The sequence below is a fragment of the Micromonospora sp. NPDC047812 genome (assembly GCF_040704175.1).
Lineage (GTDB): Bacteria > Actinomycetota > Actinomycetes > Mycobacteriales > Micromonosporaceae > Micromonospora.
Window position 1 is genome coordinate 1,353,373 of record NZ_JBEYRY010000001.1, and the last position, 56,467, is coordinate 1,409,839.

General features: G+C 74.4%; 52 protein-coding genes and 1 pseudogene (2 of these 53 running past the window's edge). 23 read left to right on the plus strand and 30 right to left on the minus strand.

The features are described 5' to 3' along the window. The 3 genes in view from AB0883_RS06240 to AB0883_RS06250 are tightly spaced (at most 32 nt apart) and all read right to left on the minus strand, a layout consistent with a single transcriptional unit that may run on beyond the window. Positions 1-949 carry the 5' portion of an aminotransferase class V-fold PLP-dependent enzyme gene (locus AB0883_RS06240; RefSeq protein WP_366639827.1) on the minus strand. The gene continues 605 nt to the left of window position 1, outside the view, so 949 of the gene's 1,554 nt are visible here — the first part of the coding sequence; the start codon lies at positions 947-949; its stop codon lies off the left edge, out of view. A 27-nt stretch (positions 950-976) separates the two neighbouring features. Continuing rightward, positions 977-2,398 (minus strand): MFS transporter, encoded by a 1,422-nt coding sequence (locus tag AB0883_RS06245; RefSeq protein ID WP_366639829.1) that lies wholly within the window; start codon positions 2,396-2,398, stop codon positions 977-979. Between the two features lie 32 nt (positions 2,399-2,430). Further along, on the minus strand, positions 2,431-2,742 hold the full coding sequence (locus tag AB0883_RS06250; protein WP_121399921.1) for an MGMT family protein: 312 nt from the start codon (positions 2,740-2,742) through the stop codon (positions 2,431-2,433). Between the two features lie 61 nt (positions 2,743-2,803). Here AB0883_RS06250 and proB point away from each other — a divergent pair, with 61 nt between their 5' ends. The 8 genes from proB to AB0883_RS06290 all read left to right on the plus strand — a co-directional run bounded on the left by proB (position 2,804) and on the right by AB0883_RS06290 (position 8,370). Continuing rightward, positions 2,804-3,913, plus strand: coding sequence for a glutamate 5-kinase (gene proB, locus AB0883_RS06255; protein WP_366639831.1), 1,110 nt, complete (start codon positions 2,804-2,806; stop codon positions 3,911-3,913). A gap of 11 nt (positions 3,914-3,924) precedes the next feature. Further along, on the plus strand, positions 3,925-5,169 hold the full coding sequence (locus tag AB0883_RS06260; RefSeq protein WP_366639833.1) for a glutamate-5-semialdehyde dehydrogenase: 1,245 nt from the start codon (positions 3,925-3,927) through the stop codon (positions 5,167-5,169). 127 nt (positions 5,170-5,296) lie between these two features. Further along, complete coding sequence (locus AB0883_RS06265) at positions 5,297-5,695, plus strand: YbaB/EbfC family nucleoid-associated protein (protein WP_366639835.1); 399 nt, start codon at positions 5,297-5,299, stop codon at positions 5,693-5,695. A 2-nt stretch (positions 5,696-5,697) separates the two neighbouring features. Beyond that, positions 5,698-6,024: a hypothetical protein gene (locus AB0883_RS06270; protein WP_366639837.1), complete on the plus strand. Its 327-nt coding sequence runs from the start codon at positions 5,698-5,700 to the stop codon at positions 6,022-6,024. Positions 6,025-6,051: 27 nt separating this feature from the next. Further along, entirely contained in the window at positions 6,052-6,546 is a 495-nt protein-coding gene (locus tag AB0883_RS06275; protein WP_121399926.1) for a hypothetical protein, read from the plus strand. Further along, positions 6,539-7,156 carry a hypothetical protein gene (locus AB0883_RS06280; protein ID WP_366639839.1) on the plus strand — a complete coding sequence of 206 codons (618 nt, stop codon included), beginning with the start codon at positions 6,539-6,541 and terminating at the stop codon, positions 7,154-7,156. Before AB0883_RS06275 ends, AB0883_RS06280 begins: the two co-directional genes overlap by 8 nt. Next, positions 7,153-7,773 (plus strand): hypothetical protein, encoded by a 621-nt coding sequence (locus AB0883_RS06285; protein ID WP_366639841.1) that lies wholly within the window; start codon positions 7,153-7,155, stop codon positions 7,771-7,773. The genes AB0883_RS06280 and AB0883_RS06285 overlap by 4 nt, the downstream gene beginning before the upstream one ends. 81 nt (positions 7,774-7,854) lie before the next feature. Next, positions 7,855-8,370 carry an SUKH-4 family immunity protein gene (locus AB0883_RS06290; protein ID WP_366639843.1) on the plus strand — a complete coding sequence of 172 codons (516 nt, stop codon included), beginning with the start codon at positions 7,855-7,857 and terminating at the stop codon, positions 8,368-8,370. 167 nt (positions 8,371-8,537) lie between these two features. Here AB0883_RS06290 and AB0883_RS06295 read toward each other — a convergent pair whose 3' ends face one another. The 6 genes and pseudogenes from AB0883_RS06295 to AB0883_RS06320 all read right to left on the minus strand — a co-directional run. After that, positions 8,538-9,359: a prenyltransferase/squalene oxidase repeat-containing protein gene (locus tag AB0883_RS06295; protein WP_366639845.1), complete on the minus strand. Its 822-nt coding sequence runs from the start codon at positions 9,357-9,359 to the stop codon at positions 8,538-8,540. A gap of 99 nt (positions 9,360-9,458) precedes the next feature. After that, complete coding sequence (gene moeZ, locus AB0883_RS06300; RefSeq protein ID WP_366639846.1) at positions 9,459-10,709, minus strand: adenylyltransferase/sulfurtransferase MoeZ; 1,251 nt, start codon at positions 10,707-10,709, stop codon at positions 9,459-9,461. Positions 10,710-10,750: 41 nt separating this feature from the next. Then, positions 10,751-11,476: a DUF3152 domain-containing protein gene (locus AB0883_RS06305; RefSeq protein ID WP_366639848.1), complete on the minus strand. Its 726-nt coding sequence runs from the start codon at positions 11,474-11,476 to the stop codon at positions 10,751-10,753. A 241-nt stretch (positions 11,477-11,717) separates the two neighbouring features. Beyond that, positions 11,718-12,569, minus strand: coding sequence for a DUF3152 domain-containing protein (locus AB0883_RS06310; RefSeq protein WP_366639850.1), 852 nt, complete (start codon positions 12,567-12,569; stop codon positions 11,718-11,720). 104 nt (positions 12,570-12,673) lie between these two features. Then, positions 12,674-13,648: an alpha/beta hydrolase gene (locus AB0883_RS06315; protein ID WP_366639852.1), complete on the minus strand. Its 975-nt coding sequence runs from the start codon at positions 13,646-13,648 to the stop codon at positions 12,674-12,676. Between the two features lie 38 nt (positions 13,649-13,686). Continuing rightward, a pseudogene (locus AB0883_RS06320) lies at positions 13,687-15,633 on the minus strand (hypothetical protein); the annotation flags it as partial. Between the two features lie 1,404 nt (positions 15,634-17,037). Between AB0883_RS06320 and AB0883_RS06325 the strand changes: the two are divergent. Both AB0883_RS06325 and AB0883_RS06330 read left to right on the plus strand, forming a co-directional pair. After that, complete coding sequence (locus AB0883_RS06325; protein ID WP_088998297.1) at positions 17,038-17,676, plus strand: TetR/AcrR family transcriptional regulator; 639 nt, start codon at positions 17,038-17,040, stop codon at positions 17,674-17,676. Positions 17,677-17,741: 65 nt separating this feature from the next. Continuing rightward, positions 17,742-17,969, plus strand: a complete 228-nt coding sequence (locus AB0883_RS06330) for a DUF3107 domain-containing protein (RefSeq protein WP_088960194.1) — start codon at positions 17,742-17,744, stop codon at positions 17,967-17,969. 60 nt (positions 17,970-18,029) lie between these two features. Here AB0883_RS06330 and AB0883_RS06335 read toward each other — a convergent pair whose 3' ends face one another. Next, positions 18,030-18,683 carry a ferritin-like fold-containing protein gene (locus AB0883_RS06335; RefSeq protein WP_366639855.1) on the minus strand — a complete coding sequence of 218 codons (654 nt, stop codon included), beginning with the start codon at positions 18,681-18,683 and terminating at the stop codon, positions 18,030-18,032. Between the two features lie 317 nt (positions 18,684-19,000). Between AB0883_RS06335 and AB0883_RS06340 the strand changes: the two genes are divergently transcribed. The 3 genes from AB0883_RS06340 to AB0883_RS06350 all read left to right on the plus strand — a co-directional run bounded on the left by AB0883_RS06340 (position 19,001) and on the right by AB0883_RS06350 (position 22,655). Beyond that, complete coding sequence (locus AB0883_RS06340) at positions 19,001-20,677, plus strand: DEAD/DEAH box helicase (RefSeq protein ID WP_366639857.1); 1,677 nt, start codon at positions 19,001-19,003, stop codon at positions 20,675-20,677. Between the two features lie 173 nt (positions 20,678-20,850). Then, positions 20,851-22,053 (plus strand): SAM-dependent methyltransferase, encoded by a 1,203-nt coding sequence (locus AB0883_RS06345; RefSeq protein ID WP_366639859.1) that lies wholly within the window; start codon positions 20,851-20,853, stop codon positions 22,051-22,053. Between the two features lie 185 nt (positions 22,054-22,238). Further along, the gene (locus AB0883_RS06350; protein WP_091627481.1) at positions 22,239-22,655 is read left to right on the plus strand and encodes a helix-turn-helix domain-containing protein; all 417 of its coding nucleotides are present in this window, start codon (positions 22,239-22,241) and stop codon (positions 22,653-22,655) included. A gap of 253 nt (positions 22,656-22,908) precedes the next feature. Here AB0883_RS06350 and AB0883_RS06355 read toward each other — a convergent pair whose 3' ends face one another. Together AB0883_RS06355 and AB0883_RS06360 are read right to left on the minus strand one after the other, a co-directional pair. Continuing rightward, positions 22,909-24,072 carry a hypothetical protein gene (locus AB0883_RS06355; RefSeq protein ID WP_366639861.1) on the minus strand — a complete coding sequence of 388 codons (1,164 nt, stop codon included), beginning with the start codon at positions 24,070-24,072 and terminating at the stop codon, positions 22,909-22,911. A gap of 183 nt (positions 24,073-24,255) precedes the next feature. Then, positions 24,256-26,442: a DEAD/DEAH box helicase gene (locus AB0883_RS06360; protein ID WP_366639863.1), complete on the minus strand. Its 2,187-nt coding sequence runs from the start codon at positions 26,440-26,442 to the stop codon at positions 24,256-24,258. Positions 26,443-26,727: 285 nt separating this feature from the next. Here AB0883_RS06360 and AB0883_RS06365 point away from each other — a divergent pair, with 285 nt between their 5' ends. Further along, positions 26,728-27,573: a hypothetical protein gene (locus AB0883_RS06365; RefSeq protein ID WP_366639865.1), complete on the plus strand. Its 846-nt coding sequence runs from the start codon at positions 26,728-26,730 to the stop codon at positions 27,571-27,573. 150 nt (positions 27,574-27,723) lie between these two features. Here the strand turns inward: AB0883_RS06365 and AB0883_RS06370 are convergent, their stop codons facing one another. The 5 genes from AB0883_RS06370 to AB0883_RS06390 are packed head-to-tail and all read right to left on the minus strand — an operon-like array spanning position 27,724 to position 32,451. Beyond that, positions 27,724-28,851 carry a branched-chain amino acid ABC transporter permease gene (locus AB0883_RS06370; RefSeq protein WP_366639867.1) on the minus strand — a complete coding sequence of 376 codons (1,128 nt, stop codon included), beginning with the start codon at positions 28,849-28,851 and terminating at the stop codon, positions 27,724-27,726. Then, positions 28,848-29,738 carry a branched-chain amino acid ABC transporter permease gene (locus AB0883_RS06375; protein WP_121399941.1) on the minus strand — a complete coding sequence of 297 codons (891 nt, stop codon included), beginning with the start codon at positions 29,736-29,738 and terminating at the stop codon, positions 28,848-28,850. The genes AB0883_RS06370 and AB0883_RS06375 overlap by 4 nt, the downstream gene beginning before the upstream one ends. Next, positions 29,738-30,502 (minus strand): ABC transporter ATP-binding protein, encoded by a 765-nt coding sequence (locus tag AB0883_RS06380; RefSeq protein ID WP_366639869.1) that lies wholly within the window; start codon positions 30,500-30,502, stop codon positions 29,738-29,740. The genes AB0883_RS06375 and AB0883_RS06380 overlap by 1 nt, the downstream gene beginning before the upstream one ends. Further along, a complete protein-coding gene (locus tag AB0883_RS06385; RefSeq protein WP_151456742.1) occupies positions 30,502-31,245 on the minus strand; it encodes an ABC transporter ATP-binding protein in 744 nt (247 codons plus the stop codon). The genes AB0883_RS06380 and AB0883_RS06385 overlap by 1 nt, the downstream gene beginning before the upstream one ends. Positions 31,246-31,251: 6 nt before the next feature. Further along, on the minus strand, positions 31,252-32,451 hold the full coding sequence (locus tag AB0883_RS06390) for a substrate-binding domain-containing protein (protein ID WP_366639871.1): 1,200 nt from the start codon (positions 32,449-32,451) through the stop codon (positions 31,252-31,254). Between the two features lie 318 nt (positions 32,452-32,769). Here AB0883_RS06390 and AB0883_RS06395 point away from each other — a divergent pair, with 318 nt between their 5' ends. Then, complete coding sequence (locus tag AB0883_RS06395) at positions 32,770-33,465, plus strand: hypothetical protein (protein ID WP_366639872.1); 696 nt, start codon at positions 32,770-32,772, stop codon at positions 33,463-33,465. A 228-nt stretch (positions 33,466-33,693) separates the two neighbouring features. Here AB0883_RS06395 and AB0883_RS06400 read toward each other — a convergent pair whose 3' ends face one another. Next, positions 33,694-34,818: a glycerophosphodiester phosphodiesterase gene (locus tag AB0883_RS06400; protein ID WP_366639874.1), complete on the minus strand. Its 1,125-nt coding sequence runs from the start codon at positions 34,816-34,818 to the stop codon at positions 33,694-33,696. 140 nt (positions 34,819-34,958) lie between these two features. Here AB0883_RS06400 and AB0883_RS06405 point away from each other — a divergent pair, with 140 nt between their 5' ends. Together AB0883_RS06405 and AB0883_RS06410 are read left to right on the plus strand one after the other, a co-directional pair. Continuing rightward, positions 34,959-36,293, plus strand: a complete 1,335-nt coding sequence (locus AB0883_RS06405) for a potassium transporter TrkG (RefSeq protein ID WP_366639876.1) — start codon at positions 34,959-34,961, stop codon at positions 36,291-36,293. Beyond that, the gene (locus AB0883_RS06410; protein ID WP_366639878.1) at positions 36,283-36,951 is read left to right on the plus strand and encodes a TrkA family potassium uptake protein; all 669 of its coding nucleotides are present in this window, start codon (positions 36,283-36,285) and stop codon (positions 36,949-36,951) included. The genes AB0883_RS06405 and AB0883_RS06410 overlap by 11 nt, the downstream gene beginning before the upstream one ends. Positions 36,952-36,962: 11 nt before the next feature. Here the strand turns inward: AB0883_RS06410 and AB0883_RS06415 are convergent, their stop codons facing one another. From AB0883_RS06415 to AB0883_RS06445, 7 genes are all read right to left on the minus strand, one after another. Further along, entirely contained in the window at positions 36,963-38,642 is a 1,680-nt protein-coding gene (locus AB0883_RS06415; protein WP_366639879.1) for a serine/threonine-protein kinase, read from the minus strand. Positions 38,643-38,712: 70 nt separating this feature from the next. Next, positions 38,713-40,266, minus strand: coding sequence for a fused MFS/spermidine synthase (locus AB0883_RS06420; RefSeq protein WP_366639880.1), 1,554 nt, complete (start codon positions 40,264-40,266; stop codon positions 38,713-38,715). A 36-nt stretch (positions 40,267-40,302) separates the two neighbouring features. Further along, positions 40,303-41,346 carry a hypothetical protein gene (locus tag AB0883_RS06425; protein ID WP_366640313.1) on the minus strand — a complete coding sequence of 348 codons (1,044 nt, stop codon included), beginning with the start codon at positions 41,344-41,346 and terminating at the stop codon, positions 40,303-40,305. Positions 41,347-41,538: 192 nt separating this feature from the next. Beyond that, positions 41,539-42,351 carry an inositol monophosphatase family protein gene (locus tag AB0883_RS06430; RefSeq protein WP_366639882.1) on the minus strand — a complete coding sequence of 271 codons (813 nt, stop codon included), beginning with the start codon at positions 42,349-42,351 and terminating at the stop codon, positions 41,539-41,541. Beyond that, on the minus strand, positions 42,344-42,796 hold the full coding sequence (locus tag AB0883_RS06435) for a response regulator (protein ID WP_311413128.1): 453 nt from the start codon (positions 42,794-42,796) through the stop codon (positions 42,344-42,346). Before AB0883_RS06435 ends, AB0883_RS06430 begins: the two co-directional genes overlap by 8 nt. Continuing rightward, positions 42,793-44,541, minus strand: coding sequence for an ATP-binding protein (locus tag AB0883_RS06440; protein ID WP_366639883.1), 1,749 nt, complete (start codon positions 44,539-44,541; stop codon positions 42,793-42,795). The genes AB0883_RS06435 and AB0883_RS06440 overlap by 4 nt, the downstream gene beginning before the upstream one ends. Then, entirely contained in the window at positions 44,538-45,716 is a 1,179-nt protein-coding gene (locus AB0883_RS06445) for a fused response regulator/phosphatase (protein ID WP_366639884.1), read from the minus strand. Before AB0883_RS06445 ends, AB0883_RS06440 begins: the two co-directional genes overlap by 4 nt. 307 nt (positions 45,717-46,023) lie before the next feature. Between AB0883_RS06445 and AB0883_RS06450 the strand changes: the two genes are divergently transcribed. Beyond that, entirely contained in the window at positions 46,024-48,399 is a 2,376-nt protein-coding gene (locus tag AB0883_RS06450; protein WP_366639886.1) for a M28 family peptidase, read from the plus strand. Positions 48,400-48,459: 60 nt separating this feature from the next. Here the strand turns inward: AB0883_RS06450 and AB0883_RS06455 are convergent, their stop codons facing one another. The 4 genes from AB0883_RS06455 to AB0883_RS06470 all read right to left on the minus strand — a co-directional run bounded on the left by AB0883_RS06455 (position 48,460) and on the right by AB0883_RS06470 (position 50,717). Further along, a complete protein-coding gene (locus AB0883_RS06455; RefSeq protein ID WP_366639888.1) occupies positions 48,460-49,002 on the minus strand; it encodes an NUDIX domain-containing protein in 543 nt (180 codons plus the stop codon). Positions 49,003-49,013: 11 nt separating this feature from the next. Further along, positions 49,014-49,268: a Smr/MutS family protein gene (locus tag AB0883_RS06460; RefSeq protein WP_088987488.1), complete on the minus strand. Its 255-nt coding sequence runs from the start codon at positions 49,266-49,268 to the stop codon at positions 49,014-49,016. Positions 49,269-49,483: 215 nt separating this feature from the next. Continuing rightward, positions 49,484-49,852 (minus strand): tetratricopeptide repeat protein, encoded by a 369-nt coding sequence (locus AB0883_RS06465; protein WP_366639889.1) that lies wholly within the window; start codon positions 49,850-49,852, stop codon positions 49,484-49,486. Positions 49,853-49,946: 94 nt separating this feature from the next. Further along, the gene (locus tag AB0883_RS06470) at positions 49,947-50,717 is read right to left on the minus strand and encodes an ROK family protein (protein WP_366639891.1); all 771 of its coding nucleotides are present in this window, start codon (positions 50,715-50,717) and stop codon (positions 49,947-49,949) included. A gap of 75 nt (positions 50,718-50,792) precedes the next feature. Here AB0883_RS06470 and AB0883_RS06475 point away from each other — a divergent pair, with 75 nt between their 5' ends. From AB0883_RS06475 to AB0883_RS06485, 3 genes are all read left to right on the plus strand, one after another. Further along, positions 50,793-52,430, plus strand: a complete 1,638-nt coding sequence (locus AB0883_RS06475) for an ABC-F family ATP-binding cassette domain-containing protein (protein WP_366639893.1) — start codon at positions 50,793-50,795, stop codon at positions 52,428-52,430. Positions 52,431-52,468: 38 nt separating this feature from the next. Next, positions 52,469-52,786: a hypothetical protein gene (locus tag AB0883_RS06480; protein WP_366639895.1), complete on the plus strand. Its 318-nt coding sequence runs from the start codon at positions 52,469-52,471 to the stop codon at positions 52,784-52,786. Positions 52,787-52,860: 74 nt separating this feature from the next. Then, positions 52,861-53,586, plus strand: coding sequence for a methyltransferase domain-containing protein (locus AB0883_RS06485; RefSeq protein ID WP_366639897.1), 726 nt, complete (start codon positions 52,861-52,863; stop codon positions 53,584-53,586). 12 nt (positions 53,587-53,598) lie between these two features. On the opposite strand, the gene AB0883_RS06490 is transcribed toward AB0883_RS06485, so the two are convergent. Beyond that, positions 53,599-54,606, minus strand: a complete 1,008-nt coding sequence (locus tag AB0883_RS06490; RefSeq protein WP_366640315.1) for a LacI family DNA-binding transcriptional regulator — start codon at positions 54,604-54,606, stop codon at positions 53,599-53,601. A gap of 134 nt (positions 54,607-54,740) precedes the next feature. Here AB0883_RS06490 and AB0883_RS06495 point away from each other — a divergent pair, with 134 nt between their 5' ends. Next, positions 54,741-56,255, plus strand: a complete 1,515-nt coding sequence (locus AB0883_RS06495) for an alpha-N-arabinofuranosidase (RefSeq protein WP_366639899.1) — start codon at positions 54,741-54,743, stop codon at positions 56,253-56,255. 58 nt (positions 56,256-56,313) lie between these two features. Next, positions 56,314-56,467, plus strand: partial view of an ABC transporter substrate-binding protein gene (locus AB0883_RS06500; RefSeq protein WP_366639900.1) — the 5' portion only. 1,175 nt of this gene lie beyond the right edge of the window; 154 of the gene's 1,329 nt are visible here — the first part of the coding sequence; it begins with the start codon at positions 56,314-56,316; its stop codon lies off the right edge, out of view.

Sequence of the window (56,467 nt, forward strand, 5' to 3'; positions counted from 1 at the left end):
GCAGGTACCCGTCGTCGCCGAGGTGCCGCAGGGTGGCGTACGCGGCGGCGATCGGCCCGCCGGAGCGGGTGGAGGCGATGACCGGGTTGACCATCGTGTAGCCGGGCCAGTCCGCGTACGCGAAGTACTGCGGGGCGCGCAGCGCCGGGTCGCGGTGCAGCAGGACCGACACGCCCTTCGGGGCGTACGCGTACTTGTGCAGGTCCACCGAGATCGAGGTGACCCCCGCGACGGCGAAGTCGAACGGCGGCACGTCCGCCCCGAGGCGGCGCAGGTACGGCAGGGTCCAGCCCCCGAAGCACGCGTCCACGTGGCAGCGCACCCCGGCGGCGGCGGCCGCGTCGGCGATCTCGGCGACCGGGTCGATGACGCCGTGCGCGTACGAGGGGGCGGAGCAGGCCACCAGCACGGTCTCCGGGCCGATGGCGGCGGCCACGTCGGCGGCGGCCGGCCGCAGCGTCGACGCCGACACGGGCACCGTGTCCACGGCGACCCGCAGGTAGTGCGCCGCCTTGGCGAACGCGGCGTGCGCGCTGGCCGGCACCACGATCCGGGGCGCCGCGATCTCCGGGTGGGCGTCCCGGGCGGCCTTGACGGCGAGGATCAGCGACTCCGTGCCGCCGCTGGTGACGCTGCCGACGACGTCCGGCGCGGCGCTGCCGGGGCCCCCGCCGAGCAGCCGGGCGGCCGCACCGACCAGCGCGTTCTCCATCGCCAGCAGCGACGGGAAGGCGGTCGGGTCGAGCCCGTTGACGTGGGCGCTGCCGGCGTACGCGGCGGCGGCCAGCTCGTCCAGCCCCGGCACCGCCGGGTCGTAGACGTACGCGAACAGCCGCCCACCGTGCGTCGGCCGGTCGGCGCCCCGCAGCGCCGACACCTCCGCCAGCACCCGCTCGGCGGGCAGCCCGTTGCCGGGCAGCGCCCGCCGGTCAGCTTCGTCGTCGATCATGGAGTCGTGGTGCCCTTTCCAAGGGGTTCAGCGGCTTTCGTCCCCCACCACAACCGCATGATCGGCGGGGCGGGTACGGGCGGTCGGGTCGGCCTCGGCGGCGGCCAGGCGGGCCGGGGTCAGGTCGTAGGGGCGCAGGGCGAGGACCGCCAGACCCACCAGGAGGGCGGGGAGGACGGTGAAACCGATCAGGATGCCCAGCCGGGCGGTGTCGGACTGGGTGGCCGCCGTGCCGGTGTCGGAGGAGACGTAGCCGCTGAGCTGGAGCACCAGGCCGAAGATGCCCGGCCCGAGGGCCAGCCCGAAGGTCTCCCCGGCCGTCCAGAGCCCGGTGAAGACGCCGGCCTGCCGCCGGCCGGTGCGCGCCGTGTCGTACGCGATGCAGTCCGGGAGCATGGCGAGGGCGAACACCTGCTGCCCGGCGTAGCCGACGCCGATCAGCGCGACCAGCAGGTAGACCGCGGGCGGGGGCAGCACCGGGGCGGCGACCAGGGCCAGCGCGCCCACCGCGAAGATCAGCGAGGCGGCGACCAGGGCGGCGAGCTTGCCGACCCGCGCCCCGACCCGGGTCCAGAGCGGCATCACCAGCAGCGCGGGCCCGACGAAGCAGGCGAACAGGACGGTCGGCCCGCCCTTGGGATCGCGCAGGATCTGGTCGGCGAAGTAGTTGACCCCGGCGAGGACGGTGGCCACCCCGGCGGACTGCACCACGAAGCAGACCAGCAGCGCCCGGAACGGTCGGTTGCGGGCGGCGACGGCGAGCTGGGCGCGCAGCGTCGGCTCGCTCTCCCCCACCGCGCCGCCGGGCGCGGAGCGGGTGCCGAGGAACGCGCCGAGCGCGCCGAGCACGATCAGAGCGGCGACGAAGAGCCCCATCCAGCGGTGCCCGGAGACGCCTCCCCCGCCGACGTCGCGCACCAGCGGGGCCACCGCGCCGGAGACCAGGATGGCCAGCGCCAGCACCGCGATCCGCCAGCTCATCAGCCGGGTACGTTCGGCGTAGTCGCCGGTCAGCTCCGCCGGCATCGCCACGTACGGCACCTGGAAGAAGGCGAACGCGGTGGCGGTGGCGAGGAAGGCCACCGCCACGTACGCCCCGGCGGCCGGCCCGGCGCCGAACGGCGCGGCGAAGATGGCGGCGAAGAGCACGCCGAGGGCGAGCCCGGCGCCCAGCAGGTACGGCCGGCGAGCGCCCCAGCGCGACCGGGTGCGGTCGGAGATCCGGCCGGCGACCGGGTTGACCAGCACGTCCCACGCCTTCGGCAGGAGCACCAGCAGCGCCGCCGCGCCCGCCGCTACGCCGAGGGTGTCGGTCAGGTACGGCAGCAGGAGCAGGCCGGGCACGGTGCCGAACGCGCCCGTGGCCAGCGATCCGAGCGCATAACCGGCGTGCACCCGGCGCGGCAGCACGCCAGCGACCGGAGCAGCTCCACCCGAGGGCGCGTCCATGACGCCGAATGTTACTCACGTTATGGCACGGGTCACATCCCCTCCTCGGGGGACCAGCTCGCCCTCATGTCCACCCCGTCGCCGCGCAGCGGCGTCCCCTCGGCGCGCAGCCGGTCCCGCGCCTCCCGCTCGTGGCCGGGTGGCAGGCGGCCGGCCGCGTTCACCACCCGGTGCCAGGGCACGCCCCCGCCGTGCCGCGCCATGATCGAGCCGACCAGCCGGGCCGACGCCCGTCCCGAGCGTTCGGCCAGCGCGTCGGCCACCGCCCCGTACGACATCACCCGGCCCGGCGGGATCCGCTCGACCAGCTCCAGCACCGCCTCGACGTACTCGTCAGGTCTCACGACCGGCCACGATATGAGAACGCGCCGGGGCGCGCCCGCACCGACCACGCAGAATGGGCGGGTGCGCGACATGGTCACGGCGGCCCGGCGGGTCGTCGTCAAGATCGGTTCCTCCTCGTTGACCACCGCCGCCGGCGGGTTGGACGACGGGCGGGTCGACGCGCTCGTCGGCACCCTGGGCGCGCTCGCCGCCGAGGGCCGGGAGGTCGTGCTGGTCAGCTCCGGCGCGATCGCGGCCGGCCTCGCGCCGCTGGGGCTGTCCCGCCGTCCGCGCGACCTGGCCACCCAGCAGGCCGCCGCCAGCGTCGGGCAGGGCCTGCTGATCGGCCGGTACGCCGCCGCCTTCGCCCGGCACGGGCAGACCGTCGGACAGGTGCTGCTCACCGTCGACGACGTGACCCGGCGCGCGCACTACCGCAACGCGTACCGCACCCTGCGCAAGCTGCTCGACCTGCGGGCGGTGCCGATCGTCAACGAGAACGACACGGTCGCCACCGAGGAGATCCGGTTCGGCGACAACGACCGGCTGGCCGCCCTCGTCGCCGCCCTGGTCCACGCCGACCTGCTGGTGCTCCTCTCCGACGTGGACGCCCTCTGGACCGGCGACCCCGCCCGCCCGGGCTCCAGCCGGATCAGCGAGGTGCTCGACGAGCGGGACCTGACCGGCATCGACATCGGCGGCGCCGGCCGGGCCGGCGTGGGCACCGGCGGCATGGTGACGAAGGTGGAGGCGGCCCGGATCGCCACCGGATTCGGCATCCCGGTGGTGCTGACCGCCGCGCCGCTGGCCGCCCCGGTGCTGGCCGGCGAGCCCGTCGGCACCCTGTTCCACCCGAGCCGCCGCCGCCCGACGGCCCGGCTCTTCTGGCTGGCCCACGCCACCACCCCCCGGGGGCGGCTGCACCTCGACCCGGGCGCGGTCGCGGCGGTGGTGGGCCGGCGCAAGTCGCTGCTGCCCGCCGGGATCACGGCCGTGGACGGGGCGTTCACCGCCGGCGACCCGGTCGACCTGGTGGACGTCGAGGGCGCGCCGGTCGCCCGGGGACTGGTCAACTACGACGCGGTCGAGCTGCCCGGACTGCTCGGCCGGTCCACCACGGAACTCGCCGCGGCGCTCGGCCCGGCGTACGAACGGGAGGTCGTCCACCGCGACGACCTCGTACTGCTGTGAGGAGTGCGGCGATGAGCGTGAGCGAACAGGCCCGGCGGGCGCGTACGGCGGCGGAGGCGCTGGCCGTCGCGACGCGTACGACCAAGGACGCCGCGCTGGTGGCGATGGCCGACGCGCTGGTGGCGCGTACGCCGGAGATCCTGGCCGCGAACGCGACGGACCTGGCGGCCGGGCGCGGGGCCGGGCTGAGCGCGGCCGTGCTGGACCGGCTGGCCCTCGACGCGGGGCGGGTGGCCGGCATCGCCGACGCGCTGCGGCAGATGGCCGCGCTGCCGGACCCGGTGGGCGAGGTGGTCCGGGGCTCGACCCTGCCCAACGGGCTGGAGCTGCGCCAGATCCGGGTGCCGTTCGGCGTGGTGGGCATCATCTACGAGGCCCGGCCGAACGTGACGGTCGACGCCGCCGGCATCTGCCTGAAGTCCGGCAACGCGGCGCTGCTGCGGGGCTCGTCGTCGGCGGCCAACTCCAACGCGGCCCTGGTCGCCGTGCTGCGGGACGCGGTGGGCGACGCAGGCCTGCCGGCGGACGCGGTGCAACTGCTCGACGCCACCAGCCGCGACTCGGTCAAGGAGCTGATGCGCGCCCGGGGCCTGGTCGACGTGCTGATCCCCCGCGGCGGCGCGTCCCTGATCCGCACGGTGGTGGAGGAGTCCACCGTGCCGGTGATCGAGACCGGGGTGGGCAACTGCCACGTCTACGTCGACGCCGCCGCCGACCTGTCGAAGGCCGTCGCCATCGCGCTGAACGCGAAGACCCAGCGGCTCTCCACCTGCAACACCGCCGAGTCGCTGCTCGTGCACGCGGCGGTCGCCGACGCCTTCCTGCCGCCGATGCTGGCCGCCTTCGCCGAGGCCGGCGTCACCGTGCACGGCGACGACCGGGTCGCCGCCCACTCGGCCGCGGTGCGACCCGCCACCGACGAGGACTTCGCCACCGAGTACCTCTCGGCCGACATCTCGGTCGCCGTCGTCGACTCGCTCGACGCGGCGGTCGCGCACATCCGGCGGTACGGCACCGGGCACACCGAGGCGATCGTCACCGACTCGGCCACCGCCGCCCGGGATTTCGTGGCCCGGGTGGACGCGGCGGCCGTGATGGTCAACGCCTCGACCCGGTTCACCGACGGGGGCGAGTTCGGCTTCGGCGCCGAGATCGGCATCTCCACGCAGAAGCTGCACGCCCGCGGCCCGATGGGCCTGCCCGAGCTGACCTCCACCAAGTACGTGGTGACCGGGAACGGCCACCTGCGCGGCTGACCTCCCCCGACGCTCGCACGTGCCCGGACGGCCGGAGGCGTGACCGCCGGGCGGCGGGGCCACCGCCGGATTGCGGGTGACCGCTAGTCTGGGTCGGGTTCGGCACGGCTTGTCTTGGGGAGGCGGCATGCTGGGCGAGAGTGCCCTGGAACAGCAACTGGCGCAGGCGCGGGCCGCGCTGCGCGAGGTGGGTGGCGCCGCCGCACCCCGGGAGCGTTCGGAGTCGGTGGCCGAGGCCGCCGACGGCCGGATCCGGGTCACGCTCGGCACCGACGGCCGGGTCAGCGCCGTCGACATCGATCCGCGGGTGCTCCGGGAGGGCTCGGAATACCTCGCCGCCGAGCTGCGCCATGCGGTCAACGCCGCGCTCGACGGCCAGGACGACGGGGTGGCCGCCACCGAACCGATGCCCGGCCTCGCCGCGATGACCGCCACCATCGAACGCCTCCAGGACCAGGGCCTGCGGCAGATGCGGGAGATCAGCCAGGCCGTCAGCGAGACAATGCGGAAACTGCACGGGAGCTGAGCGTGGAGAGCCTCGACGTCGACATCGACGCGCTGGGTCGCGGCGCGGACGAGCTGGAGCAGGCCAAGGAGTCCGTCCGCCAGGTCTTCGAGGGCTTCCAGGCGGCGGTCGGCGGCTACGCCGCGGCCTTCGGCGGCGACGACATCGGGTCGCTGCTGGGCGTCGCCCACCAGGCGTGCGTGGACGCGCTGGCCGAGTGCCTCGGCACCAACATCACGGAGCTGGAGAGCTACGTCGACGGCCTGCGCGGGATGGCCGACGGCTACCGCGCCGCCGAGGAGAACGCGGCCGCGTCCTTCCGCTCGATCCTCGGCTCGCTGGGCGGCTGAGCCGCCCGCCCTACGAAAGGAGTCGCGGTGGGTCTGACGCTCCCGGGTGAGCTCGCCTCCCTGCTCTCGATGCTCGGCTACGAGTGGCCCCAGTCGGACGAGACGGCGATCTTCCAGCTCGCCGGGGAGTGGACCGGCATGGCCGGGCAGATCTCCGGCTCGGTCGCGCAGCTGGAGTCGGCGGCGCGCACGGTGCTCGACAACAACCGGGGCGAGAGCTTCACCGCCTTCGCCGGCGAGTGGAACGACAAGGAGTCGGCCGCGCGCAACGTCGCCGACGTCGCCCGCCCGGCCACCGTCATCGGCGTCGGGCTGATGGTCGCGGCGGGCGTGGTGCTGGCCCTGAAGATCCAGGTGATCGTCCAACTGGCCCTGCTGGCGATCCAGATCGCGCAGGCCATCGTGACGGCGGCGGTCACCTTCGGGGCGTCCCTCCTCCAGATCCCGATCTTCAAGATGATCACCGGTCTCATCATCGACCAGCTCATCGGCATGGCCGTCGAGACGGTGCTCAATGGCTAGGAAGCGGACCAGCCCGCGCCGGCAGACGCAGGCCAAGGGCGCCCGCGTCGTCTCGGCCTACCTGGAGAACGCCGACGTCTTCCGCACCGCCAAGTCGGCCGGCACGAAGCCGAAGGGCCCGGCGGTGCTGGTGCTGAAGAACCGGCCGGACTTCGACAGGCGGGACTTCGACCGCAAGGCCCGCGACCTGCAACGGCTCGGCCAGGACGGGGCGCTGAAGAAGGCGCCGTCGGACCGGGACAGCAACAAGGTCTACGACCCCTCCACGGGCAAGCGACGCACCCGCACCAACGTCTACCGGGACCGGATGATCCGCAGCCTGACCAAGGACGGCCGCCTCACCCAGGACATGGGCACCCCGGAGACGAACAAGTACCTGGCCAACAAGAACGTGGTCGAGCGCCTCTACGCGGGCAAGGGGCCGATCACCGCCCGGGGCCAGGGTTACGACCCCGACCACATCCAGGAGCTGCAACTGGACGGAACGGACACGTACGATAACCTCAGGCCGATGGACGCCTGGACGAATCGCCAGCTCGGCAGCGACATCTCCGTCGCGCTGCGGGACGTTCCCGAGGGCACTCCGGTCATCGTGAAGGTGATCCCGTGACCGGCCCGCAGGACCCGGGGCGCCTCGACCGCATCCGGGAGAAGCTCGCGCTGCTGCGGCGCCTGGAGGCTGAGCGCGGCTTCGGCGTGGTCATCGGCGAGCCGATCCCGCTGGAGCCGATCCCCGACCTGCCCGGCGTGGCCGAGGTCTACGCGCTCTTCGGCCGGCTGGCCGGCGACAACTTCCGGTTCGAGACGCCCGAGGAGATCCGCAGCCCGGCGGCCTGGGCGGCCCGCACGGTGGACGAGGACGACCCGATGGGCAGCCCGCTCGCAGTCGGCCACGAGGTGCACAGCATCCCACCCCGCCTGCGCGGCGAGATCGGGGCGGGGGCGCCGATCCGCCTCGACACCGAGGACCTCGACGTCTACTGGATGGAGCCGGACGACTACGTCTTCCAGTACGAGCACCCCGACGAGGACGTGGAGTTCACCGTCGTCGCGCCCGACGTGGTCTCGTTCTTCGACGAGCACGTGCTCGGTCCCGCCTACCCGGAGCTGGTCGCCGTCGTCCTCGGGCCCGGCGTCCGGGACCAGCGGCTCCGCAAGGGCCCGCACGCCGGTGAGTACGCCGACAACTGGCGGCGCCTGCTGATCGCCGCCGACCTGTCGTCCTGACGCCGCTGCGCACCCGGCGGCCCGGCGCCGCCACCTGCGGCGCCCGCACACCGTCCACACCCGAGACGCGAAGGACCAACGATGGCCGCTGACCCCCGGTTCCGCTCACTGTGGAACGAGGACGAGCTCATCCCGTACCCGCGCGAGGCGTGGCTGGAGGGGGGATTCGACCCCGACATGCTGCCCGCCGGCGACGAGATCCCGCTCGACGTGGCGGTCGTCTACACCGCGTTCCTCGAAGGCGACATCGAGCTGTTCGACACGATCCAGCTCAGCACCGAGGACGGCTCGCTGGACATCCGGCTGATCGTGGTGGGCGCGGTCGCCGACAACCCCGACCTGCTCTACGTGCTCGACCCGAGGACCGGCGAGATCCTCCAGTTCGACCTGGAGCAGCAGGACGTCCAGGCCGTCAACACCAACTTCCGCACCTTCGTCGAGTTCCTCTACCAGTTCGCGCTCTTCGTGGAGGCCGACGAGGGCAAGCCGGGCCGGGCCGAGCGGGCGGAGACGCTGCGCACCGTCCTGGAGAGCATCGACCGCGCCGCGTTCGCCCCGGACGCCTGGTGGCCGCTGGTGATCAGCCAGCTCAAGTGAGGCCGGCCGGCCCGGCGCGCGGCTGACGGGGAGTGCGCTCCGGGCGTCCGCGCCGAGGAGGCCGACGTGCGCCACCCGGGCCGGCGACGCCGACGTGCGCCGCTCGGGCCGGCGACGTGCGCCACCCGCGGCGACCCGGCCGACGGCTGCGGCCGACGGGTCGAGGCTCAGCGGCAGGCCCGGATCGCGCTCAGCGTGGTGTGCACGTCGAACTGGTGCCCGTCGTCGCTGGACCACCCGCCGTCGCTGCGCTGGGTCTCGGCCAGCCGCCGCCGCGCCCGCCCCAGCAGCCAGTCCTGCCCGTCGATGCCGACGCGGCGCAGCGTCGCGGCCAGCCAGGCCACGTCGCCGGGAGACATCTCCGGCACCCGCTCCGCGAGGATCACCTGGATCCACGCCGCCTCGTGGAACATGTCCTGCCGGTGCAGGACCGCCGCGCTGAGCCAGCCGGCGGGCAGGAAGGACGGCCAGCCGCCGTCCGGGCGCAGCCGGGCGACGAGCGACTGCGCGGCGGCGTGCACGACGCCCGCGTACGCGCCGCCGACGCGGTGGTCGAGCGGTCCGGCCGCCCGCGCGTCCAGGCCGGCGACGGTCAGCCAGAACCCGGCGTTCGCGGTCAGGTGGAACCCCGCCTCGGGGTCGCCCGGCCGGGCCCACTCGGGGGCGACGTCGGCCAGCGCCGGGTCCTCCGCCCAGCCGCCGTCGGGCAACTGCCGCGCGGCCAGCCAGTCCAGCGCCCGGCGGGCGGCCGGACGACCGAGCGCGCCGAGGTCGTCCAGCTCGGACAGGCGGAAACACGTGGCGTCCACGGAGGAGACCTCCCCGCCCAGCGTCGCCGGCCAGCCCCCGTCGGGCGCCTGGCCGACCTCGGCGGCGTCGAGCAGTTCGGAAGGTGACGGCGCGCCGGTGCGCAGCCGGGACAGACGGGCGCGGTCCACCGCGTCCCCGTGTGCCACGACGAACCCGACCGCCGCATCGATGTCGACCACGGCGGCAACGCTACCTGCGGAAACGTGATCGCGCCTCGGCGAATCGGCCGAGGTCGCGGGGGTCGGGAGGGCCCGCCGCGACCTCGGCCGGCGGCGCGGTCAGTACGCCGGCAGCGACGGGTCGATCTGCTTGATCCAGGAGAGCACGCCACCCTGCACGTGCACCGCGTCGCGGAAGCCGGCCGCCTTGAGCGCGGCGAGCGCCTCCGCCGAGCGGACCCCGGACTTGCAGTGCAGCACGATCTGCCGGTCCTGCGGCAGCTTGGCGAGCGCCTCGCCCGAGATGATCTCGCCCTTGGGGATCAGCGTCGCGCCGGGGATCCGGACGATCTCGTACTCGGCCGGCTCGCGGACGTCGACGAGGAAGATGTCCTTGCCGGCGTCCTGCCACTCCTTGAGCTCCAGCGCGGTGATGGTCGCGTCGACCACCGCCTCCTGGGCCTCCACCGACACCGCGCCGCAGAAGTCCTCGTAGTCCTCCAGCAGGTCGGTGACCGTGGGGTTCTCGCCGCAGAGCACGCAGTTCGGGTCCTTGCGGACCTTGATCTTGCGGTACTCCATCTCCAGGGCGTCGTAGACCATCAGCCGGCCGACCAGCGGCTCCCCGATGCCGGCGAGCAGCTTGATCGCCTCGTTGACCTGGATGGAGCCGATCGACGCGCAGAGCACGCCGAGCACGCCGCCCTCGGCGCAGGAGGGGACCATGCCGGGCGGCGGGGGCTCCGGGTAGAGGCAGCGGTAGCAGGGGCCGTGCTCGGCCCAGAACACCGACGCCTGGCCGTCGAAGCGGTAGATCGACCCCCAGACGTACGGCTTGCCGAGCAGCACCGCCGCGTCGTTGACCATGTAGCGGGTGGCGAAGTTGTCGGTGCCGTCGACGATCAGGTCGTAGCGGGAGAAGATGTCCCGCACGTTCTCCCGGTCCAGCGCCGTGTTGTGGATCTCCACGTTCACCAGCGGGTTGATCTCGCGGATCGAGGCCGCGGCCGACTCGGCCTTGGAGCGGCCGACGTCGGAGACGCCGTGGATGATCTGCCGCTGGAGGTTGGACTCGTCGACGGTGTCGAAGTCGATGATGCCGAGCGTGCCGACCCCGGCGGCGGCGAGGTACATCAGGGCCGGCGAGCCGAGGCCGCCGGCGCCGACACAGAGCACCCGGGCGTTCTTCAGCCGCTTCTGCCCCTCGACCCCGACGTCCGGAATGATCAGGTGGCGCGAGTAGCGGCGGATCTCGTCAACGGTCAGCTCGGCGGCGGGCTCGACGAGCGGGGGCAACGACACGGTGGACTCCCCGGGATCGGCTGAAGGCGAACCGAGCCATTGTCGCTCGCACCGACCTCGATCGGCCATGAGGAGCGACACGTCGCCCGAACTGCGGGAATGGGAATAACTCAGGTGCCGGGAACGACCTCGCCGTCGTAGCGCGAGCCGTCGACGTACGGCCAGGCGTTGGCGGCGCAGCCGTCCAGCCCGTACGTCTGCTGCTGCATCACCGGGGCCGGCTCGCCGGGGCCCGGGCAGGCCTGGTGCACCTCGCCCAGCTCGTGGCCCACCTCGTGGTTGAGCACGTAGGCACGGTAGATCTCCAGCGGCGCCCCGTAGTCGGGGACCGCCTCCAGCCAGCGCGCCAGGTTGATGATCACCTGCCCGGGGAGCCGGCAGGAGGTGTAGCCCTCGGTGCTCAACCCGCCCTCGGCGCACATCCGCTCCGAGGTGCCCGGCGTGGCGAGGTAGACGGTGAAGTCGGCGACGGCCGCCTCCGCCACCCGCCCCAGCCGCAGCTCCTCCGAGGCGATCCAGCTGCGGGGATCGCCCAGCACCTCGTCCACGGTGGCGGCGAAGGCGGCGACGTCCTGGCCGGTGCCCTGCTCCACGGCCACCCGGTAGTACCGGACCGGCCCGTCGGTGCCCCGCACGGGAGAGTCGCCGGGCGCGGCGGTGAAGTCGCCCGTACCCGTGCGGGGGTAGGCGGGCGGTCGTGCAGGCTTGTCCGCCCCCGCCGCGTACGACGTCCGGTTCCCGTCGCCCGAGGTCGGCACGGTCGCGCGCTCGCCGGCCCGGGTCAGTGTCACGGCGGCGGTCGCCGCGAGCAGCAGGGTCACGCCGAGTCCCACCACCCGCCGGTCCCGGAGCGGGGCCGGCGGACGCCACCACCGCGCGGGCGCGGGTGACGACGGTCGGGTCGGCGTCGGGCGGCGTGCCGGGCCAGGCGGGTCGGAAGGGGACGACGACGTCATGAGTCGAGCGTCCCACACTAATCGGGCATTACACCGCGATAAACGCGAATCCTGCTCATCCCCCCGGGGCGGCTTCGGGTCGTTCCTTCCCTGCCCGCGCCCGGGGCCCGATCGCCGCCGGTCACAGCCGTGGGCCCGCGTACCGGCGACCGTCGCGGTACGGCCAGGGATTGGCCACGCAGCCGTTGAGGAAGAGCGTCTGCTGCATCATCACCGGCGCCACCCGGCCCCTGCCGGGGCAGCGCTCGTGCCGGTGCCCCAACTGGTGCCCGACCTCGTGGTTGACCACGTACGTCCGGTAGACCGAGAGCGGCACCCTCGCGCTGACGTAGTGCGGCACCGAGAGCCGCCAGCGGTCCAGGTTGATGATCACCTTTCCGGGCGCCCGGCACGACGTGTAGGGCCGCCCGCCCACCCGGATGTCCACCCCTCCGGCGGCACACAGCCGGCCCGCCGTCTTCGCCGTGGCGAGGTAGACCGTGAAGTCGTGCCGGGAGGCGGCGCCCACCTGCTGCAACCGCAGCCCGCCGTCGACCCAGCTCCCCGGCCCGGCGAGCGCCCGCTCGACGGCGGCGGCGAACCCGCCCGCGTCCTCGCCGGCGCCCGACTCCACGGCGACCCGGTAGCGGCGCAGCGTGCCCGCGTCACCCAGCACCGGGCCGACCCGGTCGTCGTAGCCGAAGCTGCCCCGGCCCGCCAGCGGCACCGGCCCGGGCAGCCGGAGCACGGCCGGCGGTGACTCGACGGCCGAGGGCGACGCGGCGGGCGACGACGGCAGCGGCGAGGCCGCCCCCGGCGCGAGCATCGGTGCGGGAGCCAACTCCTCGGCGGTGAGCGTCTCCGCGCCGACGTCGGCGCCCCGCCGGTCGGCGACCACCGCCACCGCCGCGCCGACCGCGAGCACCAGCGCGACCAGCTCCACGAGACGCCGCCGACGCGCCGGACGACGGTGCCGCGAGCGGGTCAGGTCCACGCCCGCCTCCGGTGGCGGCGCCCCGGCGGGGGCACGGCGGCGGCCCTCGGCGGGGGCGGGCGCACGGCGGGACGGGATGGGGGGACGGGCGGGGGACATCCCGCTCAGCCTGCCATGTCGGACCGCCGGGCGGTGTCCCCCGTTTCGGTGAGCAGGCCCAGCACGGCCCGGGCCACCAGGCGCGGCACCTCCAGCTGCGCCACGTGGCCGACCCCGTCGAGCATCAGCAGGCGGCTGTCCGGGACGACGCGGGCCGTCTGCGGGGCCACCCGCACGTCCACCAGCCGGTCGGCCTGCCCGCCGACGACCAGGGTGGGCGCCTCGACCGTCGCGGCGAGCCGCCACAGCGACCCCGACCCCGGCAGGTACGACCGCAGGAAGCTGGAGACCAGTCCCCGGAACGTCCGGACGTACGCGGCGGCGTAGTGCGCGGCCTCGTGCCGCACCCGGATCTCCTCCAGCGCCTCCCGACGGCGCTGGTCGCAGATCCGGCTGAGGTCGGCGACGCAGGACTCCATCACCTGCTGGGCCATCACCTCGGGCGCGATCTGGGCCAGCCGCCAGGCGGCGAGGCGCTCGCCCCGGGGGATCGCCAGCAGCGGCAGCATCCGGCCCTGCAACGAGCGCCGGAAGTCCAGGAACGGCAGCGCCGGCGAGATCAGGGTCAGGCTCCGGACCAGGTCCGGACGCATCCCCGCCACCTGCACCGAGATGGCCCCGCCCAGCGAGTTGCCGAACAGGTGCACCGGCCCCCGGTCGGAGTGTTCGATCCAGCGGATCACCCGGTCGGCGAAGGCCGGGACGGTGTACCGGCGACCCGGCTCGCTGCGGCCGAACCCCGGCAGGTCGATGGCCTGCCCGTCGAGGTGGTCGGCGAGCAGGTACGCCAGGTCGGTCCAGTTCTGCGACGAACCACCGAGCCCGTGCACGTAGAGCGCCGGCTCCGCGCCGGGCGCGGTGGCCGGCGTGTCCCGGACGTACGTCACCGTGCCGTCGAGGCGTACCTCCCGCCCCGGCCAGGGCGGTGGGACGGAGTGCTCGGGAAGGTGGTGGTCCGGCCGGAGGGTGGCGCGCTTCATGACTCCAGTCTGCCCGGGGCCGCAACGACCGGCAGCGCTCAGGCCAGCAGCGCCTCGAGCCGGCGGTTGACCGCGGCCAGGGTGGCCCGGACGACCGCCTGCCGGGGGTCACCGGCGACCAGTGCGGAGCCGACGAGCTGCTCCACCCAGCCGTCGCAGACCAGCAGCACCACGACCGTGGCCACGTCGCAGTTGCCGAAGGGCACCACGGCGGCGTGCTCGACGAAGCAGCGCCCACGGTCGGGGCCGGCGTCGGGGCCGGGCTCGCCGCCGCGCAGCAGCTCGTCCACCGCCGCCGCCGCGGCCACCGCGCAGAGCCGCAGCACGTACCCGTCGACGGCCGGCCCGGTCGAGTAGCCGGCGGCGCTCTCCCCACCGGCGAGCAGGCGTACCTCCACGGTGGCGTCCAGCCCGAAGGTGCTCACCTGGACGTGGTCGATCACCACCCGGGGACCCACCGCACCGCCGGTGTCCAGCGGCCGGGACGGCGCGGTCTCCGTCGTCGTCACCTGCCCACCGGAGTACGACGTGCCGACGGTCGCCGGGGCACCGGCCGGAGTTCCGGCCGGGGCGGCGGAGACCGAGCCGGGCTCCTCCACCGTGGCCCGGCCCCGGTGCGGGGCGACGGGTTGCCGGCGCCGGCGCGGGGTCTCGGGCGCCGACTCGGGACGCTGTTCGGCGCGGGTCGCGGCGGCCTCCGACGGGCTGCCGGGCGCCCTGCCGCCGGGCACCCGGGGCTCGGCGGCGGACGGCTCGGCGGGGCGTGCCGCGACGCCCGCCGACCGGGGGTCGGCGCCGCGCGGGTCCGCCGAGCGACGGCGCACCGGTGGGGCGGGTGCGGCCGGCATGCCGGGCAGGTTCTGCGGCGCGGCGGCCAGCCCCATCCGGTCCTGGAGCAGGCGGGCGACCTGCCGACTCACCTCGGCCGGGTCGGCCCCGTCGGCGAGGTCGAGCCGCAGGCTGTGCGCGCCCGCCGGGGTACGCCGCAGCGCCGCGTCGCGGACGCCGGCCACGCCGCGGACGGCGTCGAGGATGGCGTTGACGTCGAAACCCTCCGGGCGCTCCCGCAGCGGGGCGGGCTCGTCGTCGCGGCGCAGGTGGGTGGCGATGCGGGCGAGTTCGGGGGTCTCGGCGGGTGGCTCCACGGCTGGCGGCTCCGGCACGACGGGCACGTCCGGCTCGGCGGGGACGCGCTGCGGCAACACCGCCGATGCGGGGTCCGGCCCCTGGTCGGCGGCGGCCGGCTGGGCCGTCGGTGCCGGTTCGGGGGCGGACCGGCGGGCCGCGTACGGGGGCGCGCTCGCCGGGGTGGGCGCGGGCGGGGTGGACTCACGCCGCCCGAATCCGCTGGTGGCGGCCTCGGCGACGGGTCCGGCGGCGGTCTGCGGGCCGCCCGGAGACCTCGGGGCCGGCTCCGCGCTCTCCGGCCGGAGCCGGAACGGCCGGGTGACCCCCCGGTCCGGGGTGTCCTCGGCGCGGGGCGCCGCGGCGGCGCTTTCCGGGGCGTACGCGAGCGGGGGCGCGCCCGCCGGCGCGGGGACCGAACCGCCCGACGCCCAGGCCGGTCGCCCGGTCGGGGCCGACGGTTCGGCCTCGGGCCCCGTGGGCCGCTCGACGGGGGCGGACGGTCGCTCGTACGCCGGCCGGGGCACCGGCGCGGTCTGGGCGACGTCGTAGGGGCGGCCGGGCTCGCGGGGCGGGTCGTAGGGGCGGGGAGGCTCCCCGCGCGACGGCTCGTGCGGTCGCTGCGGCTCACCGGCCCAGGCCGGCGGCTGTTCCTCGCGGGACCGGCGGCCGACGGGCTCCGGCTCCTCGCGGGACCGGCGACCGACCGGCTCGGCCTCCTCACGGGACCGGCGGCCGACCGGCTCCGGCTCCTCGCGGGAACGACGACCGGCAGGCTCGGCCTCCTCACGGGACCAGGGCGGCGCCCACGCGGCACCCCAGCTCGGGCGGTTCCAGTTCGGGCCGGTCCAGTCCGGTTCGGTGCTCGGCGGCCACTCGGCGGCCGACTGTCGCGGGTCGCCCGGTTCGGACCGCGACGACGGTTCCCGGTCGCCGCCCGGAACGTGCTGCCCACCGGCCGCCGGCTCGGCGACCGGGGACCGGTCGGCACCCGGGTCCGCGCCGAAGCCACGCCCGCCCCGCTCGGGCCCGGCGGCACCCGCCGTGCGGCCCTGGTCGAACCCGCCGGCCGTGCGGTCCTGGCTGAACCCGCCGGCCGTGCGGTCCTGGTCGAACCCACTCGCCGTGTGGTCCTGGCCCGCGGCGCCCGGCGTCCGCTCGGCGCGGGGCCCGCCCGGGGCCCGGTCCTGGCCGAACTCCCCCGCCGCGTCGTTCGTGCCGGCGGCGACCGGGTCGGCGCCCCGGTCCTCGCGGAAGGCGCGGTCCGCCCCCAGCGCGCGGTCGACGCCGGCGACCCGGTCGCCGGCGGTCGCGCGGTCGCCGACGGCGGGCGCCGCATCGACCGGGTGCTCGGCGGGCGGGCGCTCGGCGGGCGGCGGGAAGTGGCGCGGGTCGGAGGCCGACGGCTCCGGCGCGTAGTGGTCGCTCCAGCCGCGCGCCGGGCCGGCGGTCGACGAGGGCTCGTCGGCGGCACGGTCGACCGTCGGCGCGTGGAAGCCGGGCGGCACCTCGAAGCCGCTGGCGGCGGTGCCCACCGGCGGGACCTGGACGGCGGGGGGCGCCGACGTCGGCAGGCCCGGCTCCGACCAGCGGTTCTGGCGGCCGGCCGACGGGTCCTCGGGGGATCGCCGGACCGGACCGGACTCGGGGTCGGTGAACCCGTGCTGCGTCCGGGGCGACGGCTCGGCCGTCGGCGCGGGACGCTGCGCCGGCACGACCAACCGGTCGTTGCCCGGGTCGCGGCGCTGTTCGCCGAGGATGCCGGGCGGGGCGCTCACCGGGGCCTGGCGGTTGACCGGCGCGTCGTCGGCGGCATGGTCGACGCCGTTGGCGTGGTGGCCGTTGACCCGGGCCGGCGGCTCGGCCCCGGGCGGCGGACCGGGCAATGGTGGTGGCAGGTCGCCGTGCCGCGGCGACGAGGCGGCCCAGCCGGGGGTCGGCTCGGGCGGACCCCACGGCGAAGCCGGCTCGCGAGGGCTGGAGATCTCCCCGCCCCGGGACCAACTGGCCGCCGGGGGCGCCCACCCGCTGGCGGAACGGGCCAGGTCGTCCTGCGGACCCGTCCCGTCGCCGTGCTCTCCCGGGGTGGCGGCACCGGGTTGCCCTGTTTCACTCACCGCGCGCTCCTTGGTCGCCCCCGCTGAGGCTACCGTGTGGTGACAGTGGCGATAAGTTACAGCGGCGGGCCAATTCCGCGACGGGTCCCCGGGCCCCGACCGGTTCGGGTGAATTGCCGGCTCGTACGAAGAGACTCGGAGGTTCCCATGACCGCTGTGGGGAACGGTGCCCAGACCGCCGGCCGGCCCACCCGCCTGCCCCGTTCCGCGCGCCGCAAGCAGCTGCTCGCGGCGGCCCAGGAGGTGTTCGTCGCCCAGGGCTACCACGCGGCCGCGATGGACGACATCGCCGAGCGGGCGGGGGTCTCCAAGCCCGTGCTCTACCAGCACTTCCCCGGCAAGATGGAGCTCTACCTCGCCCTGTTGGACACGCACTGTGACGCGATCCTCGCGAAGGTCGACGACGCCATGCGCGGCACCAACGACAACAAGGAGCGGGTCGGCGCGTCGGTGCGCGCGTACTTCGACTTCGTAGACCACGAGAGCGAGGCGTTCCGCCTCGTCTTCGAGTCGGACCTGCGCAACGACCCGGCGGTGCGCCAGCGCGTCGAGCGGGTGGAGCAGGGCTGCATCGCGGCGATCACCGACACCATCATCTCCGACACGGGGATCAGCCGGGCCCACGCCGAACTGCTCGCCTCCGGCCTGGTCGGCGCGGCCGAGACCGCCGCGCAGTTCTGGCTGGCCCGCGGCCGGCAGCTACCCAAGGCCGAGGCGGAGGCACTGGTCGCGGCGCTCTCCTGGCGGGGCATCGCCAGCTTCCCGCTGCAAGGTGAGTCAGCCTGAACATCCGGCCGCGAGATCGGATAGCCTTCCCATCGGCGGCTCTTTCGCCCGAATGAGGAGGCACAGTGGAGGTCAAGATCGGCGTGCAGTACGCGCCCCGCGAGCTGGTCCTGGAGAGCGCGCAGTCGCCGGCCGAGATCGAGCAGATCGTGACCGACGCCTTCGGCAAGGACGAGGGCACCCTCTCCCTGACCGACGAGAAGGGCCGGCGGGTGATCGTGCCGGTCAACAAGGTCGCCTACGTCGAGATCGCCGAGGCGTCGCCGCGCGCGGTCGGGTTCACCGTCCGCTGAGTGGTCCGGTCGGCCGCGACGGGTGGCCAGACGATCGCCCGTCGCGGACGCCGGCTGCGGTCAGTTGTTCAGCCCGGCGGCGGCCATCCGCGTGGCGTGCGCCGCGGTCAGCCGCCCGAACAACCCCGGCACGTCCACCCGGCCGGTCTGTGCCACGAGCGCGGTGAGTGCCCCCCGCTCGGCGGCGGCCACCCGGCCGGCCTGTGACAGCGCCTCGCCGACCAGTCGCCGGGCCCACATCGAGAGCCGGCCGGCCACCCTCGGATCGGCCTCGACGGCCGCCCGGATCTCGGCGACGGCGAAGTCGGCGTACGACGAGTCGTGCAGCACGTCGAGGACGAGCTGACGGTCCGGCTCGGCCAGGGCGGCGGCGATCTCCCGGAGGAAGTCGTCGGTGATGGCGTCGCCCACGTACGCCTTCGTCACCGCCTCCGCCCAGTCCCTCGGCTCGGTCGAGTCGTGGTACGCCTGGAGCGGCTCGACGTACGGCGCCATGGCGTCGTCGGGAAGCACGCCGAGCGCGGCGAGCCGGTCGGCCAGCCGCCGGTAGTTGCCGATCTCGGCGGCGGCCATCTCGCCCAGCGCCGCCCGCCGGCGCAGGTCGGGGGCGAGCCGGGCGTCGACGGCCATCCGTTCGAAGGCGAGCAGCTCACCGAAGGCCACCAGGCCGAGCAGGTCGACGACGGCGTGGTCGGGCAGATCGGTCGCGGACACGAGCGCAGGCTACCGCCCGCCGGCAACCGGGCCCAGAAGTGACGCAGGTCACCCAGGTGGCCCCCGGCGTGGCGCGCGCGCATGGAATCAGGACGCCCCCGGGTCGGTTCAGGTAGCATGGAGCAGTTGCCACGGGCGCCGACCTGACCCAGGCTGATCCGAGCGATCAGCCGGCCCGGTCGAAGTGTGAGGCCCGCGGCGCGCGTGCGGCCCGGTCCGGCGAGGCATTCAGCCGCCGACCGTGTGGCCCGCGCCACACCGAACGCGCCCTGAGGACATGACGGGGCGCACCCACGAGAGGGCACCCCCAAATCCATATGAGCGAGCTGACTCAAGACCTCATGGACGGCCAGGAACTGGCCGCCACCGCTCCGGTGCGCCCGGAGGCACCCACCTTCGCCGAGCTGGGCGCGCGTCAGGAGACCGTCGACGCGCTGGCCGCGGCCGGCATCACCCGCGCCTTCGCCATCCAGGAGTACGCGATCCCGATCGCGCTGCGCGGCATCGACATGATCGGCCAGGCGCCCACCGGCACCGGCAAGACGCTCGGCTTCGGCGTACCGCTGCTGGAGCGGGTGTTCGCGCCGGGCGAGGGCAGCGACGGCGTGCCGCAGGCCCTGGTCGTCGTACCCACCCGTGAGCTGGGCATCCAGGTGGCCAAGGACCTCGCCGCCGCGGGCCGGACCCGGGGCGTCCGGGTGCTGCCGATCTACGGTGGCGTGGCGTACGAGCCGCAGATCGACGCGCTACGCAAGGGCGTGGAGATCCTGGTCGGCACCCCCGGCCGCCTGATGGACCTGCAGAAGCAGAAGCACCTGCGGCTGGACCGGGTCCGCGCGCTGGTGCTGGACGAGGCCGACCGGATGCTCGACCTGGGCTTCCTCGACGACGTCGAGAAGATCCTGGCGATGCTGCCGGAGGACCGGCAGACCATGCTCTTCTCGGCGACCATGCCGGATCCGATCGTCACCCTGTCCCGGCGCTTCCTGCGCCAGCCGATGACGATCCACGCCGGGCACACCGCCGAGACCGGGCCGTCGCCGCAGACCGAGCAGCTGGTCTACCGCACCCACTCGATGAACAAGGTCGAGATCGTGGCCCGCATCCTCCAGGCGGAGGGGCGCGGGCTGACCATGATCTTCACCCGCACCAAGCGGGCCGCCGACCGGGTCGCCGAGGACCTCGACTTCCGGGGCTTCGCGGTCGCCGCCGTGCACGGTGACCTCGGGCAGGGCGCGCGCGAGCGGGCGCTGCGGGCGTTCCGCGCCGGCAAGATCGACATTCTCGTCGCCACCGACGTGGCGGCGCGCGGGCTCGACGTCAGCGGCGTGACCCACGTCATCAACTACGACTGCCCCGAGGACCAGGACACCTACACCCACCGGATCGGTCGTACCGGCCGGGCCGGCGCGACGGGCGTCGCGGTGACCTTCGTCGACTGGGACGACATGCCCCGCTGGCGGATCATCGACAAGACGCTGGGCCTGGAGATGCCGGAGCCGGCGGAGACGTACCACACGTCCCCGCACCTCTACACCGACCTGCACATCCCCACCGACGTCAGCGGCACCCTGCCGACCGCCGAGCGCACCCGCGCCGGGCTGTCGGCCGAGGTCGAGGAGGACCTCGGCGGCGGACGGTCCCGTCGGGGCGAGGGCGGCCGGGGTGCCCGGCGCGGCGAGCGCGGCGAGGGCCGTGGTCGTGGCGAGCGTGGCGAGGGCCGTGGTCGCGGCGAGGGCCGTGGTCGCGGTGCGGCCGACGCGCCGGTGACCGACGCGCCGGCCGACGCCGCCGAGGAGGGCTCGCGCGTCCCGCGTCGCCGTCGGCGTCGCCGCGCCGGCGAGACCGTCGCGGGCGAGTCGACCACGGTGATCGCCGCCGAGGCCGCCGACGCCCCGGCCGCCGCCGAGGGCGAGGCCGCGAAGCCCCGCCGCCGCCGGCGCCGTCGTGGTGGCTCCGCCGCCGGTACGCCGGCCGAGGCGACCGCCGACTGACCGACGTACGTCACCCGAGATCCCCCGGACCGGTGCACCCGGTGCCGGGGGATCTCCTCGTCCGGGCCGTGACCCGCCCGCCGGGCGGACGCGACACCACACCGGCAGACGCGTCGACACCGCCGCCGGACCGCGTGCCGGGAAGACCGCCGGTCGACCAGGAAGATGGAGCAATGCCCGAACCGCTGGACGCCGCCCTGACCGAGGTCCGGGCACTGCTGCTCGACCCGGCGCTCACCCGTGCGGTGGCCGCCGGACGCCGACGTGGACACCGCCCCTCGATGGTCCGCGCCGAACTGCGGCCGGTCGCGCTCAAGGCGGGGCCCCGGTTGCAGATCTCCACCTCCGACGGCTCCCGCCCGTACACCCGCAACGTGGCCCCCGGCCCGGAGGCGGACGCGGCGGTGGACGCGCTGCTGGCCGAGCCGTTCGGCAACTGGCACGTGGAGACGGCCGACGCGACGCTCCAGCTGCGGGTCACCAAGTCCGGCGAGGCGCAGGTCCACCGGGCCGCCGCCGTCCGGCCCGCCGCCGAGCCGGGCGGGCACGACCGGGCAAAGGAGTACCTCCTCGACCCCGGCGACCCGATCTTCGCCGAGATCGGCGGCTCGGCCGCGAAGCGCCGCCAGGTCGACGCGTTCCTGCGGGCGCTGGCGGCGACCCTCCCGGACGACCTGACCGGCCCGCTGCGGGTGGTCGACCTGGGCTGCGGCAACGCGTACCTGACCTTCGCCGCGTACCGGTGGCTGGCACAGCGGGGCGTCGACGTCGAGCTGGTCGGCGTGGACGTCCGGGAGGACCAGCGGCGACGCAACACCGAGCTGGCCGAGCGGCTGGGCTGGGCCGACCGGGTCAGCTTCGTGGCCGGCACGATCGCCGACGCCGTCGTGGAACCCGCCCCCGACCTGGTGCTGGCCCTGCACGCCTGCGACACCGCCACCGACGAGGCGCTGGCCCGGGCGGTGCGCTGGCGGGCCCGCTGGGTGCTCGCCGCGCCGTGCTGCCACCACGACGTCGCGGCCCAGCTGCGTGCCCGGCCGGCCCCGGCCCCGTACGAGCTGCTGACCCGGCAGGGCATCCTGCGGGAGCGCTTCGCGGACGTCCTCACCGACGCGCTGCGGGCCGGGCTGCTCCGGCTGCACGGCTACCGGGCCGAGGTGGTGGAGTTCGTCGACTCCCGGCACACCCCCCGCAACCTGCTCATCCGGGCACGACGCACCGGCACCGCGCCGACCGCCGCCCAGCGGACGGAGTACCGCGAACTGGTCGAGCAGTGGGCGGTCACCCCACGGCTGGAGGCGCTGCTGCCGCCCGCGCCCGCGCCGGACACCGCCCCCGACGCGCCGGTGCCCGACGGCATCCCGGCCGCTCGCTGACGGGACGTCGCCCGGGCCGCCTGCCCGCCTGAGCGGCGGCTCCCGGGTGTGATGCGCGCCATTCCGGGGGCGGAACATCCCATACACGAGACGGTCTGGTCGGTCAGTCAATTGTTTCCCCACCTTTCCGTACTACCCTCAAGGGCGCACCGCCGGGTGCCGGCCGGGAGGGAAGACCCGCAGGGATGGGTTCCGTAGAGGTTTCGCCACAGATGGCCTTCGCACGTTTCGTGCGGCGCGCCATCGACGACGCCCGCGAGGAACGCGGCTGGACCGTCACCGACCTGGCGTCCCACACGGGCGTCGGTCGGTCGACCGTGTTCCGGTGGCTCGCCGGGGACTGGCAGGACTACCCCGAACTGGCGAAGGTGCGCGGCTTCTGCGCAGCACTGGACCTGCCCGTCGCGGCGGCGTTCCGCGCGCTCGGCCTGCCCGACGCCGGTCCCGCGCCCCGCCGGCGCGTCGACGACGGCCCGGTTGAGGCGGACGTCCGGGTGATCCTGCAACGGCTGGCCGACCCCACCGTGCCGGCGGAGGAGAAGCACCACATCCGCGACCTGCTGCGCTACCTGGCCCGCCGCCCGATCCGCCGCGCCGGCTGAGCGCCCACCGGCGCAAACGCGGCCCACCCGATCCCCCGCACGCCGATCCCCCGCACGCCGACCCACCGCACGCCGACCCACCGTGCGCCGACCCACCGTGCGCGCCGACCCACCCGCCGCCGTGCCGCCGCCAGGCTCCCTCCCGGCTTCCCCCTCGTGATCAGGACGCCATGGACGCTACCCGGCGCTCTTGACGTCCACGGTGTCCTGATCACCTTCGGCTGATGCGGCCTCGGGCCGGCATCCGGCGGGGTCAGGGCACGGTGAGCGTGAACTCGGCGGTCCGCACCACGCCGGCGACCTGGAAGTCCAGGTAGAGCCGGTACCGGCCCGGGTCGGGCGCGGTCACCCAGAACGTCACCGCGCCGTCGACCGGCTGCGGCTCCGGGTGGACGTGCAGGTACCCGAGATCCCCCTCGCGCAGGGCGACCAGGTGCCCGTACGCGCCGAGGTAGCGCTCCAGCGTCGGGCGCCCGCCGGCCGAGTCGACGCGGAAGGTCAGCGGCACGGTCACGCCGGCCTGCGGGGCGCCCTGGTAGCTGACGGTGAACCCGTCGACCGTGGCCGAGGACGCCGGTGCCGGCAGCGGCCTCGGCTGGTAGCCGCCCGGCGCGGTCAGGTCGACCCCGAGGGTCACGGCGCTCTGTCGGCCGTCGTCGGCGAGCGCGGTGAAGTCGGCGTACGCCCGCCAGACCCCCGGCTGCGGCAGGGTCAGCGGCACCGACCAGGTGCCGTCTGCCGCCATCGTCGGGTGCAGGTGCTGGTAGCCGGTCAGGTCACGACGCACCACGATCAGGTGCATCGGCTTGTCGTGCACGACCGCGAACCGGGTCACCGGGCGGCGTTGCGCGTCCCGCACCAGGAAGCGCAGTTCGCCCGCGCGGCCGGCGGTGAACGCGGCGGCCACAGGGGTGAGCGTGTAGCCCGCCGAGCTGACCGAGAGGCCGGCGGCCTGCGCCGCCGCGGCCTGGTCGACGCCGTGCTCGTGGGCGCCCGTGCCGGGCGCGTGGCGGTGACCGGTGAGGGCGCTGTCCGCTCCCGCCGCCGCGGAAGGGCCGCCGCCTTCGAGGCGACCGAGGCCGAAGCCGAGCAGGACGGCGAGCACCAGTCCGCCGACGACCAACGCCAGCCGGACGGTGCTGCGGTCCGGCACGGCCGACACGTACTCCGCCTCGGCGGGCACCTGCTCCGACGCGACCGGCGCAGCGCCCGACGCGACCGACGCCTGGTCCGACGCGACCGGCGCAGCGTCCGACGCGGCCGACACCCGGTCCGCCGCGACCGGCGCAGCGCTCGACGCGACCGGCGCCTGGCCCGGCGCGGTCGGCACGCGGTCCGGCGCGGCCGATGCGTGGTCCGACGCGGCCGACACCCGGTCAGGCACCGCCGCCGTCCCGGTCGCGAACGGGCTGCTCATCGGTCATGCCGCCCACGCTACCGTCCGTGGTCACCGCGCCGGCCCGCCGGTGGCGCGGCGTGGCGACGGTCGCAGTCCGCCCCCGCCGGGAACTTTCCCCGCCGGCCCGGCCGCGACATCGCCGCCGCTCGGGCCACTTTGCGGCGGCATCGGCGGCCGGGCACGGCCGACAGCCGGCGGCTGTCAGCCGGCCACGGCCAGCGCGAGCGGGAGCACGTCGGGGGCGCCGGCCCGGCGCAGCTCCCGGGCGGCCATCGTCATCGTCCAGCCCGAGTCGACCAGGTCGTCGACGAGGAGCACCGGCCCGTCGAGCCCGGCGAGGGCGTCGGCCAGCTCCTCCGGCACGGCGAAGGCGCCGTGCAGGGCGCGTACCCGCTGGGCGCTGTTGCCGCGCGGGCCGCCGGCCGGGGCGCCCGTCGGCGTCACCTGGCCGAGCAGCGGCAGCCGGCCCACGGCGGCGATCCGCTCGGCGAGCGAGCCGACCAGCCGGGGACGGCGGCGCGAGCCGACCGCGACCACCCCGACCGGGCGGCGCGGCCACCGCTCGTCGCCGTGCGCCCACGCCTTCAGCACCTCGACCACGGCGGCGGCCACGTCGTCGGGGACGGCGACGTCCGCCGCCTCCGGCCCGACCAGGTCGCGCAGACGGCCGCCCCACCCCAGGTCGGACAGCCGCCCCACCGCGCGCCCCGGCAGCGCCTGCTCCGCCGGGGCGATCCGCCCCTTCAGCGGTACGCCCACCGCCTCCAGCCCGGTCGGCCAGAGCTTCTTCGGCGTGATCTCCACCCCGGGCCGGCCGAGGAAGGTCTGCGCGGCGGTCAGCGCCACGTCCGACACGTCGGCCGTGAACAACGGGCCGGCGCAACGGTCGCACCGGCCGCAGTCGGCGGCCCCGGTGTCGTCCAGGCACTCGCGCAGGTAGCGCAGCCGGCAGTCGGGGGTCGTCGTGTACTCCCGCATGGCCTGCTGCTCGGTGGTGCGCGCCTCGGCGACGCGGCGCAGCCGGGCCTCGTCGTAGACCCAGGGTTCCCCGGTGGCGAGCCAGCCGCCGCGCACCCGGCGGACCGCGCCGTCGACGTCGAGCACCTTGAGCATCAGCTCCAGCCGGGCCCGGCGCAGGTCGACGATCGGTTCGAGGGCCTGGGTGGAGAGCGGCCGGTCGGTGCGCAGGGCGGCCAGGACGGCGCGGACCTGCTCCTCGGGCGGGAAGGCGAGCGAGGCGAAGTAGCGCCAGATGGCGGCGTCCTCGGTGCCGGGCAGCAGCAGCACCTCGGCGTGCGCGACAGCCCGGCCGGCGCGGCCGACCTGCTGGTAGTACGCGATCGGCGACGGCGGCGCGCCGAGGTGCACCACGAAGCCGAGGTCGGGCTTGTCGAAGCCCATGCCCAGCGCGCTCGTGGCCACCAACGCCTTGATCTTGTTGTCCAGCAGGTCCTGCTCGGCGGCCCGCCGGTCGGCGTCCTCGGCCTGGCCCGTGTAGGAGGCGACGGCGTAGCCCCGGGACCGCAGGAACTCCGCGGTCTCGCCCGCCGCGGCGACCGTCAGCGTGTAGATGATGCCCGAGCCGGGGAGCCGGTCCAGGTGGTCGGCGAGCCACGCCAGCCGGTACGCCGGGCTCGGCAGCTCGACCACGCCGAGGCGTAGCGACTCCCGGTCCAGGCTGCCGCGCAGCACGAGGGCGTCACCCAGCTGCTCCGCCACGTCGGCGGTGACCCGGGCGTTGGCGGTGGCCGTGGTGGCCAGCACCGGCGTGCGCTCGGGCAGGTTGCCCAGGAAGGTACGCAGCCGCCGGTAGTCCGGCCGGAAGTCGTGCCCCCAGTCGGAGACGCAGTGCGCCTCGTCGACCACCAGCAGGCCGGTGGTGGCCGCCAGCTTCGGCAGCACGGTGTCCCGGAAGTCCGGATTGTTGAGCCGCTCCGGGCTGATCAGCAGCACGTCCACGGCACCGGCGTGGATCTCGGCGGTGATCTCGTCCCACTCGTCGAGGTTGGCGGAGTTGATGGTGCGGGCGCGGATGCCGGCCCGGGCCGCCGACTCGACCTGGTTGCGCATGAGCGCCAGCAGCGGCGAGACGATCACGGTGGGCCCGGCGACGGCGTCGCCGGGCTGCGCCGGCGCGGAGGCATCGCCCCGGTCGCCCCCGGGCGGCGGGGCGCCGCCCTGGTCGCGCTCGCGCAGCAGGGCGGTGGCCACGAAGTAGACCGCCGACTTGCCCCACCCGGTGCGCTGCACGCAGAGGACCCGACGGCGGTCGACCACCAGCGCCTCGATCGCCCGCCACTGGTCCTCCCGGAGCCGGGCGTGCTCGCCGGCCAACCGCCGCAGCACCGCCTCGGCCCGCTCCCGTACCGCCGTCCGATCCTGGCTCATCCGGCATTTCTACCAGCTACGACGGACGTACCCGCCGGGCGAGAGCGGACGGGCGGCCAGGGACGTTCGCGTCCGCGTCGGTCCGCCGGCCGGGGACGGCCCGCGTCCGGCGTCGGGGCGGGCTCCCGGGGAGGAGCGGCCCGGCCCGGGCCGAAAACCGGACCAACAGTGGTGATCCACCGATCCTGCCGCACACGACGCAAAGGGCGCGGGCGGGCGGCTGACGGTCACCTCGTGCCAAGATCTGCGGCGGCGACAGTCCAACCAGGAAAGAGAACAATGCGAATGACGCAACGAACCGGCACCGCCGGACGGGTCCGGCGGGTCGCGACGGCGGCAGCCGCCCTGCTGGCCGCGACCTCCCTGCTGGCCGGATGTGGCGACGACGACGCCCAGGACTCCCCCGCAGCCTCCTCGCCGGTCCCGTCGGCATCCCCGTCGGCCAACCCGAAGAGCACGCTCCTGGCCGCGGTGCCGGACGAGGAGGACCCGGCCTTCCGGTTCAGCGGCAGCGACCCGACCGGCGTCGTCACCGGCGTGGTGGACCCGGCGGGCAAGGGCATGGACCTCACCCTGACCGAGAAGGACGAGGAACTCGACTTCACGATGAAGCTGTCCTTCCGCCTGATCGAGCAGCGCTCCTGGATGAAGGTGAGCTTCGACGGCGCCGAGGAACTGAGCAGCATGCTGAAGCTGCCGAAGAAGTGGATGGAGCTGGACCACGCGAAGCTGACCGACCCGGCCAGCGTGCCCTACTACGAGGGTGCCGACCCGGGCAACACCGGCGCGATCCTCGGGGCGGTGGGGGACACCGTGACGGACCAGGGCGGCGGGACCTACACCGGGACCGTGGACCTGACCCACGGCGAGCACGTGCGCCAGGCCATGGCGGGCGCCGTGGACATCGACGCGCTCGGCGCCGCGGCGAAGACGATCCCGTTCACGGCCGTCGTCGGGGCGGACGGGAACCTCACCTCGCTCACCCTGGAGATCCCGGCGGCCGGCAAGAACAAGGCCACGCAGTACGTCGTGAAGTACTTCGACTTCGGCAAGGCCCCGAAGGTCGCCGTGCCGACGGGCAGCCAGGCGCAGAAGGCCCCGGCGTCGGCGTACGAGCTGCTGAACGGCTGACGTAACGAGGAGACGGGGTCGCGGTCGCACGAGGGGGCCGCGGCCCCGCCGCGTACGCGATGGCGGTCCCTGCCGCGCGGAGGCCCGCCGATGACGAGCCGTCGCCGGGCGGCGGCAGCTTCGTCATCGGCGGGGCCTGGGCCCGCGCCGTCAGGGGCGGCGGGACGGGGTGCGCAGGGAGTGCCGCAGGAGTGCCAGGCGCGGGGCGAGGCTGGCCAGGCCGCCGGGGAAGAAGTAGACGGCCAGGATGAAGACCGTGCCGAGCACGAAGAGCGGCTGGGACAGCGGGTTGCTCAGGAAAGCCGGCAGGGCCTCCACCGCGTCGGACGTGCCGAACGCGACCAGCCGGTGGTCCAGGTACATGTAGAGGATCCCGCCGATCACCGGGCCCCACCGGGTGCCCGGCCCGCCGAGCACCACCATGACCAGCAGCGCCAGGGTCCACTCGGAGGAGGTGATGTGCGGCGACGCGCCGCCGACGATCAGGACGTAGACCACGCCGCCGGCCGCCGCGAGCCCACCGGCCAGGGTGAACGCCACCAGCTTGAACCGGTACGGGTCGAGCCCGAGCACCCCGATCCGCCGCTCGTCGTCGCGCAGGCCGGCGAGCACCCGCCCGGTCGGCGAGCCCGACACCCGGTGCACCACGAAGACCACCACGACCAGGTACGCCAGCGCCAGCCAGTAGAGGTTGACGGTGTTGGTGACCCCGACCAGCCCCTCGGGCAGCCCGGACACGTCCAGCGGCAGCCCCTCCTCGCCGCCGGTGAGCCCGCCGAAGTCGCGGGCCACCAGGATCGCCCCGACCTGGGCGAAGGCGAGCGTCACCATGGCGAACGCGATCCCGACCGTACGCAGCGCCACCGCCCCGAGCAGCGCGGCGAGGATCGTCCCGCCGGTGATCGCGAGCAGCCCCGCCTGCCACAGCGGCAGTCCCGCCTTGGTGACGAGGATGTCGGTGCCGTAGACGCCGGCGGCGAAGTAGAGGGCGTGCCCGAAGGAGAGCATCCCGGTCCGCCCGAAGAGCAGGTCGTAGCCGGCGGCCAGCCCGCCGAAGACCAGGCAGACGGCGAGCAGTTGCAGGGTGCCCGGGGAGTTGAGCGCCCCCTCGAAGACGCCCGGCAGGTGCAGCGTGGAGTAGGGCAGGATCAGCGCGACCAGCAGCGCGACCAGCGGCAGGAACGGGCGCAGCCCGTGCCACCGCCGGCGCCCCGGCGTCAGCTCGCCGGGCACCGCCGCGGGCGGCGCCGGAACCTCGGGGCTCTTGACCTCGGTCATGCCGTTGCCACCTTTCCGGCGATGCCCTGCGGGCGCAGCAGCAGCACCACGGCCAGCAGCGCGACCACGCAGATGTCGCCCAGCCCGGAGGTGCCGTAGTAGTTGACGAACTGTTGGGTCAGGCCGACGGCGACCGCCGCGTACGCGGACCCGATCACCGAGCCCATCCCGCCGATGACCACGACGATGAACGCGAAGATCAGCAGCGAGCCGCCCTGGCCGGGCGAGACGGTGCCGAAGTAGACGCCGCCGAGCGCGCCGGCCAGCGCCGCCGCAGCCCCGCCGATCGCGAAGACCAGGGTGAACGCCTTGCGCACGTCGATGCCGAGCGCGGTGACCATCTCCCGGTTCTCCACGCCGGCCCGGATCACCAGGCCGTAGCGGGTCCAGCGGAGGAAGGCCAGGATCGCGCCGAGCACCAGCACCGCGGCGATGATCAGCAGCAGGCCGCCGTTGGGCACGTTGGCGCCGAGGATTCCGGTCACCTGCCGGGTCCACTCGGGGCGCGGGAACGGCCGGGCGTCCGCGCCCCAGGTCGCCTGGAGCAGCGCCACGCCGGCCAGCGAGAGGCCGACGGTGACCAGCACCTGCTCGATGGTGCGGGAGTACAGCGGCCGGATCAGCACCAGCTCGACCAGCACCGCCACCAGCGTGCCGGCGGCCACCCCGAAGGCGACCGCGACCACGAAGCCGAAGCCGTCCGACCCGGCGCCGGGCAGGTTGCCCGCCGCCCACCAGGTCCCGTACGCGCCGACACCGAGGAAGACGCCGTGTGCGAAGTTGAGCACGTCGGCCAGGCCGAAGACCAGGGAGAGCCCGCTGGCGACCAGGAAGTAGAGCGCCGCCAGGCCGAGCCCGGTCAGCGTCAACAGGATGACGGTGTCCATCAGTGCTGGTCCTTCCGCGCGCCGGCCGGCGTACCGGCGGGGTGATGTCCCTCCGCCGAGCCCACGCCCAGCAGCGACCTGGTCAGGGCGGTCTCCAGCAGCAGTTCCTGTGCGTCGCCGGTCCAGGCGACCTGGCCGGCGGCCAGCACGACCGCGTCCCGGGCGAGTCGCCGGACGACGGCGAGGTTCTGCTCGACCAGCAGCACCGGCACGGACTCGGCGACCCGTTCCAGCACCTCGGCCACCTCGGTCACCACCTTCGGCGCGAGCCCCTTGGTCGGCTCGTCGACCAGCAGCAGCCGGTTGTCGTTGAGCAGCACCCGGCCGATCGCGAGCATCTGCTGCTGCCCGCCGGAGAGCGAGCCGGCCCGTTGCCGTCCGCGCCGGTCCAGCTCGGGGAAGAGCGCGAAGACCTTGTCGTACGCCGGGGTGCTGCCCCGCCGCTCGGCGAGCCGGAGGTTCTCCGCGACGGTGAGCCCGGCGAAGACGCACCGGTCCTCCGGCACGTAGCCCAGCCCTCCGCGGACCAGCCGGTGGGTCGGCCGGGCCAGCAGGCTCTGGGCGCCCATCCGGACGGCGCCCCGCACCTCGCCGGCCGGCGGGGTGAGGCCGACGATCGCGCGCAGCGTGGTCGTCTTGCCCACGCCGTTGCGCCCGAGCAGGACGGTGACGCCGGTCGGGGCGACCGTGAAGGACACCCCCTGGAGGATGTGCAGCCCGGCGATGCGGACCGACAGGTTCTCCACGCTGAGAATGGGTTCCACTAGAGCGACTCCCCCAGGTAGGCCTCTTGCACGGTGGGGTTGGCCATCACGGTCTCCGGGGTGTCGCAGGCCAGCAGCGCGCCGTGGTGCATCACGGCGATCCGGTCGGCCAGTTCCAGGATGACGTCCATGTGGTGCTCGACCATCAGCACCGACCGGCCGCTGTCGCCGGTGAGCGAGCGGATCACCGAGACCAGCTCGGGCACGTCCTCGGCGCTGACCCCGGCCATCGGCTCGTCGAGCAGCATGACCCGGGGCTCCCCGGCGAGCAGCAGGGCGATCTCCAGCTTCCGCTTCTCGCCGTGGGCGAGGGTGCCGGCCAGCGCCGTACCCCGGTGGGCGAGGCCGACGCGGTCGAGCGCCGCGTCGGCGGCGGCGGCGACCTCCCGGTCGGCCGCCGCCCGCCGCCACAGCTTCATCGAGCCACCGCGGTGCGCCTGCACGGCGAGCCGGACGTTCTCCCGCACGCTGAGCGAACCGAAGACCGAGGATGCCTGGAAGGTACGGCCGAGGCCGAGACGGGCCCGCTTGTGCGGCGGCAGGGAGCCGATGTCCTGCCCGTCGAGGGTGATCCGACCTTCCGTGGCCCGGCGTACGCCGGTGATCAGGTTGAACAGTGAGGTCTTGCCGGCGCCGTTGGGCCCGATGACGCCGAGGAACTCCCCGGGCGCCAGGTCGAGGTAGACGCTGTCGACGATGGCGACCTCACCGATCCGCCAGGTCAGACCGCGGGTGGCGAGCATCCGGTGTCAGCCCTTCATCGCCACGGCCGGCGGTGCGGACTCGTCCCCGGTCAGCGCCTTCTGGGCGGTGGCCGTGAACGCGGTGCCGCTGCCGGACAGCTTGGCCTGGAACATCGGCTGGAGCAGCGCGTGGTCCTCGGCGCGGATGGTCATCTTGCCCTTGACCCCGTCGAAGCTCCAGCCCTCCAGCGCCTTGACCATCTTCTCGACGTCGTCGCCGCCCTCGGAGATGGCGCGGACGACCATCTGCGCGGCGGCGAAGCCGTCCGGGTGGAACAGGTCGACGGTGCCGACCTTGGCCTTCAGCGCCTTCACGGCCTCGTTGTCGGAGGCCCCGTCGAAGTAGTGCGACAGGAAGGAGATCTTGCTGCCGGCGGCGCCGAAGGTCGGCCACGATGCGCGGATGTCCAGGCCGGTGACGACCGTGGTGGAGGAGAGCACGCCCTGCTGGTCGAGCGTCTGCCACATGGCGGGGGCGGTGGTGCCGGCCCAGGCGACGAAGAGCAGGTCCGGCTTGGCGGACTTGATCTGGCTGGCGAACGGGGTGAACTCGGTGGCGCTGGCCGGCGCCCGGACGCTGCTGACGGCAGCGCCCGCGCCGCCGATGACGGCCTTCACGGCCGCCTCGTTGGCGTCGCCGAAGGCGCCGTCCTGGGCGAACACCACGACCTTCTTGCCGGCCGGGTCGCCGATGAACGACTTGGCGGTCACCACGTCCTGGTACGACTGCCGCCCGGACCGGAAGGTGTACTTGTTGGCGCCGGTCACCGCGTCGGTGGCGGCGGGCCCGGAGATGAAGAGGACCTTGTTCTGCGCGGCGATCGGGGCGACCTGGAGGGCCACGCCGGAGGCCGTCGAGCCCGCGATGATCTTGTTGCCCTTGCCGATCAGGTCCTTGGCCGCGGAGACCGCCTTCGCCGGGTCACCCGCGTCGTCGACCTCGGTGACCTCGACGGCCCGGTCGCCCACCTTGTTGGTGCCCTTGGTGGCGAAGTCGAGGCCGGCCTTGAATCCCTCGATGTACTGCTTGCCGTAGCTGGCGAGCGCTCCCGACTGGGAGTAGACCAGGCCAACCTTCACCGGGGCGGCGCTGTCGCCGCCACCGGAGGCGGTGTCCTGCGGGCTGCCACAGGCCGTGGCGGCGAGCGCCGCGGCCATCATCGTGGCGGCGGAGAGGAACACCCGCCGCGTCGTCCGGACCGTCATTGCGACTCCACGTGAGGACTCGGAGGTAGGGAACTCATATGACGGCTCACGCTAGAAGTGACGTCACCCACGGGCTATGTGGTCGAAACACACAAGTAACAGGGGTGGGGTGGTCACCGGTACCAGCGGGCGGTACGCGCCGCGGGGAGCGCGGCGTGGCGGTGGCGGCTCCCGCCATCGATGAAACCCCTCATGTGTCGGGCCCGGACATCGCGCGGATGAGCTTCGGAATATCGCGAAAGCGACAATAGGTGCTAAATCAGTGGCTTAACCTCGACCGGAAGCCACTAACGGCATGAAACTCGCATGGGGGACGAAGTGAGAGTTCGACTCGTTCGGCTGGTCGCCGTGGGGGCGGCGGTCGGTGCGATGCTCCTCGGAGCCGCCGGGACCGCGCAGGCCCAGCCGCAGCCGGGTGCGACGACGATCAGCATCAACCCGGGCAACGTACCGACCACGGCCGCCGAGGCTCCGCAGGACTGCGACCCGACCCTGGGCGGAGGGCCGTACGAGGACCGCGACGTCTGGGTCTTCAACCTTCCCGACGCCGACCGTGACTTCGTCTCCGTGACGGCCACCTTCAGCATCCCGAACAACGGCACCACGACGGTCACCATCCCCGACGCCGAGGACAGCGCGATCGTGCGGCAGGGCACCAGCAAGGCGTGGGTGATCCTGCCCGAGGGGTGGACGCTCGTCAGCGCCACGGCGGTGGTCACCGGCGAACCGGAGCCGGGATTGCAGTTCGTGCTCACGGGCGCCTGCGCGGCGAGCCCCAGCCCGACCGGCAGCCCGACGGCCACCCCGACAACCACCCCGACGGCCAGCCCGACGGCCAGCCCGACCCGCACCCCAACCGGCAGCCCGACGGCCTCGCCGACCAAGAGCGAACTGCCCATCACCGGCGTCTCGGGCACCGGCACCCTGCTCCCGGTCACCGCTCTCGGCCTGGTCGCCGTCGCGCTCGGGGCCTTCTTCCTCGTCGCGCACCGCAGGCGGAACACCACCGGCTGACCCGTCGGCCACACGTTGACGACGGCGGCGTGCGAGCGAGCCGGAGGGTCGGGGGCGGTTCCTCAGGGAACCGCCCCCGACCTCGTCCGCGCATCCGCCCGTCCCCGCTGAATCGCCTACGACATCAGCTCGACAGGCGCGGGGCGGGCAGGTGGCGATCAGGGAGCGGCACCGGCCCGCCACCCCCGGAACAAGGGGGCGACGGGCCGGCGGGGGGCGGCGGGAAGGTCAGCGCCGGGCGAGACCCTCCCGGGCCGCGACGGCGGTGTCCGGGTGGTCGGTGAAGACGCCGTCGAGGCCGAGGCTGAGGAACAGCTCGTACTCGGCCTGGATGTCGCCGCGGGCGTTCGGGTCGGCGCCAATCCGCAGGTCGGCCGGGAGGAACTGGTTCTCCGCCCGGAACGTCCAGGCGTGCACGATCAGCCGCTCCCGGTGCGCGTCCGCGACCAGGGTGGTCGGGGCGAGCAGCCTGCCGGCGGCGTCACGCGGGACGATCAGGTTCTTGTTCGCCCCGACCCCGTCGGCGTACGAGGCGATCCACTTCAGTCCGGCCGGCTTCGCCAGGTCCTGGTAGGTGCGGGCGTCGCCGGCGACGGTGAAGTCGTACGGGCGGCCGGTGGCGTCGAGGAGCTGCGCGAGCCTGACGTCGACCATCCGGTTCAGCTTGCGCAGGTTCGCCGTCTCGAACGACTGGACGATCACCGGAGAGTTCCGGTGGGTCAGCCTGTTGCGCCGCAGCACCTCGACCAGCGGCTCCTCCAACGGCAGCCCGATGGACGCGAAGTAGCTCGGGTGCTTGGTCTCCGGATAGACGCCGATCGTCCGGCCCCGCGCCCGCCCCTCGGCGCGGGCCAGGTCGATGACCTCCTGGAGGGTGGGGACCTGGAACTGGCCGTCGAAGGCGGTGTTGGCGACGCGGACCTTGGGCAGCCGCTCCTTGGCCCGCAGCGTCCGCAGCTCCGCGAGGGTGAAGTCCTCGGTGAACCAGCCGGTGACCGCGACGCCGTCGATGCTCTTCGTGGCCCTGCGGGCGGCGAACTCGGGGCGGGCGGCCACGTCGGTCGTACCGCTGATCTCGTTCTCGTGCCGCGCCACCAGCGCGCCGTCGCGGGTGGCGACGAGGTCCGGCTCGATGTAGTCCGCGCCCTGCCGGATCGCCAACCGGTAGGCCTCCAGGGTGTGTTCGGGCCGGTAGCCGCTCGCGCCCCGGTGGGCGACCACGAGGGGCCGGTCCGTCGCCCGGGCCCGCTCGGCGGCGGGCGCCGGAGCGGCCGAGGCGGTCACCGTCGGCACGGCCACGGCTGCCGCCAGCAGGGCGCCGGCCACACCGAGGGCGGAAAGGGTACGTCGCAACGCCGTCTCCTTGTCGTCGAGGAATCCGCCTCAGCAGACACGCCCGGACTGACGGCGAGTTGGTCGGCGCCTGGCCGGCGGGTGAACCCCGGCATGCCGGTTTCCGCACCCGACTCGCGACGGAAAAGGAAGATTGTCTGGTGCGCCGGCTTCTTCGTCACCCCGTACGGCTCGTGCCGCTCGGCTTCCTGGTGACGATCCTGGTCGGCACCGGGCTGCTGATGCTGCCCTGGGCCACCAGCGAGCACCGGCACACCCCGTTCCTGACCGCCCTCTTCACCGCCACCTCGGCGGTCTCGGTGACCGGGATGGCGGTGGTGGACACCCCGAACTACTGGAACGAGTTCGGGCTCGTGATGATCACCGTGCTCACCCAGGTCGGCGGCCTCGGCATCGTGACCGGTGCCACCCTGGTGATCCTCGTGGTGGCCCGGCGGCTGGGACTGCGCAGCCGGCTGCTGGTGCAGGCCGAGACAGCCGAGTTCGGCATCGGCGACGTACGCCGGCTGCTGCTGCGCATCGCCGGCCTCGCGCTCGCCTGCGAGGCCGTCATCACCGCGATCCTGACCGCCCGGCTGTGGATCAGCTACGACTACCCGTTCGACCGGGCCCTCTGGGGCAGCGTCTTCCACGCCGTCCAGGCCTTCAACAACGGCGGGTTCGCCCTCTACACCGACAGCCTGGTCGCCTTCTCGACCGACGCCTGGGTCACCCTGCCGCTGGCGTTCGGCACCATCATCGGCGGGATCGGCTTCCCGGCGCTCTTCGAGGCGGTACGGGAGTGGCGGCAGCCGACGCGGTGGGCGGTCGCCACCAAGCTGACCGTCTGGGGCAGCCTGACGCTGCTGGTGGTGGGCTTCGCCGGCCTGCTGGTCATCGAGTGGGCCAATCCGCGCACCCTGGGCATCTACGCCTGGTCGGAGAAGCTCCTGGTGGCGTTCGCCCAGAACTCGTACATCCGCACCGGCGGCTTCAACGTCGTGGACATGGACGGCCTGGAGGAGGAGAGCTACCCCCTCGTCATCGCGCTGATGTTCATCGGCGGCGGCAGCGCCAGCACGGCCGGCGGGATCAAGGTGGCCACCTTCTTCCTGCTCGCCTTCGTCATCCGGGCGGAGCTGCGGGGAGAGCCGGACGTGACGGTCGGGCACCGCCGGGTGGCCACCGCCAGCCAGCGGCAGGCGATCACGGTCGCGCTGCTCAGCGTCGCGCTGGTGGTCGGCGGCACCGTGCTGCTGGTCTTCCTCACCGAGGGGGTTCCCGGCTACGCGGCGCTGTTCGAGGTGACGTCGGCGTTCACCACCACCGGCCTCAGCGTCGGGATCGCCGCGTCGCTGCCGCAGAACGGCCAGCTCGCCCTGATCATTCTCATGTTCGTCGGCCGGATCGGGCCGCTGACCCTCGGGTCGGCGATCGCCCTGAACACCCGCCGGCGGCTGTACCGCTACGCGGAGGAGCAACCCATTGTCGGCTAGGAAGACGGACGGAAGCGGCATCGTGGTGATCGGACTGGGCCGGTTCGGGTGGCACCTGGCCGGCGCGTTGACCGCGATGGACCACGAGGTGCTGGCGATCGACCGCAATCCGGACCAGGTGCAGCGGTGGTCGGCCCAGCTCGAGCGGGTCGTGCAGGCCGACGCCACCGAGGAGGGGTCGTTGCGCCAGCTCGGCGTGGCGGACTTCGGCCGGGTGGTGGTCGCCATCGGCGCCTCGCTGGAGGCGAGCGTGCTGACGGTGCTGGCGCTGGCGGAGCTGGGCGTGCCGCAGATCTGGGCGCGGGCCACCTCGACGAAGCACGCCAAGATCCTGGACTCGGTCGGCGCGCACCACGTGATCTTTCCCGAGGCGGAGACCGGCGAACGGGTGGCCCACCTCATCGTCAGCAGGATGCTCGACTTCATCGAGTTCGGCGACGACTTCGCCATCGCGAAGGTGTGCACCCCGGAGACGATGGTCGGCCGGTCGCTCGCGGAACTGACGCCCACCGCGCGCTACGGGGTGCGCGTGGTGGGCGTGAAGCTGCCGGGGGAACGCTTCCGGTACGCGACCGACGCCACCGTGATCGCCCCGGGCAGCATGCTGATCGTCGAGGGGGACATCGAGCAGGTGCAACGATTCGCGGAGCTCAGCTGACCCCGGCGGGCTCAGTCGTCGTCGCCACCGTCGTCGTCATCGTCCTCGGCCCTTTCCCTTTCCTGGATTACTTTTTTTCCACCACCCGCCCCCTTGCCCTTGCCGGAGTTGTCGGACCTGGCCTTCGACCCGCCGGAGCTGCCGCCCGAACTCCCGGCCGACGTGCCGGCCTTCTTCGGCGGGGCCTTGACGGTGGGCGCCTTGGCCGGCGCCTTGGTGGGTGCCACGCTGGGCGCCGCACCGGCCACCCCGGAGACCTGCGCCGCGCAGGTCTCGTCGCCGAGGCGGAACTCCAGCGGCAGCGGGTTGACCCCGGCGTGGCGGCCGGTCAGGGTGAGCTTCTCGGACGCGCCGGGGGCCAGCGCGGCCTGCCCCGGGGCGGGCTCCACGAGCACCGCGCGCCCCTGCTGGCGCACCGGGACGGGCGTCGCCTTCGTCACCGTCTGCTGGCCGGGGAAGGCGAAGCTCAGCCGCCAGTCGCGCAGCTCCCGTGTGCCGGTGTTGGTCAGGGTCAGCTCGGCGGCGAAGTCCTTGCCGGAGTCCGTGCGCAGCGCGTACGCGACCCGGCACGACGGCGGGGCCTCCGCCCCCATCCGCGCCTGGGTCGGCTGGTCGATTCCTCCGCTGGCCGGGCTGCGGGAGGTGAAACCCCACAACCCCGCCGTCACCGCCACCAGCCCGGCGGCGGCCACCCCGGCCTCGATCCGCCGGCGCCGGGTCGCCGCGCGCCGGTTGCGCGTACGGGAGAACGGCAGCGCGTCGGTCGCGGCGGACCAGGGCAGGATCGTGGTGCCGGCGGCGGCCAGCGCGTCCTCGTCCACGGGCCCCGCTGCCGGGGAGACCGGCACCGCGGCGATCATGCCGGCGGCCTCCGCGAGCGTCCGCGCGACCTCGGTGGTGGCGGGGCGGTCCCCCGGGCGCTTGGCCAGGCAGCGGCTCACCAGCTCGCGCACCTCGTCGGGCAGCCCCGGCACCGGCGGCATCGGCTCCGGCTCGTTGTACATGTGCGCGCGCAGCATCTGCGTGGTGGTGCTCGCCTGCCAGGGCAGCCGGCCGGTGAGCATCCGGTAGAGCAGCAGGCCGACCGCGTACACGTCGGTGGCCGGGGAGACCTGACCGTTGTCGAGCCGCTCCGGGGCCAGGTAGGCGGGCGTGCCGAGCAGGGCGCCGTCCGGCCCCTTCTCCTTCTCCCCCACCAGCGCGGAGATGCCGAAGTCGACCACCTTCACGCCGGTGGCGGTCAGCATGACGTTGCCCGGGGTGACGTCGCGGTGCACCACACCACGGGCGTGCGCGGTGGCCAGCGCCGAGGTGACCTCCGCGCCGATCGTCACCGCCTCCCGCCAGGGCAGGCTGCCCCGGCGCAGCCGGCCGGTCAGCGACTCCCCGTCGACCAGCTCCATGACGACGTACGGCACCGTCAGGCCGACCTGCTCGGACTCGCCGTAGTCGTAGACGTTGGTGATGTTGGGATGGCACAGCCGGGCCGCGGCCTGCGCCTCGATCCGGATGCGGTGCCGGAACGCCCGGTCGGCGGCCAGCCGCGACGCGAGCACCTTGACCGCCACCTGCCGGCCGAGCACCTCGTCGTAGCCGCGCCAGACGACGGACATGCCGCCCGCCCCCAGCTGTTCGATCAGCCGGTACCGCTCACCCAGCAGTTGTGCGCCGTCCCGGATCGGTCCACCCATGAGGGTCGTTGTTGCCCCGGACCGGCCCGGCTACACCTCAAGGGTCGGAATCGGTCAGGGATTCACCCGTTCAGGCGGTGGCGAGGAGCTGGTCCACGGGCGCGTAGTCGTCGGTCAGCACCAGCGCCTCGCCGACGAACGCGGTGAGGTCGGCGCCCGCCAGCAGGCTGGCGCCCTCCCGCAGCTCGGCCAGCCGGGCGCGGACCGCCGCCAGCGGCAGCGGGGCGTCGGAGGCGACGATGAGGAAGTTCGAGCCCTCCCGACCGGCGAGCGCCGCCGCCGGGGCGATCAGGGCGACGTGCCGGAACTCGGCGGCGACGGTGGCCAGCTCGCTGCGGATGAAGCGCAGCGGCGGGTAGTCGATGACGTTCTGCACGTAGACGCCGCCCGGGCGGGTCACCCGGCGGACCTCGGCGGCCATCTCCCGGGTGGCGAGGTGCCAGGGCACCACCAGGTGCCCGAACGCGTCGCCGACCACGAGGTCGCGGCTGTCGGTGGCCTCCCCGGCGACCAGCATCCGGGCGTCACCCACCACCGCCCGCAGGTCCGGCCCCTGGCGTACGCCGAGCTGCCGCTCGCCCAGCTCCACCAGTCCGCCGTCGATCTCGAACACGACGTTGTCCGTGCCCGGACGGGTGGCGGTCAGGTAGCGGGGCACGGTGAACCCGCCGCCGCCCAGGTGCAGCGCGTCGAGCCGCTGCCCCTTCGGCGCGACCACGTCGGCCACCGCCCCGATCCACCGGGTGTACGCGTACTCCAGGTGGGTGGGGTCGGCGAGGTCCACGTACGAGTGCTGGGCCGAGTTGAGCAGCAGCGTGCGGCCGGAGTCCCGGGCGGGATCGGCCTCCACGCTGGCGCAGTGGTAGGCGGTCTCGATGTCGCACGGGTTCGGGGCGACCGTGGTCAGCCCGGCGCCGACGAGGCCCAGCACCGCCAGGGCGGCCTTGGCGCGGGCGCGGCCGGGCAGTTCCGCGGCGTCCTGGCGGCGCAGCCACACCCCGAGGCCGAGCCCGGTGAGCCCGAGCGAGGCCGCCAGGGCGAACAGGATGACCGTGCTGGGCAGCGCGGCGACCAGCACGAACCCGGTGCCCAGGGTGGCCGTGATGCCGCCCAGCGTGCCGATGCCGGAGAGCCGGCCGACCACCTGCCCGGTACGCCGCAGGTCGGCGAGCTGGAGCTTGACCACCAGCGGGGTGACCGCGGCGAGCAGGGCCGCCGGCACGAAGACGGCGAGCGCGACGAGCAGCAGGATGGCCGAGGCCGCCCCGCCGCGCAGCACCTCACCGGCGTACCGGACGACGGGCAGGGTGACCGCGGTGGCGATGCCGGCCAGCACCAGCGCCGGGGCCAGCAGGGCCCTCGGGTTGCGCCGGTCGGCCAGCCAGCCGCCCGTCCACGCGCCGTAGGCGATGGCGGCCAGGGCGATGCCGATGACCGAGCTGGTCACCTGGAGGGTCACCCCGACGTACGGCCCGACGAGCCGCAGGGCGACGGTCTCCAGCACCAGAACGGCGCCGCTGGAGAAGAAGACCAGGAACGCGGCGAGGCCGTTGGGCAGGGCCAGGGCCGTCGTCGCCGCCGGCCGGGCCGGCGGGACCGTGACGTCGGAGGATGGGGAGCTCACCCGCGCGATGGTACGCAGGAAAACTGGGCCACCGGGTCAGTACATCGAGAGATGAACATGGTTCGTGTGGTCGGCGGCGGGGCTGCCGCTGCCGCCGTACGCCCGCCATCCGGTGCCGGGGTGCCAGATCTGCCGGTACCAGATCACGTAGAGCACGCCCAGCCGGCTGGCGTTGCGCACGTGCCAGGCGGCGAGGCTGTCCCCGTACGCCTTGTCCCCGCCGGTGGCGGTCCTGTCCTCGAACCCGCCGACGGCGGCCGAGAAGTCGCAGGCCCGGCCCTTGGGGTGCTCGCCGGAGCCGCCGCTTCGGTAGCAGGAGACGTGCCGCTTGTAGCCGGCCGCCTGGGTCTGCTTGAGGGCGTTGAGCGTGCGCGGGGTGATGCAGCCGGAGGTGGTCGGGTCGTTCACCGAGCAGGACTCCGACGGCCAGGACCCGTCCGAGTTGCGGGGGGCCGGCCTCGCCGAGGAGGAGCTGGCGCCGCTGAACCCGCCGCTGCTGCCCGAGCTGACCTCCGCGAGCGCCGCCTCGGCCTCCTTCTTCTTCTTCGCCATCACCGCGAGCTGCTTCTGCTGCTCGCGGACCTCGGTGTCGATGGCGATCTTGGCCTGCCGGGCCTGCTCGCGTGCCTGGGTCAGGTCGCGCAGTCGCCTGCCGTCGCGCTGCGCCATCAGGTCGAGGCTGGCCGCCCGCTCCAGGAACGCCTCCGGCGAGGCGCTGTCGAGCAGCATCGACGTGGGCGTCAGCCGACCCAGCCGGTAGGACTGGGCGGCCACCTCGCCGACCTGCGCGGTCAGCTCGACCAGCCGGACCTCCAGCGTGCCCAACTGCCCGGTCAGCTGCTTCTGCCGCGCCTTGGAGTTCTCCAGCTTCCCCTTGGCCTCGATGTGCGCCTTGGCGGTGGCCTCCAGGGCGTCCCGGAGCTTCTTGGTGCCGCCCTCGTTGGGCTCCGCGTACGCCGGCACGGCACCGCCGGCGAAGAGCATCGTCACGGCGACGAGCAGGGCGATCAGCGGGCGGCGGGCACGGCGCCCCACCGACGGGGCGGTCAGCGGGCGGTGGCCGTCAGGCCCGGCGGGCATGGTCCTGCGCACGAAAGCATCCTTCCGTCGGCCGCCGGCCCCGGACGACGGCGTGGCGCGGCGGCGGCCCCCGCCGGGCGCCGGTCGGCGGCCTGCTGGCGGAGACCGGCGGTCAGGATACCGGACGGAGCACGCCGGACCAGGCCCGTGAAGGCCCGAACCGTCGAGCGTCGACGCAGTGTCGCACCGACGTCACGCACCGCCGAGCAGCGCCTCGCGTACCCCCGCCCAGATCTGCTCGCTCGCGGCGACCAGGAGGCCGTGGCCGTCGTCCCCCGGGCGGTAGTCGGTGCCGTCGAAGCGCCGGGCGACCCCGCCGGCCGCCCGGACCAGCAGGGCGCCCGGGGCGTGGTCCCACGGCAGGGTGCGCCAGAAGAGCACGAAGTCCTGGTCCCCGGTCAGCACGTCCAGGTATTCCCGGCCGGCGCAGTGCAGGCCGGGCAGCAGTTCACCCAGCCGCGCGCCGCCCGCCTCGACCAGCGCGCGCGGCGCGGCCGGCAGGGCGTGCGACATGGCGGCGCCGCGCACCGCGTCGAGCGCGGGCGCGCGGTCGCCGGTGCGCACCGGCCGGCCGTCGAGCCGGGTCCCCTCGCCGACGCGCGCGACGGCCAGCGTCCCGGCGAGCGGGTCGAGCACCCACGCGGCGACGGGATCCCCGTCGGTCAGCAGCGCCACCATCAGCGCGAACGGCTGCCGACCGGCGGCGAAGTTCGAGGTACCGTCGACCGGGTCGACCAGCCAGACGTCTCCGGAGCCGCGCAGGTGCTCCAGCAGGGCCGGGTCGTCGGCGACCGCCTCCTCGCCCACCACGACCGAGCCGGGGCGCAGCCGGCGCAGCGCCGCCGAGATCATCTCTTCGGCACGGCGGTCGGCGACGGTGACGAGATCGCCCGGCGCCTTCTCGCTGATGTCGGCGTCGTCGAGCTTGCGGAACAGCGGAAGCACGACCTGGTCGGCGGTCTCGCGCAGCAGACCACCGACGTCGTCGAGCAGGGTGTCAGCCACGCGGCGGCAGCTTGACCACGCTGACGAAGAACTCGTCGATCTGCCGGACCACCGAGATGAAGCGCTCGAAGTCCACCGGCTTCGTCACGTACGCGTTGGCGTGCAACTGGTAGCTGCGCAGGATGTCCTCGTCGGCCTGGGAGGTCGTCAGCACCACCACCGGGATCCGGCAGAGCTGCTCGTCCTTCTTGATCTCCTCCAGGACCTCCCGCCCGTCGCGGCGGGGCAGGTTCAGGTCGAGCAGGATCAGGTCCGGCTGCACCACGTCGGCGTACTGGCCCTCCCGCCGCAGGTAGGCGAGGGCCTCGGCGCCGTCGGAGACGACGGTCAGCCGGTTGCGGAGCTTGTGCTCCTCGAACGCCTCCTGGGTCATCAACACGTCACCCGGATCGTCCTCGACCAGCAGGACCTCGATCGGGCTCTTGCCGTCCGCCGGCGCGGTCATCCCACCGTCTCCCTCATGTCACCCGTTCTACCGCCTTCCGGCGCCCGGTCGGGCCCGTCCGTGGTCTCCGTCTCGTCGGCGCGTCGGTCGGCCTGCGCCGGGGCGCCGCCCGTGCCGGCCTCGACGGTGGGCCCGTCGCCGTCCCCGGTCACGGCCTCGCCGGTCGCCGGCTCGTCCGCCGCCGCGGCGGCCGCCTCGACGTCCTCGGGAAGCGCCGGGAGGGTGAAGCGGATCGCCGTGCCCTCCTCGGTGTCCGTGTCCACCCAGACCCGGCCGCCGTGGTATTCCACGATCTTCTTGACGATCGCCAGCCCGATCCCGGTGCCCGGGTACGCGTCCTTGGCGTGCAGCCGCTGGAAGATGACGAAGATCTTGTCGGCGAACTCCGGCTCGATCCCGATGCCGTTGTCCTGGCAGCTGAACTCCCACTCGTCGCCCACGAGGCGGGCCGAGACGTGCACCTTCGGGGGCACGTCCGGGCGGCGGAACTTGACCGAGTTGCTGACCAGGTTGGCGAGCAGGTTGGTCAGCAGCGGCTCCTCGCCACGGATGACGGGCAGCTCGCCCCAGGTCAGCTCCGCGTCGGCGTACTGCCGGGCCGCCTCGGTCTGGCCGGCCACGTCGCCCATGACCTTGTTCATGTCGACCTCGGTGAAGCCGGTGGTGAGCCGGCCGATCCGGGAGAAGGCGAGCAGGTCGTTGATCAGGCGCTGCATCCGCTGCGCGCCGTCGACCGCGAACGCGATGTACTGGTCGGCCCGCTCGTCCAGCTGCCCCGCGTAGCGGCGCTGGAGGAGCTGGCAGAAGCTGGCCACCTTGCGCAGCGGTTCCTGGAGGTCGTGCGAGGCGACGTACGCGAACTGCTCCAGGTCGCGGTTGGAGCGGGTGAGTTCCTCGGCCTGCTTCTGGAGCTGGCTGTTGACCCACTCGATACGCTCGCGGGCCTCCCGTACCTCGGCCAGGTCCTTGGCGATCTTGCGCCGCATGGCGTCCACGTCTTCGGCGAGCCGGACGAACTCGGGTGGGCCGGCGCCGTCGATGCCGTGCTGGTAGTCGCCCTCGGCCACCTCGCGGACCTGGTCGGCGAGCCCGGTCAGCGGGCGGATGACCATCTTGTCCAGGGAGACCAGCAGCATGCTGCCGGCGACGATCACCACCGCGACGGCGGCGATCAGCAGGACGACCAGCATGTTGCTCGTCCGCAGGACGTCCTCGGCGCTGCGCTGCCGGGCCTCGAAGATCTCCTGCTGCAGGTGGTCGACGGCGTCACGCACGTCGTCGAACTGTTCCCGCGCATGGTCGGTGACGAGCGCCTGCCCCGCGGTGGTGCCGCTCTGCTGCGTCGTGGTGATCACCGGCACCGCCACCGCCTGGCGCCACGCCTCGGCCCGCTCCTCGACCGCCCGGATCTCCTGCCGAAGCTCCGGGTAGTCGTCGACCAGCCGCTGCATCGAGGCGACCAGGTCCTGCTCGCGCTTGCGGCCCGCCTCGTACGGTGTCAGGTCGGCCGGGTTGCCGCTGACCGCGTAGCCGCGGACCGCCGTCTCCTGGTCCAGCAGCGCGTTCAACAGCTCCTGCGCCTGCACCCGCAACGGGCCGGTCTTGTTCAGGATCGCGTCGATGTGCGTCCGGTTCTTCGCCGCCAGGGCCACCTCGCCGCCGGCCAGCCCGATCAGCAGGACGGCGACGACGGTGAGCAGCGTGACGACCCGCCGGCGCAGGGTCCAGTCGCCGATGCGCGTCACCGGCCGCCGCCCCGGCTGACCAGGAGCATGGCGACGTCGTCGGCGAACGGACCGCCGTTGAGCTGCTCGGCGCGCCCGACCAGCCAGGCCGGCAGCTCCGCCAGCGGCACGGCGAGGGTCGCCGGGTCGGCGAGCAGTCCGCTGAGGCCCGGCACGTCGAGGCGCTCGTCGCCCTCGCCGGTCCGGCCCTCGATGAGGCCGTCGGTGTACATCAACAGGGACCAGTCATCGGTGTCGAACTCCAGGTCGTAGGCCACGGGCCGGCGGGGTCGTACGCCGAGCAGCAGGCCGCCGGGTGCCGGAACCGGCACCACCTTGCCCCCGGCGAGCAGCAGCGGCGGCGGGTGCCCGGCCAGCCGGACGGTGGCCCGGTTGGCGTCGAGGTCCAGCCGCACGGTGGCGACGGTCGCGAAGATCTCCTGGAGCCGGCGCTCGCTCATCAGCACCTGTTCCAGCGCCGGGAGCACCTCGTCGTCGGGCACGCCGGCGAGGATCAGCGCCCGCCAGGCGACCCGTAGCTCGACGCCGAGGGCCGCCTCGTCCACGCCGTGCCCGCAGACGTCGCCGACGATCAGGTCGAGCCGGTCGGGCCGGGTCTGCACCACGTCGTAGAAGTCACCGCCGATCAGGGCGGCGTGCCGGCCGGGCCGGTAGAAGGTGTGCACCGCGACCACGTCGGTGGTCATCAGCGGCTGGGGCAGCAGGCCCCGTTCGAGGCGGGCGGACTCGGCCTGGCGCAGCTCGACCTCGCGCAGCCGTCGGGCGTTCACGTCGGCCCGTTTGCGCTCCACCGCGTAGCGCAGCGCCCGGGTCAGCAGCACCCCGTCCACCTGGCCCTTGACCAGGTAATCCTGGGCGCCCTCGGCGACCGCGACGATGCCGAGGTGCTCGTCGGAGCGGCCGGTCAGCACGCAGACGGCGGCGCCGCTGGCCATCTCCAGCACCTGACGCAGCCCGTCGAGGCCCTGCGCGTCGGGCAGGCCCAGGTCGAGCAGCACGCAGTCGACGCCCATCACGCGCTGCCGGGCCTCGCTGAGGCTGGTCGCGACCAGCAGGTCGATCATCGAGTTGGTCTCGGCGAGCAGCTCGCCGACCAGGAAGGCGTCGCCCTCGTCGTCCTCCACCAGCAGCACCCGCAGCCGCTCGCCGGGAGGCAGGTTGGGATGACGTCCCATGCCGCCGTGCGGGTACGGCACGACGGAGGAACCGGCCAGGCCGGTCCCCCGGTGCGGCCGGGTCACCGCCGCGAGACGCGGGAGATCGCTGGTGATGTCGGGCTCCTTCCGAGTGCCCTGCTGATCCTGTATTACACAACGTTCGCACACAACACGACGGGCTCCGTATGCGCGGGCATGGGTCGGATCACTACGCGGCGACGGACAAAGCGGACCTCTGCGCCCTTCCGGCCCGCACCGGGAGTCCCGCTGGCGGTCGCCGGGGTGCAGGATGGTGCCCACCTGAGCCCCGTCCCGAGGAGACCCCGTGGGCGCACCCCCCACCCGCCCCGCCGACCGTGCGCTGGCCCGGCCCCGTCGCCGGCTGGCCGCCGCCGTGGCGGCGCTCGCCGCACTCGTCGCCGTCGGCGCCGGCACCCTGCTCGACCTGCGCACCCCCGCGCCGCGCCCGGCCGACGCGCCGCCGGGCGAGTTCAGCGCCGCCCGGGCGTACGCGCACGTCGAGGTCGTCGCCGCGCGGACGCACGTGGCGGGCAGCCCGGCGAACGACCAGGTCCGCGCGCACGTCGAGGGGGTGCTGCGCGGTCTCGGCCTGGAGACCGAGGTGCAGGACACCGTCGCGCCCGAGGCCGGCCAGCTCAGTGGGGCGGCCGGCGGGGCCACCCTGGCCCGGGTACGCAACGTGGTGGCCCGGCTGCCCGGCACCGACCCCACCGGGAAGGTCTTCCTCGTCGCGCACTACGACTCGGTGCAGTCCGGCCCGGGCGGCAACGACGACGCCGCCGGCACCTCCGCCATCCTGGAGGTGGCCCGCGCCCTGGCCGCCGGTCCCCGGCCGCGCAACGACATCGTCTTCGTACTCACCGACGCCGAGGAGGCGTGCCTGTGCGGGGCGGCGGCGTTCGCGTCCAGCCACCCGCTGGCCGCCGACGGCGGCGTGGTGCTGAACCTGGAGGCGCGCGGCTCCACCGGCCCGGTGATCATGTTCGAGACCTCGCGGGACAACGCCGCCCTGGTGGACGCCTTCGGCCGGGCCGCGCCACACCCCGTGGGCACCTCGTTCGCCGTGGAGATCTACCGCGCGCTGCCCAACGACACGGACTTCACCGCGTTCCTCGACAACGACTTCGTCGGGCTGAACTCCGCGTACATCGACGGCGGGGCGATCTACCACACCCCGCTGGACACCCCCGCCGCCATGGACCGGGCCAGCCTCCAGCACCACGGCGACAACGCCCTCGGCCTGGCCCGCGAGTTCGGCCGGGTCGACCTGACCGCGCTGGACTCCGGGCACGACGCCACCTACTTCCCCGTCCCGGGCGGGCTGGTCCGCTACCCCGGCTGGCTGGTGCTGCCCCTGGCGCTGCTCGCGCTCGCCGCCGTGGTGGCCCTCGGCTGGCTCGCGAGGCGGCGGGGCCGCGCCACCGGGGGCCGGCTCGCCGCCGGGTTCGGGCTGGCGCTGCTGCCGATCGTGCTCGCCCCGCTCGCCGCGCAGCTGCTCTGGGCGGCGGTCACCGAGCTCCGGCCCGGCTACGCCGAGCTGCTCGACCCGTACCGGCCGGCCTGGTACCGGCTGGCCGTGGTGGCGCTCGCCGCCGCTGTCCTGTTCACCTGGTACGCGCTCACCCGCCGCCGGGTCGGCCCGGCCGCGCTCGCCATCGGCGGGCTGGGCTGGCTGGCCGTGCTCGGGGTGCTGCTCGCCGTGCTGGTGCCCGGCGGGGCGTACCTCGTCACCCTCCCGGCCCTGGCCGGCGCGGTGGCCGGGCTGGTCGCGCTGGGCGTGCGGATCGACGGTCCGTGGCCGGTGGTCGCGTCGACCCTGGCCGCCGCGGTGGCCGTGGTGATCCTGCTGCCCACCGTCGTCCTGCTCTTCCCGGCGCTCGGCATGGCGATGGGCGGGGTCGCGGCGCTGGTCGCGGTGCTGCTCGGCCTCGCCGCGCTGCCGGTGGTCGACCTGCTGCACCCGCAGGCCGGCGGGCAGCGCGGGCTGGTCGCCGTGCGCGCGCGCCGGTTCGGCGCGCTGCCGGCAGTCGCCACCGCGCTGGCGGCCGTGGTCCTCGCCGGGGTCGGGTTCGCCGTCGACCGCTTCGACGCCGCGCACCCCGCGCCCACCCACCTGATGTACGCCCTCGACGCCGGCACCGGCCAGGCCCGCTGGCTCAGCCACGAGGAGGACCCCCAGCCCTGGACCGACGGCTACGTCGACGGGGTGACCGAGGTCGCCGACTTCCCCGGCCTGGGCGACGCCGAGCTGCGCGTCGGCCCCGCGCAGGCGGCGGACCTGCCCGCCCCCAAGCTGGAGGTGCTCGCCGACACCACCGCCGGCACCGAGCGCACCCTGCGCCTGCGGCTCCTCCCGCAACGCCGGGTCCGCCTGACCACCCTGCACGTGGACGCGGCGACGGCGACGGTGCTGCGGGCCGAGGTGGCCGGCCGCGCGGTGCCAGTGGAGGCCCGGGAGGGCCGCTGGGGCTTCGGCCTGGTCTTCCACGCCCCGCCGCCGGAGGGAATCGAGGTGACGCTGACCGTCGCGCCGAAGGCGGGGCAGGTGGCGCTGCGCGCGATGGACGCCAGCGACGGCCTGGACGCCCTGCCCGGCTTCCGCCCGCGCCCGCCGGACGTGGGGATCGTGGGCTCGCACAGCTCGGAGATGCTGGCCGTGGCCCGCACCTATCCGCTGTAGCCGGCGGGGCGGCGCGGGCCCGGAAGGACCGTCCGGCCCGCGCCGCCTCCCTCGGCGGCGCTACCGGTCCGGGCGGGGTTCCTCGCGCCGCCACGCCAGAAGCCGGCGGTACGCCGCCAGGCCGTCGGGCACCCAGTCCCATTCGGTGAGCCGGCGGTCCAGCTCCTCCTCGCTGAGGAAGGCGTGCCACGCGACCTCGGTGGCCTGCGGGTCGACCGGTCCGTCGCAGCGAACCTCGTAGACCGCCGACCACCAGGTGTGCTCCGGCGTCTCGTAGAGGAAGGTGAACAGCGGCGTGGGGTCGGGCAGGCCCGGTACGCCCAACTCCTCCTCCGCCTCGCGCCGCGCCGCCTCGTCGTACGACTCGCCCGCGCCGACCACGCCGCCGACGAACATGTCGTACAGCGACGGGAAGACCAGCTTCCGTTCGGTGCGGCGGTGCACGAAGATCTCCCCCGCCGCGTTGCGCACCAGGACGAACGCGCAGCGGTGCCGGAGCCTGCGGGCGTACACGTCGCCGCGCCGGGCCTGACCCACCACCCGGTCGTGCTCGTCCACGACGTCCAGCAGTTCGCCCGCCGAGAGCGGCGCGTCATCGACCATGTCGTGGGCCACTACTTCCAGCGGAAGTGGACGAAGAGGCGGCCGAAGTTCTTCGAGTCCTTCTCGACGCGGTGGTAGAGCTGCTTGACGTCCTTCTGGTCGAGGAAGCGCAGCACCCGCTTCTTGAGCTGGCCGGAGCCCTTGCCGGGGATGATCTCGACGAGAGTGGCCTTCTTCGCCACCGCCTCGTCCATGATCCCGCGCAGGGCCCGGTCGATGTCCTGGCCCTTGTTGAAGATGTCGTGCAGGTCCAGCTTCAGCTTCATCGCGCACCCGCCGGCAGCTCACGTCCCATGACGCCGATGGTAGGCGCCCCGCGGCGTCCGCCGCGATGCCCGGTGATCAGGACGGCATGGACGTTACCCGGCAGTTTTACGGTCCATGGCGTCCTGATCACCCTGGCGCCTGGCGTTGCGCGTTCCGTGACGGGGGACGCGGGCGGGCAGCTCGGCAGAGCTGCCCGCCCGGTGCGCCCGCTCTGTCAGCGGTTGCCCTCGACGCGGGTCTGCACCCGGTCCAGGGCGACGCGGTAGTCGTCGTTGCCGCTGTGCATGGCCGCCGCGATGCGCAGGTGCCGCAGCGCGTCGGCGTGCCGGTTGAGCCGCTCCAGCGTGCGGCCCAGCACGTGGTGGGCGTAGTGGTCGGCGGGGTCCCGGTCGATCAGCTCCCGCAGCTGCGCCTCGGCCCGGTTGAGCTGGGCCGACTGGAAGTACGCACGGGCGAGCAGCTGGCGTACCGAGGCGTTGCCGGGCTCGGCCGCCACGATCGGTTCGAGCAGCCGGGCCGCCCCGGTCGGGTCACCGGCCTCGAAGAACATGGTCGCCCGCCGGTACTCGGCCAGAAGGTCCATCCGACCCACCCCCTCGTTCGCGCCACTGTCCCGACGCTGGCACAACATCCGCCGTACCGCGACTGTTCCCGGCCGGGAATCGCGCGGGCGGGGGTCAGGTGGAGGCGCCGTGCCGGCCGGCGGCCAGCTCCCAGGCGCGGACGCCGCCGACGATGCCGGCGGTGTTGGGCACCACCACCACGTCGTCGCCCATCCGGGCGAGCTGCTCGGGGCGGATCAGCCGGGAGTTGCCGCCGCCCAGGTAGAGCCGGTCCCAGCGGAACACCGGGCGCAGCCCGTCCACGACCTGCCGGATGCGGCGGGACCAGAACGCGTCCCCGAGCCGGCGCCGCTCCGGCTCCCCCACGTACGTGTCGTAGGTGGTGTTCCAGCGCACCGGGGCGTGGGACAACTCCAGGTGCGGGGCGAGCATCCCGCCGTCGAAGAGCGCGCTGCCCAGCCCGGTGCCGAGGGTCAGCACCAGCTCGCAGCCGGTCCCGGCGACCACCCCGGCCCCGTGCACCTCGGCGTCGTTGAGCACCAGCGCCGGCACCCCGAACGCCTCGGCGAGCGCGGTCCGCGCGTCGTACCCGGACCACTGGGCGACCAGCCCGGGGTCGACCTTCGAACGCGGGCCGGAGCGGGTCACGTAGTGCGGGGTGGCGACCACCACCCCGTGCCGGATCATGCCCGGCAGGCCGACGGTGAGCCGGTCCGCCGTGGGCAGCCGGCCGGCCAGGTCCAGCAGCGTCTTCACGAAGAGCGCCGGCGGCAGGGGGTACGGCGTGGGCACCCGCAGCGGCCGGGCGCGCATCGTGCCCGCCTCGTCCAGCACCGATGCCTTGATCCCGCCGCCGCCACAGTCGATCGCCAGAGTGGTCACCACCCGAGCAGTGTGCCGCGCGTCTGCCGGGACGCGGAGCAAGGGTGGGCGATCGGGGCGGGATAGGGTCGGGCACTGATGAGCGCGACGATGATCGTCAAGGGGCTGGCCGCGGGGCACGGGGACCGGGCGCTGTTCGCCGGGCTGGACCTGGTGGTCGCGCCGGGGGACGTGGTGGGGCTGGTCGGGCCGAACGGGGCGGGCAAGTCGACGCTGCTGCGTACCCTCGCCGGACTGCTGCCGGTGGAGGCCGGCAGCGTGACGCTCAGCCCGCCCACGGCGAGCGTCGGGCACCTGCCGCAGGAGCCCGAGCGGCGGCCCGGCGAGACCGTGCGGGACTTCCTGGCCCGGCGCACCGGGGTCACCGCCGCGCAGGCAGCGCTGGACGCGGCGACGGTCGCGCTCACCGACGGCGCGCCCGGCGCCGACGACGACTACGCCGAGTCCCTGGAGCGCTGGCTCGCCCTCGGCGGGGCGGACCTGGAGGAACGGGCCGAGCAGGTGGCCGCCGAGTTGGGCCTCACCGTCGACCTGGAGCACCCGATGACCGGCCTCTCCGGCGGTCAGGCGGCCCGGGCCGGGCTGGCCTCGCTGCTGCTCAGCCGCTACGACGTCTTCCTGCTCGACGAGCCGACCAACGACCTGGACCTGGCCGGCCTGGAGCGGCTGGAGGAGTTCGTCACCGGGCTGCGCGCCGGCACGGTGCTGGTCAGCCACGACCGGGAGTTCCTCGCCCGCACGGTGACCCGGGTGCTGGAGCTGGACCTGCACCAGCAGCAGGTCCGGCACTACGGCGGCGGCTACGCGGGCTACCTGGAGGAGCGCGAGGTGGCCCGCCGGCACGCGCGCGAGGACTACGAGGAGTACGCCGACACCCGGGCCGGCCTGGAGGCGCGCGCCCGCACCCAGCGGGCCTGGATGGAGAAGGGCGTGAAGAACGCCCGCCGCAAGGCCACCGACAACGACAAGATCGGCCGTAAGTTCCGCGCGGAGGCGACCGAGAAGCAGGCGGCCAAGGCCAAGCAGACCGAGCGGCTGATCGAGCGGCTGGAGGTGGTCGAGGAGCCGCGCAAGGAGTGGGAGCTGCGGATGGAGATCGCCGCCGCGCCCCGCGCCGGCGCCGTCGTGGCCTCGCTGCGCGACGCCGTCGTACGCCGGGGCGACTTCACCCTCGGCCCGGTGACCCTCCAGATCGGCTGGGCCGACAGGGTGGCGGTGACCGGGGCGAACGGCTCCGGAAAGTCCACCCTGCTCGCCGCCCTGCTGGGCCGGCTCCCCCTCGACTCCGGGCACGCCGCGCTGGGCCCGGGTGTGGTGGTCGGCGAGGTGGACCAGGCCCGGGGGCTGTTCCTCGGCGACGTGCCGCTGATCGACGCGTTCGGCGCCGCCGTACCGCAGCTGTCGCCGGCGGACGCGCGGACGCTGCTGGCCAAGTTCGGCCTGCGCGCGGGGCACGTGCTGCGGCCGGCGGCGACCCTGTCGCCGGGCGAGCGGACCCGGGCGGCGCTGGCGCTGCTCCAGGGGCGCGGGGTGAACCTGCTGGTGCTGGACGAGCCGACGAACCACCTGGACCTGCCCGCCATCGAGCAGCTGGAATCGGCGCTGGCCAGCTACCCGGGCACGCTGCTGCTGGTCACCCACGACCGGCGGATGCTGGACGCCGTGGCGACCAACCGGCGGCTGCGGGTGGCCGCCGGACGGATCGCCGAGGATTGATCCGTGCCGACCCGCCGGTGGCGGGTGAGAATGACTCCATGCTCAAGTGGGAGTACGCGCTGCTGGTCCGCCGCCGCCAGGCGGCCACCACCGACGTCGGCTGGGAGATCGTCTTCGTCTGGTACGGCCCGGATGGCTCCATGGTCGACGTGACGCCCTACGGCGACACCGCGCTGGCCCACCTCAACCGGGCCGGTGACCAGGGCTGGGAGCTGGTCGCGATGAGCGAGGACCCGTCTCTGCCCGGCAACAGCGAGCTGCACCGCTACCACCTCAAGCGGCCCAAGCCGGCCGCCCCGCCGCCCCGGCAGCGGATCCGTGGCGGCGGACGCCCGAGGCGGACGATCGGCGGCTGACCGGCCGCACCGCCCGGGGCGTTCGGGGTATAACGGGCGGGGATCCGGGTAACGGCCGGCGGGAGGTGGCCCGGATGGTCGCGCTGGCACAGAACCCGCCCTCGGCCGAGCGGCTGCGGGCGGTCGACGGATTCCTCGCCGAGGCGTGGGTCGACCAGGCCCGGCACGACGACCGGCTGCGCGACCTCGCGGTCGAGGTGCGCTTCGACCGGGGGGTGGCCCACCTCAGCGGGGAGGTCGCCCGGCAGGACGAGCTGCGCCTGGTCCGGGACCGGGTCGGCCGCCTCGCGGGGGTGCTCGGCGTCTGGTGCCGGGTACGCGTCGGCGGGCGCGACCCGGTGGTGGTCGACCTGGGCTGCGGCGCCACCAAGCAGTGGCCGGGCAACCTGGGGCTGGACCTCTTCCCGGCCCCGGGGGTGGACGCGGTGGCGGACCTCTCCGGCTCGCTGCCGCTGGCCGACGACTCGGTGGACGTCTTCTTCGCGGTGCACATCCTGGAGCACCTGATCGACTTCCTGCCGCTGGTCGACGAGTGCCACCGGACGCTCCGGCCGGGCGGGGTGCTGCACGTGATGAGCCCGTGGTGGCGGCACGTGAACGCCGTCGCCGACCCGACCCACGTCCGGCTGCTCGACGTGCAGACGGTCAAGGGCATCTGCCTGCAACGCCCGCCGGGCACCCCGCGCTGGTACCCGCTGCACGTCGGCTGCGACGGCGCCTCGATCTTCGCCGACCTCACCCCGCTGCCCCCGGACGCCGACGGCCCCACCCCCGCCCACCTGGCCCGCTTCTTCGACTGACCCCCGGAGGGGTCAGCGGCCCAGGGTGCTCTCGCGGGGGGCCAGGCGCCAGGGGGCGGAGAGTTCCCTCGGCGGTGCGGTGCGGTCACCGTCGATGCGGCCGGCGAGCAGTTCCACCGCCAGCCGGGCGATGCGCTCCTTGTCCGGCGCGATGGTGCTCAGGGTGGGCACGGAGAAGCGGCCGTCCTCGATGTCGTCGAAGCCGGCCACCGCCACGTCCTCGGGGACCCGCAGGCCCGCCTCGTGCAGGGCGCGCAGGACGCCCAGGGCGAGGGTGTCGTTGAAGCAGAAGACCGCGTCGGGGCGTACGCCGGACGTCAGCAGGCCGCGCATCGCGGCGGCGCCGTCCGCGCGGTGCCAGGCCGGCGCGGGCGCCACCAGCCGCTCGTCGTACGCGAGGCCGGCGTCGGCGAGCGCGGCGGTGTAGCCGGCGAGCCGGAGCCGGGCGCTGGCCCCCTCGGGGGTGCGCTGCGAGCCGATGGCGGCGATCCGGCGGCGGCCGAGACCGGCCAGGTGGGCGGTGATCTCCCGGGCGGCGCCCACGTTGTCGATGCCGACGTGGTCGGCGGGACCGTGGTCGACCCGCTCGCCGAGCAGCACCATCGGGGTGCCCGCCAGCCCGGTGAGGTCCTCGGCGGTGAGCGCCAGCGGGCTGAAGATCAGCCCGTCGATCAGGTGCTCGGTGATGCCGGACGCGACCACCCGCTCCTGCTCCCGGCCGCCGCCGGTCTGGTCGATCAGCACCGTCCAGCCCAGCTCGGCCGCGGCCGTGACGACGTGTCGGGCCAGCTCGGCGAAGTAGGGGATGTCCAGCTCGGGGACCGCGAACGCGATGACCCCGGTGCGCCCCTTGCGCAGGTTGCGCGCGGAGAGGTTGGGCCGGTAGTTCAGCTCGGCGATGGCCTCCTCGACCCGGGCCCGGGTGTCGGGCCGGACGTGCACGTAGCCGTTGACCACGTTGGAGACGGTCTTCACCGACACGCCGGCCCGCTCCGCCACGTCCTTGAGCCTGTGCCGCACCACGTCGCCCTCCCCCATGGGCGCACTTTACCGCGTAGGGGCCTCTTTACAACGTTGCTTACAACGTTGTACAAACCAGGAGCACCAGGTGACCACGGTCACCCGGGACCGGCAACGAGGAAAGGTGGCAACCCTTGCGGACCGCGCAGCTCACCATCGACCCGGCCTTCGCCGTCGGACCGGCCGACCGGCGGCTCTTCGGCTCGTTCGTCGAGCACATGGGCCGCTGCGTCTACGGCGGGGTCTACGAGCCCGGGCACCCCGCTGCGGACTCGCGCGGGCTGCGCGGCGACGTGCTGGAGCTGACCCGGGAGCTGGGCGTCTCCGTGGTCCGCTACCCCGGCGGCAACTTCGTCTCCGGCTACCGCTGGGAGGACGGCGTCGGCCCGGTCGGTGACCGCCCCCGCCGGCTCGACCTGGCCTGGAAGACCATCGAGACCAACGCCTTCGGGCTCGACGAGTTCATGACCTGGGCCGCCGAGGCGGGCGTCGAGCCGATGATGGCCGTCAACCTCGGCACCCGGGGCGTGCAGGAGGCCTGCGACCTGCTGGAGTACACGAACCATCCGGGCGGGACCCAGCTGTCCGACCTGCGCCGCAAGCACGGCGCCGAGCAGCCGTACGGGGTGCGGCTCTGGTGCCTGGGCAACGAGCTGGACGGCCCGTGGCAGGTCGGCCACAAGACCGCTGACGAGTACGGCCGGCTGGCCGCCGAGACCGCCCGGGCCATGAAGATGATCGACCCGTCGATCAGCCTCGTCGCCTGCGGCAGCTCCAACCGGACGATGTCCACCTTCGCCTCCTGGGAGGCGACCGTGCTGGAGCACACCTACGAGCACGTCGACTACATCTCCGCGCACACCTACTACGACCCGTCCGACGGCGACCGGGCCAGCATCCTGGCCTCCGCCGTCGACATGGACAACTTCATCCGCGAGGTCGTCGCCACCGCCGACCACGTGGCCGCCAAGCAGCGGCACCGGCGGAAACTCAAGATCTCCTTCGACGAGTGGAACGTCTGGTACCAGTCCCGCCTCCAGGCCGACCTGGACCGGCGCGGCTGGGTCGAGGCACCGGCGCTGATCGAGGACGACTTCACCGCCGTCGACGCGGTGGTGGTCGGCGACCTGCTGATCACCCTGCTCCGGCACGCCGACCGGGTCGGGGTGGCCTGCCAGGCCCAGCTCGCCAACGTCATCGCCCCGATCCGCACCCGCACCGGCGGTCCCGCCTGGCGGCAGAGCATCTTCCACCCGTTCGCGCTGACCGCCCGGCACGCCCGCGGCACGGTGCTGCGTACCGAGCCGGTCGGCCCGACCTACGAGACGAAGCGGTACGGCGAGGTCCCGGTGCTCGACACGGTCGCCGTGCACGACGAGGAGACCGGCGAGCTGACCGTCTTCGCGGTCAACCGGGGCGACACGGACCTGGAGCTGCACCTCGACCTGCGCGGCCTCGCAGGACTATCCGCTTCATCCCACCTGAGCCTCGCCGCCGGGGACGACCCGACGGCGACGAACACCGAGGCCGAGCCCGACCGGGTGACGCCCCGGCAGCTGCCCGACCCCACCACCGACGGCGGCCGGTGCTCCGTGCGCCTTCCGGCCGTCTCCTGGAACGTGCTGCGCTTCTCCCCCGTCGGTGGCTGACACCGCACCGGTCCTGAGCAGGCACACTTCATCCCGTCCCCCAAGGAGCAGAATCCCCATGATGCAGAACGAAATGAGCCGGCGGCGCCTGCTCAGCCTCGGCCTCGGGCTCGGCGCCGCGGCCTCGCTGACCCTGGCCGGTTGCGGCGGTGGCGACGACGACGCGGGCCCGGCGGCCGGCAACGGCGGCAAGGACTACACCGGCCCGAAGG

Excerpts from the sequence above, each read along its gene's own strand:
- moeZ (WP_366639846.1), bottom strand. The coding sequence starts at position 10,709 with ATGGCCGATCGAGGTCGGTGCGAGCGACAATGGCTCGGTTCGCCTTCA.
- AB0883_RS06390 (WP_366639871.1), bottom strand. The coding sequence starts at position 32,451 with ATGACGGTCCGGACGACGCGGCGGGTGTTCCTCTCCGCCGCCACGATG.
- AB0883_RS06290 (WP_366639843.1), top strand. The coding sequence starts at position 7,855 with ATGGCCGCTGACCCCCGGTTCCGCTCACTGTGGAACGAGGACGAGCTC.
- AB0883_RS06485 (WP_366639897.1), top strand. The coding sequence starts at position 52,861 with ATGGTCGCGCTGGCACAGAACCCGCCCTCGGCCGAGCGGCTGCGGGCG.
- AB0883_RS06385 (WP_151456742.1), bottom strand. The coding sequence starts at position 31,245 with ATGCTCGCCACCCGCGGTCTGACCTGGCGGATCGGTGAGGTCGCCATC.
- AB0883_RS06445 (WP_366639884.1), bottom strand. The coding sequence starts at position 45,716 with ATGGGACGTCATCCCAACCTGCCTCCCGGCGAGCGGCTGCGGGTGCTG.
- AB0883_RS06435 (WP_311413128.1), bottom strand. The coding sequence starts at position 42,796 with ATGACCGCGCCGGCGGACGGCAAGAGCCCGATCGAGGTCCTGCTGGTC.
- AB0883_RS06355 (WP_366639861.1), bottom strand. The coding sequence starts at position 24,072 with ATGAGCAGCCCGTTCGCGACCGGGACGGCGGCGGTGCCTGACCGGGTG.
- AB0883_RS06265 (WP_366639835.1), top strand. The coding sequence starts at position 5,297 with ATGCTGGGCGAGAGTGCCCTGGAACAGCAACTGGCGCAGGCGCGGGCC.
- AB0883_RS06345 (WP_366639859.1), top strand. The coding sequence starts at position 20,851 with ATGCCCGAACCGCTGGACGCCGCCCTGACCGAGGTCCGGGCACTGCTG.
- AB0883_RS06325 (WP_088998297.1), top strand. The coding sequence starts at position 17,038 with ATGACCGCTGTGGGGAACGGTGCCCAGACCGCCGGCCGGCCCACCCGC.
- AB0883_RS06370 (WP_366639867.1), bottom strand. The coding sequence starts at position 28,851 with ATGACCGAGGTCAAGAGCCCCGAGGTTCCGGCGCCGCCCGCGGCGGTG.
- AB0883_RS06260 (WP_366639833.1), top strand. The coding sequence starts at position 3,925 with ATGAGCGTGAGCGAACAGGCCCGGCGGGCGCGTACGGCGGCGGAGGCG.
- AB0883_RS06460 (WP_088987488.1), bottom strand. The coding sequence starts at position 49,268 with ATGAAGCTGAAGCTGGACCTGCACGACATCTTCAACAAGGGCCAGGAC.
- AB0883_RS06280 (WP_366639839.1), top strand. The coding sequence starts at position 6,539 with ATGGCTAGGAAGCGGACCAGCCCGCGCCGGCAGACGCAGGCCAAGGGC.
- AB0883_RS06425 (WP_366640313.1), bottom strand. The coding sequence starts at position 41,346 with ATGCCCGCCGGGCCTGACGGCCACCGCCCGCTGACCGCCCCGTCGGTG.
- AB0883_RS06415 (WP_366639879.1), bottom strand. The coding sequence starts at position 38,642 with ATGGGTGGACCGATCCGGGACGGCGCACAACTGCTGGGTGAGCGGTAC.
- AB0883_RS06465 (WP_366639889.1), bottom strand. The coding sequence starts at position 49,852 with ATGGACCTTCTGGCCGAGTACCGGCGGGCGACCATGTTCTTCGAGGCC.
- AB0883_RS06360 (WP_366639863.1), bottom strand. The coding sequence starts at position 26,442 with ATGAGCCAGGATCGGACGGCGGTACGGGAGCGGGCCGAGGCGGTGCTG.
- AB0883_RS06350 (WP_091627481.1), top strand. The coding sequence starts at position 22,239 with ATGGGTTCCGTAGAGGTTTCGCCACAGATGGCCTTCGCACGTTTCGTG.
- AB0883_RS06455 (WP_366639888.1), bottom strand. The coding sequence starts at position 49,002 with ATGGTCGATGACGCGCCGCTCTCGGCGGGCGAACTGCTGGACGTCGTG.
- AB0883_RS06315 (WP_366639852.1), bottom strand. The coding sequence starts at position 13,648 with ATGAAGCGCGCCACCCTCCGGCCGGACCACCACCTTCCCGAGCACTCC.
- AB0883_RS06375 (WP_121399941.1), bottom strand. The coding sequence starts at position 29,738 with ATGGACACCGTCATCCTGTTGACGCTGACCGGGCTCGGCCTGGCGGCG.
- AB0883_RS06340 (WP_366639857.1), top strand. The coding sequence starts at position 19,001 with ATGAGCGAGCTGACTCAAGACCTCATGGACGGCCAGGAACTGGCCGCC.
- AB0883_RS06480 (WP_366639895.1), top strand. The coding sequence starts at position 52,469 with ATGCTCAAGTGGGAGTACGCGCTGCTGGTCCGCCGCCGCCAGGCGGCC.
- AB0883_RS06245 (WP_366639829.1), bottom strand. The coding sequence starts at position 2,398 with ATGGACGCGCCCTCGGGTGGAGCTGCTCCGGTCGCTGGCGTGCTGCCG.
- AB0883_RS06365 (WP_366639865.1), top strand. The coding sequence starts at position 26,728 with ATGACGCAACGAACCGGCACCGCCGGACGGGTCCGGCGGGTCGCGACG.
- AB0883_RS06475 (WP_366639893.1), top strand. The coding sequence starts at position 50,793 with ATGAGCGCGACGATGATCGTCAAGGGGCTGGCCGCGGGGCACGGGGAC.